This is a genomic window from Paraburkholderia dioscoreae, from assembly GCF_902459535.1.
GTDB classification, from domain to species: Bacteria; Pseudomonadota; Gammaproteobacteria; order Burkholderiales; family Burkholderiaceae; genus Paraburkholderia; species Paraburkholderia dioscoreae.
On record NZ_LR699553.1, the window covers coordinates 1,715,464 to 1,773,134 of the forward strand.

Consider the following 57,671-nt stretch of genomic DNA (forward strand, 5'->3'; position numbering starts at 1 on the left):
GTCCGGCGACTTTTCCGTTTCGACCACCATCGCATCGAGCTCACGGTTCAACTGCTTGATCTGCTCGGCCTGATCGGCGGGCGGCGCGGTGCCGGTTTCGGCTTCGGTGAGATTGTCGCGCACCACGCTCAACGCGCGTTGCAGCGGCTGTAGCGAGATGCCTTCGGCCTGTTGTTGCGCCGTGGTGCGCAGCAGCGGCGCGGCCGCGGTGATCTGCGAAGCGAGGACGTGGCTGCGCACCAGCAGGCCGTTCAGTTCCGGCACGAACTTTTGCGCGGACTTCGGTTCGAGCATCATGCGTTGAAACGCCTGGCCCAGATTGGCGAACGCTACGTGGACGTTCTTGCGGGCGAGCCGGTAGCGGTAATCGCGATCGAGCGCGGTTGCCGCGGCTGCGGCGGCAGCGGAGGCGCCGGAGGCCGGCTTCGCGGTCGGATTGCTGACCGTGGTGGTGCCTGCGCCGACGTCGGCAGGCGGTATTGCTGCATCGGCATCCACGGCCGCTTGAGCGTTTGCGTTGTTGCCTTCAGAGGCGCTTGCGCGGCCGCTTGAGGCAGCACTTACGCCTTGGCTTGCTGCACCGCTTGCGCCACCGCTTGAGGCAGCGCTTACACCCTGACTTACCGCACCGCCTGCTCCGCCGTTCGGACCAACACCTACGCCTCTGCCCGCCGCCGCGCTTACGCCACCGCCTGCCGTCGCGAGCGCCGGTTTGCCGAAGTCGATCGCCGGATCGGCCATCGCCGCCGCGGGCGCGCGCGCGCCGGCCTCGGTCACGGTGGCGACCACCGCCGCGGCCGGCTTGCCGCTCCACCACCAGCTTGCTTCCAGGTATTGACGCGTCGCGCTGATCATGTTGTTGACGAGCTTGCCCATCAAACGGTATTCCCAGTACGGGAACAGGTGGCTTGCCGCAATTGCGATTGCGCAGCCCACCACGGTATCGATCGCGCGCTCGCCGATGATGCGCATGCTGCCCGGCGCGAGCAGATGGAACATGAGCAGCACATACGACGAGGTGAACACCACGCTCGCCGTGTAATTGAACAGCAGCAGACTGTAGCTCATGACCATCGACGCGAACATCACGACCAGCAGGATGTGAGGTTCCTTGACGAATACGATCAGCGCGATGCTTGCCGCGCAGCCGATCAGCGTGCCGACGATCCGCTGCCCGTTGCGCTGCTTGGTGAGCGAATAGCCGGGCTTCAGAATGATGACGGTGGTCATCACGATCCAGTACGCGTTGGTGAGCGGAAGCAGACGGCCGAGCCAGAAGCCCACGGCGACCGCGATCGTCACGCGCAGCGCATGGCGGAAGCTCGGCGAGGCCATTGTCAGGTTCGAGAAGATCTGGCCGAACGGCACGCGGCGGCTCGACACGAAACGCGTGAGCGCCTGGTCGAGGCGCAATTCGGTCTCGGTAGTGCTGGGTTCGTTCGAGAGACTCTTGCGCATCTTGTCGATCAGGCGCGTGGCGCTCCAGATGCGCCGGAAAGTCGACGAGATCGCCGCATAGGCCTCATGGTTTTTTGCCGGCAGGTTCTGTTTGCGCATCAACTCGATTTCGAATTCGATGGCGCGCAATTCCGCCTTGACGTTCACACGTGTACGTGGCGCCTGGTTTTGCAGCACCGCGAGCCCGATCTCCTCGAGATCGGCGGCCGCCTTGCGGATCAGATCGCGATAGAACACCAGCAGATCGGAGCCGCCGAACGTGTTGCGCACCAGCGGGTAATCGGTGTGCGCGCCGACAAACAGCTCGTGCAGATCGACTGTGTTGATGAACAGATTGAACAGCATGGCACGGCGCGGCTCGAGCTTGCCGCTCTTGAGCTTGGGCAGGTTGCGCAGCACGATGTCGCGTGCGGCATCCTGGCGCTCCACCGCGGCGATCTGCTTGTCGACCAGGTTGCGATAACACTCGTCCAGATCGTTATCGAGGTCGTAGAACTGGGCGCGCGCCAGCAGATAATCGGCGCACGCGAACACGCTTTCGGCCAGCGCCTGCTGTTCGATGCGGTGCATCATCCAGCGGCTCACAAAGGTCGACCAGTAGGTGTACCAGAGGCCGCCCACCAGAATCCACGAGGCGTTGACGAGCGCCTGCACCGGCGTGAAATGCTCTTCCAGCGTCATGGTCATCATGAACAGCGTGGCAAAGCTGATCTGCGGCCAGCGGTTGCCATATACGACGATCAGCGACAGCAGGAAGGTGAGCGGCACGACGGTGCACCACAGCGCCACCGCGTTCACGGTGGCGAGGCCGGTGGCGAGCGCGGACAGGAAGCCGATCACCGTGCACGCCAGCATTTCGTTGTGCTTGTACTTGAGCGGACCCGGCATGTCGACCACACACGCGCCGAGCGCGCCGGTGGCGATCGTGAAGCCGAGATCGCGATCGTGAAACACGATCAGGCACAGTACCGCCGGTAACGACACGCCGACTGCGATGCGCAGGCCGCCATAAAAGTACTGGCTATAGAGGAATTTTTTTATTTCGACCGAATAGCGCATCGACTGCCTGGATTCCATTCACTGAGAAAACCGCGGTTGAAGGGGCAGACCCAAACTGCCGTCGAGTCTAACTGATTTCATGGGTGATCTGACCTCGTCCGTTCGGCCAGGTTCTGCGTTGAGCATGCGTTTGTTATGCTGTCGCTTCACTGTCTGTCGCGGCTCCGGCGTTCCGCCAGTGCCGCATGCAAACCCCAGGATCCATGCTCCAGCTCTTCTACTCGAACCGCTACGAAACGCTTGTCGGCGCGCTGCTCGACGACCTGGCGCAAGCGCCGTCCGACCCCTGGACCGCGCAGCCCGTGATCGTCCCGAGCGCTGCCGTGCGGCGCCGTCTCGAGCTCGATATCGCCGCGCGCCAGGGCATCTGCGCGAATGTCAACTTTGGTTATCTCGCGCAATGGCTGTGGGCGCAGATCGGCGGCGTGATCGAGGTGCCGAAGCATTCGCCGTTCGCGCCAGACCGGCTCGTATGGCGCTGCTACCGGCTGCTGGGCCAACTGAACGACGGGGGAGAAACGCTGCCCTGGAATGCGTCGCCGCGTCTGCGCACGTATCTCGACGCGGCGGACGCTTCGATGCGCTACGAACTGGCGCGGCGCGTGGCGACCGTGCTCGACCACTATCTGACGTATCGCCCGGAATGGCTGCTGCAATGGCAGAAGGGCGGCTCGATCTTCGCGAGCGGTGCGGCGGACGACTCCGGCCCGCGTCTTGTCGGCGCGAGCGAAGCGGCGCGCGAAGACGAGCGCTGGCAAGCCGCATTGTGGCGCGCGGTGCTCGCGGAACTGGCGGGAAACGGGCAAACGGCCGCAGCCGCGTTGCCGCCCGCCTACCGTTTTCTGGATGAAATCGGCACGCTCGATCTCGAGGCCATCTCGAACGCACAGTGGCCCGAAGCGGTCAGCGTTTTCGCGCTGCCCACCATGCCGCCGTTGCACGTGGCGCTGCTGCGCGCGCTTTCGCGCTGGGTCGACGTGCGCCTGTACGTGATGAACCCGTGCCGCGAGTTCTGGTTCGACGTGGTCAGCGAAGGGCGTGTTCAGGCGCTCGACGCCGCCGGCCAGCTCGACTATCAGGAAGTCGGCCATCCGCTGCTCGCCGAGTGGGGCCGGCAGACCCAGGCGCAATTGCACATGCTGCACGAGCTGACCGAGAGCGCGGCCTCCGGCGAGACCGGCGATTTCACGGAAAATCCGCAACCGAGCTGGCTTGCCGCCGTGCAGAACGGCATCCTCGATCTGCGCAAGGAGACCGACGCCGACGAACTGCTGATCGAGCAAGGCATTGAGGTCCACGTTTGCCACAGTCTGTCGCGGCAGCTCGAAGTGCTGCACGATCGCCTGCTCGGCTGGTTCGACGAATTCGACGACCTTCAGCCGTCCGACGTGCTGGTCGCCGTATCCGATCTCGCGGCGGCCGGCCCCTTGATCGACGCCGTGTTCGGCACCACGCCGCCTGGCGACACCCGCCGCATTCCGTATCGGATCACCGGCTTGCCGCCGTCGCAGGCCAATCCGGTCGCGCGGTTGCTGCTCGATTGGCTGGCCTTGCCCGAGCGCAGCGTGGGCGCGCCGGACCTGATCGAATGGTTGCGTGTCGACGCCATTGCCGTGCGTTACGGGATCGACGCGAGTTCGCTCGAAGCCGCACAGGAATGGCTGGCCGCGGCCGGCGCGCGTCGTGGGCTTTCACCGGTCGAGCCGACCGGCGAACATGTGCCGATCGCGCGTCATACGTTGGCGGATGCGCTTACGCGTCTGTATCTCGGCTACGCCATGCCGGACGGCGGCGAACCGGTTGACGCGTGGCTGCCGGTCGAAGGCGCCGACGGCGCGGATGCCGAGCTGCTCGGCCGCCTGTCGCGCTTCGTGGACGACATTGACAGCTTCGCGGCGAATTGCGCGGTCGAACGCACGCCTGCCGAATGGACCCAACTGCTGCTCGACACGCTCGCGCAGTGTTTCGACGGCGGCGTTGAATTCGCCCATTCGCTCGCCGCCGTGCGCGACGCGATCGACCAAATGGGTGACGCAATGCAAGCCGGCGCGCAAGAGGTCGCGATGCCCGCCGCAGTGGTGCGCGGCGCGCTCACCGAAGCGCTCGACGACCCGGCGCGCGGCGGCGTGCCCTGGGGCAGCGTGACGTTTTCGTCGTTGACCAGTTTGCGCGGGTTGCCGTATCGCGTGGTGTGCCTGCTCGGCATGGACGACGGTGTGCTGCCGAGTCTCGCGCGCGCCGACGAGTTCGATCTGATGGCCGCGTTCGGCAAAGCCGGCGACCGCCAGCGGCGCGACGACGAACGCAATCTGTTCCTCGATCTGCTGCTCGCCGCGCGCGATCGCCTCTTCATTGCTTATACGGGCCGCAGCATTCGCGACAACTCGCCATTGCCGCCGGCCGCGCTGGTCGACGAATTGCTCGACCATCTTGCGCAGGTGTCGGCGGGCGAGGGCGCGAGTCCGGCTGAAGTCGAGAGCGCGCGGCATGCGTTCATTGTCGAACATCCGTTGCAGGCATTCGCATCGGACTATTTCTCGCCGCAATCCGGTCTCTTCAGCTACGACGCGGATCGCGCCGAGCTGGCCACGTTACTGGCCGCGCCCGCACATCCCGCCGCCGCACCTTTCTTCGATCGACCCTTGCCGCCAGAAGAGCCGGCGCCGATCGCCTTCGACGAATTCGTGCGCTTCTGGCGTCATCCTGCGCGGGCGTTGTTGCGTGACCGGCTGGGCATCGTGTTGTCGGACGCACAGGGCGAATTGCTCGACACCGAGCCGTTCGAACTGGATTACGCCGGGCGCGATGCATTGGCGGATCGTCTTTTGCCAGTCCTGCTCGACGCCGCTACGGAAGACGACGTCATCTTCGAACGCGTGCGCCGCGTGGCGGCGGCCAGCCCGGAATTGCCGGGCGGCGCGACCGGCGCGGTGTGGCGCGCACGTGAGCTCGGCGCGTTGCGCCAGCTTGCCGACAGCGTGCGCCGCGAAGCGGCTTCGGGTGTCGAGCGTTTGCCGTTCGTGCTCGACATCGCACCGCGCTGGCCGGAGAGCGCGGAGATCGCCGGCCCGCTTTTCGGCCCGCATGACGCGCTGCTGCGGCAAGCCGCGCAAACGCCGCTGCAACTGCACGGCAGTCTGAATCTGCTCACCGAAACAGGACAAGTGATTTTCCGCTACGCCAAACCTACCGCACGCGACTATCTGTCGGCGTGGCTCGCGCATCTGGTGTATTGCGCCGCACGGCCGGACGGTCCGCGCCGCACCGTATGGCATGGCAGCGGCGAGAGCTTCGAACTCACACCGGTCGCCGCGCCGCTCGACGAACTGGCGCCGCTTGCCGCGTTGTTCAAGGCAGGGCGCATGCTGCCGCTGCGCTTTTTCCCGAAGAGCGCGTGGGCCCGGGTCAGCGAAAGCGAATCCGCGGCGCTGGGCGTCTGGATCAACGACCGCGTGCGCGGCGAGTCCGACGACCCCGCGTTGCGCATCGCCTTGCGCGGCACGCCGCTCACGCTCGAGGAACCGTTCGGCAGTCTCGCCGCGATCGTGTTCAAGCCGCTCATCCAGCATCTGCGGAGCGCGTCATGAGCGGGGGCAAGCGGAGTTACGCGCTGGTGGCCGAGGAACTCGACGTCTTCGCCTGTTCGCTCGACGGCGTGAATCAGATCGAGGCTTCGGCGGGCACCGGCAAGACCTGGAATATTTGCGCGTTGTATGTGCGGCTGCTGCTCGAAAAGAACCTGAATGCGGATCAGATTCTGGTCGTCACGTTCACTAAGGCGGCGACGGCGGAATTGCACGAGCGCATTCGCGGCCGTCTCGCCGAACTGCACCGGGCGATCGAAATGGACGACGACGGCGGCGATCCGTTCGTCCGCCGTCTCTTTGAAACGACGCTGGCGCCGGAGCGGGGCATCGAGCGCGAGGCCGCCTTGAAAATGGTGCGACGCGCGCTGCGCACCTTCGACCAGGCGGCGATCCACACCATTCACGCATTCTGTCAGCGCGCGTTGCAGGAAGCGCCGTTTGCCGCGGCCATGCCGTTCGCTTTCGAAATGGAAGCCGACGACGCGGCCTTGCGCTTCGAAATGGCGGCTGATTTCTGGCGCGAGCAGGTGGAGCCGGTGGCACATGCGCATCCCGCATTTGCCGCGTGGCTGGTGGCCAAACACGCCGGTCCCGCTTCACTCGACGAGCAGCTCGCGCGGCGTCTGAAAAAGCCGTTGGCGCAGTTGCGCTGGGGTAAGCTCGACACGAGCGGCAATGGCGCGGATCCGCAAGCAGGCTTCGATGCGGCCTGCGAGCTCTGGCATGCAGAGCGCGACACGATCGTCAGTTTGCTGGCCGAGGCGCAGGAGCGCTTGAGCAAGACTTCGCACAAGCCCGATCATGTGAGCGGCGCCATCGCCGCATGGACCGAATACTTCGCGCAGGGCGACTGCCATGCGCCGCCGCCGAAAGCGGCGTTGAAGCTGACGGCTTCAGCCTTGAAGAAGGCCACCAAGGTGAAGTTCGAGCCGCCCGTGCATCCGTTCTTCGAACACGCTGAAGCGCTGGCGGCGGCCGTGGTCGCGGCCGAAGCCGCGCAACGCGCGCGCTGGCTCTCGCTCGTGCAGGCCTGGCTCGACTACGCACCCGCCGAACTGGTGGCGCGCAAGCGCACACGCCGGGTCGTGTCGTTCGACGATCTGCTGTCCAACCTGTATCGCGCGCTCGCCGCGCACCCCTGGCTTGCCGACGCTTTGCGCGCGCGTTATCCGGCTGCGCTGATCGACGAGTTTCAGGACACCGATCCGCTGCAGTTCGCGATCTTCAGCCGCATTTTCGCGCCGGCCGGTCCGCTGTTTCTGGTCGGCGATCCGAAGCAGGCGATCTACAGTTTTCGCGCGGCGGATCTGCATACCTATCTGGCGGCGCGCGAGGCGGCATCCGCGTGCTACACGCTGGCCGTCAATCAGCGCTCGACCGCGCCGATCGTCGAGGCATGCAATCGGCTCTTCGAAGCCAATCCTCAGGCATTCGTGCTGGACGGTCTCGACTATCAGCCGGTGCGTGCGGGCGAACGGCGCAGGCCACCGTTCTCCGACCCGCAGGCGAGCGCCGGCGACTTCCGTATCTGGACCTTGCCGCAGGGCGATGCCGCATTGAACAAGCGCGAGGCTCAGCGCGAAGCGAGCGAGGCGTGCGCCGCCGAGATCGTGCGGCTGCTGCGCGGCGCGCGCGAAGGCATGGTGACGATCGGCGACGCGCCGCTCGCGCCGGGCAACATCGCCGTGCTGGTGCAAACGCACAAGCAGGGCAGTCTGATCAAACGCGTGCTGGCCGCGTGGGGTGTCGGCAGCGTGGAACTGGCGCAGGCGTCGGTGTTCGCGACGCTCGATGCCGAGCAGATCGAACGCGTGCTCGCCGCGGTCGATACGCCGGGCGATCTGCGCCGTTTGCGCGCCGCGCTGGCAACCGACTGGCTGGGCCTCGACGCCGCCGCGTTGTGGCGTCTCGAGCAGGTGGCCGACGCGCCGTCGCCCGCCGACGACCCCGCGCACGCCGCCGACGCGATGGGCTGGGTGGAACGTTTTTCGCGCTACCGCACGCTGTGGCATGAGCGCGGCTTCGCGGTGATGTGGCGCACGCTGATGCGTGAGCTGCGTGTCGCGCAACGGCTGGTTGCCGGACCGGACGGCGAGCGTCGTCTGACGAACGTGAACCACCTGGCCGAACTCGTGCAGGCGCGCGCCGCGACGCAACCAGGTATAGCACCGACCTTGCGCTGGCTCGCCGCGCAACGCACCCAGGGCGGTGGCGAAGAGGCGCAGTTGCGACTCGAATCGGATCGCAACCTCGTGCAGATCGTTACCGTCCACAAATCGAAAGGGCTCGAATACGCGGTGGTGTTCTGTCCGTTCCTGAACGATGGCGCGTTGCGCGAGCCGCCGTCGTCCGGCTTGCCGGATGCCCGCGAGTACCACGACGAAACAGGCACAGCGGTGCTGCACTACGGTTGCGACGACGAAGAAGCCGAACATGCGTCGCGCTACGCGGTGCGCGAGCAGGCGGCGGAGCGGGCGCGGCTCGTCTACGTGGCGTTGACGCGCGCGGTGTACCGCTGCTATCTGGTTGCCGGCACGTATCAGTCGTCGCGCTCAACCAGGGAATCGCGCCGCAGCGTGCTGAACTGGCTGGTGGGCGGCAGCGGCCACAGTTTCGACGACTGGCTCGCCGAGCCGCCCGACGAAGCCGCGTTGTCGGCGCGCTGGCAGGCGCTGGCGGGTGGGTCGATCACGCTGCAGCCCTTGCCGAGGCCCGAGCGCCGCGTGCCGCTGGAAAGCCTGCAGGACCGCAGCGCGCATATGCAGGCGCGGGCCAATCGCAGGCCGCTGCGCGATCAGTGGCGCATGGCGAGTTTCAGCGGCCTGATCGCCGCGGGCAGCAAAGCTGATGAGGCGCACGCGCCGGTGGAAGAAGTGCGCCCCGATCACGACGAAATCGCCGATGCGCTCGTGGTCACGCCGGTGCCTGCACCGCACCCTCAAGCCCACGCGGAAGACGATGTTCTCGCGTTTCCGCGCGGCGCGGCGGCGGGCGACTGTCTGCACCGCATGTTCGAACTCGCCGATTTCACCGCGCCGCCTACGTGGACCGACGCCATTCGCGGCGCGCTGCGCGAGCGTCCGGCGCCGGCTGCGCCTGAGCTCGCCGCGCGCCTGCCTGCGATGATGCACAACCTGCTCCGGGACGTGGTCGCTACCGAACTGCAGCCCGGCATGAGGCTCGCGAATCTGGATCCGCGCCGGCGTCTGAACGAGCTCGAGTTTCTGTTCGCGGCGCCGTCGCTGGATTTCCCTGCGTTGCGGGAACTGCTGATCGAACACGGCTATCCTGACGTCGCACTGGAACCCGGCGTGCTGCGCGGGTTCGTCAAAGGATTTATCGACATGATCGTCGAGCACGACGGACGTTTCTGGATCGTCGACTGGAAGTCGAACCATCTGGGCGACACGGCCGCCGACTACGCCGCCGCGCCGCTCGAAGCGGCTATGGCGAGTCACGCGTATCACCTGCAGGCGCTGCTTTATACGGTCGCATTGCATCGTTACCTGAAAACGCGGGTGCGCGATTATTCGTACGACACGCACATCGGCGGCTATCTGTATCTGTTCGTGCGCGGCGTACGTCCGCATTGGCATGACGCCGACGGGCCGGCGGGCGTGCACAGGCGGCGCCCGGCATTCGAACTGGTCGCGCTGCTCGATGCGGCGATGATCGGAGGTGTCGCATGAGCACGTTCGAACAGAGTGCGTCTGTGCCGCCCGAACTCGACGACATCGGCGTGAATCTGCCCGCGCCGGCCGATTTCAGCACCGCGCTCGCGGAAGGGTTTGCGCGTCGCATCGGCACGCTGGCGCGGCGCGGCGGTGCATCGGCGGAGGCGGTCAAATGGGCGGCGCGGGGCGCGTTCGCCGCGAGCCGCGCGACGGCCGAGGGCCACGTGTGCGTGCCGCTCGCGTTGCTGGCGCGACGCTTCGAGGCATCGAGTGCCGAAGTGCGCGCGGCGCTGTTCGCGAGCGGCATGGCGAGCGATGGCTCGCAAAGCGCGGCAGCGTTGCGGCCGTTGGTGGTGGATGGGCAAGGGCGGTTGTATCTGGCTCGCTATTACGATTACGAGCGGCGGCTTGCGCGCGCGCTGGTCGCGCATGCTGGAGCGGGTGTCAGTTCCCGTGCCGCTCTCGGTGCTGAAGCAGGCGGCAACGCGCAGACCTTGCACGAGCGCCTGCTGCGCTACTTCGGCACGCCGAAAGACAACGAAGTCGACTGGCAACGTGTCGCGGTGGTTATGGCGCTGTCGGGACAACTCACTATCGTCAGCGGCGGACCCGGCACCGGCAAGACCACCACCGTGGTCGGCGTGCTTGCCTGCCTGCTCGATGCGCGCTCTGATCTGAGAATCGCACTGGCGGCGCCCACGGGCAAAGCGGCACAACGCATGCAGGAGGCCTTGCTAGGGCGTGCCGGCGATTTGCCGCCCGAACTCGCGGCCCGTTTGCCGCAGACGTCGTACACATTGCATCGGTTGCTCGGTTCCGGGCCGGGCGGGCGCTTCCGGCATCATCGGGACAATCCGCTGCCTTACGACGTCGTGGTGATCGACGAGGCGTCCATGATCGATGTCGCGATGGCCGCGCATCTGCTCGACGCTCTTGCACCGCAGACGCGTCTCGTGATGTTGGGCGACAAGGACCAACTGGCCGCTGTGGAAGCCGGCGCGGTGTTCGCCGAACTCAGCGCGCGTCCGGCGTTCACGCAAGATGGTTTGCGGCGGATCGCGGAGGCGCTCGGCATCGACGAATCGCGGCTGACGCAGGCGTTGCCGCACGCATCGCGCAGCTTGGGCGAGGAGCGCACCGGTTCTTTCAAGCAGTCCAATGCGCCGGACGCTTTCGAAGCGCGGCCCGACGATCTGTTCGCCTGTGCGGATTCGCAGGACGTCTTTAATGAACCGCTCGCGGGTGAGCTTTTTGACGGTGCCGCGTCATCGCCGGGTCCGGCACCGCACGCGTTAAATCCGCTCGCCGATTGCGTCGTCTGGCTCGAGCGTAACTATCGGTTCGGTCTCGAATCGCCGATCGGCCGCCTGTCGCTTGCGATCCGTAACGGCTCGGCGAGCGCGGCGCTCGACGTCCTACACGCTGATCCCTCGGAACCTTGCGCAGCGGCGCTTTACGAAGACACCCATGCGACGCTTGCCGAGCGCACCGTCGCGCGTCTTGCCGCAGGCTTCGCGCCCTACGCCGATGCGCTGGCTGCAGCGCTTGCAGCCGAAACGCCCGACCCGTTACCGCTTTTCGACGCGTTGAACCGTTTCCGCATTCTGTGCGCGACCCGTTCGGGGCCGCGCGGCGTCGATCAGGTGAATGCGGCGATGGCGGCGCAGGTGCGGCGCTCGGCCGGTGTGACGCTGGCAGTGGGCGCGCAGTGGTTCGCCGGGCGTCCCGTAATGGTGACGCGCAACGACTACGCACTGGGTCTGTTCAACGGCGACATCGGCATAGCGCTGCCGGGCGCAAGCGGCGCGTTGCGGGTGTATTTCCGTACCGGCGACGGCGGCTTGCGAGCGGTGTCGCCGGCGGCGCTTCCGCCGCACGACACCGCATTCGCGCTCACGGTTCACAAGTCGCAAGGCTCGGAGTTCGAGCATGCGGTGCTAATGCTGCCGTCGGTATTCAGCCGGGTGTTGTCGCGCGAGTTGGTGTACACGGCGATCACCCGCGCGCGTGAGCGGGTGGAAGTGGTCGGGGCTCGCGCCGTGCTGGCGCAAGCCATTGAAACGCCGACACAGCGCGATTCGGGCTTGGCCGCGCGGATAGCGGAAGTGTGGCGTGGCGCTGAATAGCATGACGTGGGAGCAGCTGCGTTGCCGGCAACGGCAGGTCGGATAACTAGACAAACTGAACGGCAGACGGCCGCATTGCGCGCCGGAACCGTTCAACCAGCAGCTCCACCCGACTGCACGCGCGCCTCGACCCGCGCGCGCATGGTCTTTCGATACCACAGCGTCCACAGCGTCAGGCCGCCATAAATGCCGTAGCCGGTGAACGGGGAAACCACGAGGAAGCGCTCGATCGGCCAGGTGAGCGCCATCCACGCACGCAGCGCCGTTTCGCCGGTCAGGCCGACGCCCCACACCAGCGTCATCAGGCGCATCGCGGCGACCAGCGCCGGGCGCTCCTGCCACAGCGTTTCGAAGCGCGCGGCGCCGCCTTCCATTTCGCGGGCAACGGTGGCGCGCGCAAGATAGAAGATCAGCGGTCGGCGCATGGGTAGTGAAAGAAGAAACACCACGCCGACCGCGCCAGACACCAGCGACTCGCGCAACAGCAGCATGCGCGGACTGCCGCCGAGTGCCATCGCCGCAACCGAGAGCACGATGCCGGACACCACCATCACGCTCAGCGCGTCGACGCGCCGGAATCGCACGAGTTCGACCAGACTCCAGAGGATCGGCGGCACGGCGGACGCGATCAACGCGCCAGTCTCGCCCAGATGCGGCAGCGCGAGCCGGTAAGCGAGCCATGGCAGCAGGAAGTTGACGGCCAGTTCCAGCACAAAACCCGGACGGAGCTTCATGTGAATTTACGCTGTAAGCGAAAAGCGCAGTATCGATGAAGCGGCGGTGCCGATGCAAATAGTTTTTCGCCTACGCAAGCGCGCCCGATAGTCCGTAATCGGCGTGGGGGCGCACTGTGTACACTCACGTCTTCCAGCCCAATCCCGTGTCATGACATCCCGCTATCCGATCCCATCGAACGAAATCGAACTGACCGCAGTGCGCGCGCAAGGAGCGGGCGGCCAGAACGTCAACAAGGTTTCGAGCGCCATTCACTTGCGCTTCGACGTGCGCGCTTCGTCGTTGCCGGAGGTGTTGAAAATGCGTCTGCTGGCGCTGTCCGATCACCGGCTCACGCGCGACGGCGTCGTGATCATCAAGGCGCAGGAGCATCGGACTCAGGAGATGAACCGCGCGGCGGCGCTGGCGCGACTCGATGAACTGATTGAAAGCGTCAGCGTCACGCGCAAGCCCCGCTTCGCGACCCGGCCGACGCGCGCGTCGAACCTGCGGCGCCTCGACGGCAAGGCCAAACGCAGCGAGATCAAATCCGGCCGCGGCCGGGTGGACGATTAGCGCTTGCCGCCGCGTCCCGCTACCGGGCGCAGGTCCGGCGTGGCGGTGGTCGGCACGAAGTCGACGCAGAGCACATGAGTGCCGTCATGCTCGAACGCGAGAGCGGCGGTATAGCAGTCCTGGCCGTCGGCGAGCGAATAGTGCGGACCCATCATCGCGACACGCCCCGGCGCGGCGAGCGCGTGCTTGAAATAGGCTCGCCGCGACCAGTTGCTGCGCGTGTCGCTATAGAGCGGCGCGAGCCGCAGCGGCGGCGGCGGCACCGAGGCGGCCGTGACCGAAGGCAGGGTCTGCTCGCCCTGTCCGTCGGTGATGAACACACGGCGTGCTTCAGGCAGATGCCACACCTTTTGCGCTGCCTGGCGCAGATCGCCGGTGGCCTGGTAGGTTTCGGCGGCGGCCAGCACCGCTTCAGCGAAACCTTCGAACCCGAGCCGCTGATGGCCGGCATGCCTGCGTTGGTAGTCGGCGAACTTGCTCCACATCGAGTCGATCAGCTCCGGCACTTTCGCGCAGGCCGCCTGCACGGAACTCTTCGGCTGACCGAGCCAGAAACCCTGCACGAAATCGACGTCGGCCTCCATCAGGATCATCAGTTCTTCGTCGGTTTCGACGCCTTCGGCCAGCACCAGCGTGCCTGACTGATGGAGCATCGCGATCAGGTGGCTGATCATCGAGTCGTCGCCTTCGCGCTTGCCGGCGCGCGCGACCAGCGAACGGTCGAGCTTGACGATATCGGGACGGAAGCGCCATACGCGGTCGAAGTTCGAGAAGCCGGTGCCGAAGTCGTCGATCGCGATCAGAAAGTCGCGCGGGTGCGAGGCGGCGAGCATGCTGGCGACGGCGGATTCGTCGTCCGCAGGCTGTTCGAGCACTTCGATCACGATGCGCTCCTGCGGCAGACCGAAGTGCGCCGACAGTTCGTCGATGAACGCGCGTTGCGGCCAGCCGGTTTCGAATACCTGTGGGCGCGTATTCAGAAAGAGCCAGCCGGTGCTGATGCCTTGCTCCATGAAGTTCGCCACGTGCAGGCAGCGCGCGATCCGGTCGAGCTCGCGCGCGTCGGCGGCCGAACGGGTGCCGGAGAAGAGCACTTCCGGCGAAACCGGCAGGCCGACCGGGTCGAACGCGCGCAGCAGCCCCTCATAGCCGACGACGCACTGGTGCGTCACCGACAGCACCGGCTGGAACACGCTGTGCAAAGTCAGCGCGCGCCAGGTCGCGGTCCAGCCGGACTCGTGCCGGGCAAGATGCGGGAGCAGGCCGCTCAGGGTCAATTCGCTGACGGATGGCATAAAGGCGGGCAGGAGAGCGGACATGGCGGCTTCGCGGCAAGCGGATGACGGGGCGCGCTCGACGATTCGGCGCGCAACGGAGGCTCGGCCCTCACGTGTGCGGGGCGGGTCGGATACAGCCCGGGAACGCGCAGAGCAATGCCAGCCATGCTGAACTCCGGCGGATTAATCAAAACCAGTCTAGCAGTTTGCAATTCGCGTGAATGTGCGGGTAATCACAGACGCGGGGTTGTGCCGGCGCTCCTGCCGGATGTCCCGCCGGGCGGTTTCCCAAGGCCGTCCGCCATGCTGCCGCCGGCCTGTCGCGCGAGTTTTGCACCCGCTTGCCGTGCGCAAAACCGATTGCCTTCGTCGCAATCAATCGCCTGTATGAAAACGAGCGTAACAGGGCGCCACGCGGACACCCGCCAAACTCCAGGCAAGGGCGGCTCTGACGTAGGGGCGCAGGAACGGGTTATCGGCTCGGCCCCGACGATGCGTGGCCGGCGAAGCCGCCGGCCGGTACGCGGATCCTGCACGTTTGGCGGGCGCCCGGTATGCTGCTGCTTTCTGTGAAACGGAGGTTAGGCATGTCGGAAATCGCGGTGGTCGCAATCTCGGTGGCGAAGCCGGGCTACGAGGAGCAACTGAGTGAGGTGCTCGAAGGGCTGGTCGGGCCGACGCGCAAGGAACAGGGAGCGCTTCAATACGATTTGCACCGCGACGTGCAGGAGCCGCGCCGGTTCGTATTTGTCGAGCGTTGGGAAAGCCAGGAAGCCCTGGCGGCGCATGCGCAATCCGCGCACATCACGGCTTACAGGAAAGTGGTGGCGGACTGGGTCGAGCACGCGGAAGTTCGCGTCGTGTCGAAGATCGCCTGAACGGGCGGGCGGCGACAGACGGCGCGTCGCGCAACGGCGCGCGGGTTGCCGGCCGAATGAGTTGGCCCGGCAAATCCGCGTGCCGTTTGATTACATCGGGCTGTTAATGCGTGGCTTGCGGAACGTCGAGGATCAGGATGATGGTCCAGTCGGCGTCGCCGTCGTGGTGATACTGCCGTTCCGCGACGATGAACGGCTGCTGCTTGCCGTCCGGCCCGAGAAACAGCACGTCGCCTTCCATCGGCAGGCATTCGACGGGCGGCAGCGCCAGAAACGCCTCCTGACCGCCGCGCGGCATCAGTTTTTCGATTTTGCGAGATGCGGCCTCAGTCCATTCGATATCAAGCTGGATGTTGCTCATGCTGTCCTCCGCACCAGGGTGCGCACGGGTTAGGGATTCCGGCTGGGTGCCGGTCGGTGCGCGACTTTAGCACACCGTCGGCTGCGCGCCGCAGGGCTCGAGCGGCCCGTTCGCGCCTGGTGGGCACGCCGCGCTGATCCGGGGCTTGCAAGTCCTTTGCCAGCTGCTTCGCTAGCGCTCTCGCCAGTCGATTAGACAACAAAAAGCCGAAGCCGGCGGTGCCGGCTTCGGCTTTTCACCTCCGCGGCAGGGCCGCAGGTGAGTGAGTAATTGCGCTTGCGACCCGGGTGCTTACGACCCGGCGTCCGCCTTGGGAGCTTTTTTGTGATGCATGCCTCCCTTATGGTGTTTCATTGTCGCGGCCGGTGCGCTTTCCATTGCTTGCTGGCGGTTTTGCAAATCTTGCGCACGCTGCTCGACGTCGGCGGCCTTGGCCGGATCGGTGCTCATCATGACGCCGTTGTCCTGCGCATAAGCCGCGCCCGTTACGGCACTGAGGGAAACCAGGATCGCCAGGGACACTTTCTTCATTGCTACCTCCGCAGAGTGGTTGTGGACCCGAGTAGTTGCCTGTCCAGACGGAAAGACACTGCATTCTAGTCAGCAATATCCGCTCCAGCGGGAGGTTTTGTAAGCGCGATGACAATTCGTTACATCTTGTTACGCTCACGCCCCGTCGCGACACGGGCTGATTTCACGCCCAAGTCACGGCAAGGGTTGAATGCCTAACCACAACCTTCGCATCTCTAAATAAACTGGTTGGTGATGTTGTCTGGATTCTAGAACCAGCCGATTGCACGATAGACATGAAATTGTGCGATCCCGATCAGTTCATGCAACGCGATCTCCGCACTCACCAGATTGTCATAACGCGGTAGTACACCAAGGTGTGCGCGCCGCGCGTTCGAAATCATCGGTTGCGGTGCGAGGCCGAAACGGTGGAAGTCGAGCATGGCGCGCGGCATCTGGTAGGCGGAGGTAATGAGGATCAACGAATCGTAACGTGAGCCCTCCAGAACGGCGGACACGTTGCGCGCGTTTTCATAGGTAGTGCGGCTGCTGTTTTCCAGCACGATGTCCGCGCGCGGCACCTGCTGGCGCAACAGATAAGGCAGATAGGTATCGGCCTCGGTCGCGCGATGCCGCTGCGGATTGCCGCCGCTCACGATGACATGGCATATGGCCGCGGCACGTTTGCAGGCGGCGTAGTTCTGCGCGCTCGCCATGATGCGCGCGAGCACGTCGCGGGGGGGTACGAGCACGTGGTCGTCGTCATAGACCGTGCCGCCGCCCAGCATGATGATGGCAGTGCGCGGAGCGAATCGGGCGGGCGTATCGGTCTGCCAGCGCGGCTGTGCGAGATGCAGTAAGGGTACGGTAAGCCAGCCGGCGGCGAGCAGCCAGAACAAGGCAGCGGTGCAGACGGCGAGCGGCCGTCTGGCACGCTTCCATAGCACGATTGCTGCAAAAAAAAGCGCCAATAAAGTGAATAGAATCAATTTAAATGGGGTAACGTATGTCTTTCGGGACAAATCTACGAGCTTGCTATCGCGCCGCAGCGGTTGCATCGTCGGTTCGTGGACAGAACGCTAACATGGCGTTCAGACGGGGGTTCCGAAAACGAGACCAGGCAGCACCTGGCGGAATTCGGCTGCACCAGTGGCAGCCAGCTTCCAGCCAAGGGCGGGTGCTATGCGCGTCACTGGTGGCGCGGTGACGTGTTGGCATGGATGTGTCATAGCTGCACTTTAAGAAAGAAGTGAGATGACCACGTATTCCAACGAAGCGGTACTTGAAGCGCTGCGGCGGGCGCAATATCGCCAGGTTCCATGGGCCAGAAGGCCGGGCGTCTTTCAATATCTTCGCGCACTAGGCTTGATGGACACCGTTCGGCAGCGCACTGTCGCACCGGCTCCGGGTTTTCATGCACCGGTTGATATCGCCGTGCTCACCGAGCGGGGCAGAGCGGAGTTTGCGCGGCTCGCACACGACGAGCGCCTGCTCAGCTGGACTGCACAGCGAATGAACGACTACGTCGTGGCCACAGCCGACACGCGGCCTGCCGCCGCGCTCGAAGTCCGGCCATAGGTCCGGCAGACTGGCAGGCATTATTTCCCGGCCGCTCGACGCGGCCGGCGTGATTCCATTGCTCCGATCTTCTGCTGTGTAATCCACGTGTGGCACATCGGTGCCGCACCGGACGCTTTGCGCATCTACACGCGCTGGTTACGCACAATAGCTGCAAGAAAGGCTCAAAAAAAAGCCCGTATCGCGAGGATACGGGCGTACCGGAATTACTACTGCCACGCTGCGCTAATGGCGCTAAATCAGACTGCCATAAGGCGGGGTGGTTCCCCCAATTAATCAATATCCGCAACGCTGTCTTGCGGGCGGGCGGAGAATCGCTGTCCATACGCTGAGCATGGCTAATGCCGACGCGTCGGATCCTGGCGAGGCGCCTCCGGCCGTGTGCGCACGTTGCTGGCGATATCGCCGCGCAAATCCCCGCGCGGCGCGGGCGGCGTGAAATCGCGAGCGTGCGTGTCGCCTTGCTGCCAGGCTTCGACGGTGGCCGCACGATCCGGCCGCCAGTTCCAAGCCTGTTGGCGCTGCTGTGCGAGCGCCGGTGCGGCCATCGATGAAACGACAATGCCGCACAGAAGCAGTGACATTGGTTTCATGCTGAGCTCCCGTCAAGCCGATTGACTCAAGGCCTGTTTGCATACACATAAGGTATGCCCAGTCGCGAAAGCACGCTGTAAGTAATAGTAAATGGATGTTTCACCAGCAACTAACGCGCTGCTTCAGACGTCTGAAGCAGCGCACAGGCAGGCTGGGTGTAACAGGAGGGACGACTATGCTAGGCGCGCCGGAGAGCGGTGCCCATGACTGATGCGTCGAGCGCCGGCTTGCAGCGCACGGCGACCCGGGGAACAGATATATGCCGGGCGCCCGTAAGCGCCCGGCAGTGAGGCAGTGAAGCAGTTCGCGTCAGGCCATTTTGACCGGAGCGCGCCACGATTCCGGGTTGGTCCAGAACGCGCCGCGCAGGCGGTCACGGCTCGGCGGTGCCGGCGGTTTCGCAGCGGTCGCGCCAATACGGCCGCGCAGCGAAATTTCGCGGCCGCTCGTGCCGAGTCGCTTAACTATTTCGGCGAGCGTACCATCGGCTTGCCACTCGTCGAAGCGACGGCGGCAAGTCGGCGGCGACGGATAACGGCCCGGCAGTTTGGACCAGCCTTCGCCTGTCGACAGCACCCACAGCACGGCGTTGACAACCGCGCGCGCTTCTACGCGTGGCCGACCGCGCCGTTCGCTCCGTGCTGGCTCCGCACAGAACAACGCCTCGACCAGCGCCCACTCGTTGTCTCTCAAATCGTCGAACAGCATCATGTTTCACCTCAGCGAAGCTAACTCCGGTGCGCTGCCCCGCGCCGCGCACTCTCCATGCACTCGATAGGCGAGTGCCAAGGAGGGTCGGGCTTGCCACGGTCTGCTATGCAGTCAGAATCATGGCGCCGACCCTTGTGTGCAGGTAAATGCAGGAAGTGTGCCAAGTTGAGTCCAACCGCCTGAAAGCCCCGTGACAGCGGGCCAGCGCGGGCGCTAGCTAGGGGCGTATAAGAATCCAAAAAACCCATCTCGCAAATCGGGACAATCACCAATCTTGTGCAATCAGGCCCGACCAGCGTGCGTTCGCGCCTTATTGCTGCATTGCAACGCAATAGTGAAAAACGAATGTGGTGCTGACTTTCGCCATACAATGCGCATCAAATGATGCAATTGATGAGGTTGGTAAATGAATGTCACGCTGCGCCAGCTAAGGGTTTTCATCGAGGTCGCCCGTCTGCAAAGCTTCAGCCGGGCCGGCGATGAAATCGGCCTGACGCAGTCGGCCGTCAGCCGCTGCGTGCGCGAACTGGAGAGCGAGATCGGCCTCAAGCTGATCGATCGCACCACCCGCGAGGTGCGGCTCACGGATGTGGGCGGCAACCTGGTGTCGAGCGTGTCGCGTCTGCTGACGGATCTGGACGACGCACTGCGAGAGATCCGCGAAATTGGCGAGCAGCGTCGCGGACGGGTGGTGGTGGCCGCGAGCCCGACGGTGGCGTGCCGCCTCATGCCGCGCGTGGTGGCCGCGTGCGGGCAGCAGTTTCCCTACGTCGCCCTGGGTTTGCGCGACGACGTGCAGAGCGACGTGGTGCGCAAGGTCAAGTCGGGCGAGGTCGACTTCGGCGTGATCATCGGCCCGTTCGCCGCTGACGACCTGCTCAGCGAATCGCTGATGACGGATTCGTTCTGTGTCGTTTGCCGCGACGATCACCCGTTGGCGGCACAGGAGCGGATAGCGTGGACGGATCTGGAAGGCCAGCAGCTCGTCATGCTCGACTACGCGTCGGGCAGCCGGCCGATCATCGACGCCGTGATGCAGGAATACGGCGTGAGCGCCACGGTGGTGCAGGAGTTGGGGCATTCCGCGACCGTTTTTGGGCTGGTCGAGGCGGGCGTCGGCGTGAGTGTGCTGCCGTGGCTGGCATTGCCGCTGCCGGCGGGGGCTTCGCTGGTTGCCCGGCCGCTCGTGCCACGTGCCGAGCGAACGGTCGAACTGGTGCGCCGGCGTGATCGCTCGCTTTCGCCGGCGGCGGAGGCGGTGTGGGGGCTGATTCGTCAATTGCCGGGGCGGGCGGAGGACTTGGCCTAGTGGTTTGGGGTGCGGTGAGCGTGATGTTTCCCGGAGCTTGGCGAGCGCTTGTTGGGGAGGTGGTGCGCGTTGAATGGCCCTTCCCGTGGTTGATCGTCCACGGAGATTTCGAGGCGGCGAATGCGCAGTCGGCGGCTTTGAAGTTAGCGAATTCGCGTTCGGCGTCCTTAAGTCCGGCGCTCATAAACCGGGTGCTCTTAAACCAGGCGTTCTTAAATCCGGCGCCTTCGCCGTCTCGAAACGAAGCGCCACGCTAAACTGTCGCCTCCGCTGAATTTCACTCCATGCCCTTCACCCGTCTGGAAGCATCAATGAGCGAATCGGATCTGCCTGTGCCATCCATCCCTAATGCGCGCGACGCCGTGCGCGCGCTGCGTCCTTCGCAGATCCGTGAAGTCGCCAACGCGGGCTTCGGCGTCGACGACGTACTGCCTTTCTGGTTCGGCGAGTCCGACCGCGTCACGCCGGCCTTTATCCGCGACGCCGCGAGCGCAGCGCTGGCCGCGGGCGCGACCTTCTACACGCACAATCTGGGCATCGCGCCGCTGCGCACCGCGCTCGCGGGCTATGTCAGCAACCTGCACGGCGCGACGTCGCCGGAGCATATCGCGGTGACGAGCGCGGGCGTCAATGCATTGATGCTTGCGGCGCAACTCGTGGTGGGCGCGGGCGACCGCGTCGTCGCGGTTACGCCGCTCTGGCCGAATCTGGTCGAGATTCCGAAGATTCTCGGCGCGCATGTCGAAACCGTCGCGCTCGGCTATGGCGAGCACGGCTGGCAGCTCGACCTCGAGCAATTGCAGGCGGCGCTGACGCCCGACACGAAAATGCTGCTGATCAACTCGCCGAACAATCCGACCGGCTGGGTGATGAGCCGCGACGAGCAGCGCGCCGTGCTGACGCATTGCCGCCGCCACGGCATCTGGATCGTCGCGGACGAGGTCTACGAGCGCCTTTACTATGCGGACGCCGATCCCGCCGATCCCGAGGCGCCCCCGCGTACCGCGCCGTCGTTCCTCGATCTGGCCACGCGCGACGAACGCGTGATCTGCGTCAATTCGTTTTCCAAGGCGTGGTTGATGACAGGCTGGCGGCTCGGCTGGATCGTCGCACCCGCCTCGTTGAAGGACGATCTGGGCAAGCTCGTCGAATACAACACCTCGTGCGCGCCGGCGTTCGTTCAGCACGCGGGCATCGCGGCCATCGAGCAGGGCGAATCCTTTACGCGGGAACTGGTGCATGACCTGAAAGCGTCGCGCGACCATCTGGTGCGCGCGCTTAGCGCCGTGCCCGGCGTCGACGTGAAGGCGCCGCCAGGCGCGATGTACCTGTTTTTCTCGATGCCCGGCGCGGCGCACAGTCTGGAGCTGTGCAAGGCGATGGTGCGCGGCGTGGGACTCGGCGTGGCGCCAGGCAGTGCGTTTGGTCCGCAAGGCGAGGGCTTCGTCCGCTGGTGCTATGCCTGCGACACGGCGCGGCTGGACGAGGGTGTCGAGCGTCTGAAACGGTTCCTCGCGCAGCAGACGACGGCCCGCTGACTGCGGGGCGGAAAAGGCGGCTGCGCAAAACAATTTTGAGCAAACTTGAGCAAAGCGGGGCGAACAACAGCCGAAGAACGCGGCTTTCCGTCCAATTAAGCCTGTTTTTTCGCCAAAGCACGTCCGTCAAGGCGGCGCCGGAAAATGCGCGGGGGATTTCATCTTTACGCACTGATTGTTTTTGCGTAATATGGCGCTCAGTCACGCGATTCCTTTCAGGAATATCGCTGCTCCGTCCGGCTGGGTTTGGTTCGATTGTCTGTTTCGCCTCCCCCCGGTGCGTGCTCCCATCAATATGACCGATCAGAATCGGGCGAGCGCGTCTTCAGTTCCACATCGTCTGTTTGATCCGGTTCTTTGACCACAGGGTCTGACCTAGCTGCATGAATACCCAAGAGGCGAAGATCGTCCTCGAGACTGCCTTGATCTGCGCGCAGGAGCCGTTAAAGCTCGGCGAGTTACGCAAGCTCTTTGCCGACGGCGTGTCGGCAGACACCGTTCGGACTTTGCTCGAAGACCTCAAGCAGGATTGGTCTGGGCGCGGTGTGGAGTTGGTCGGGCTGGCGTCGGGCTGGCGGTTTCAAAGCAAGCCCGCAATGCGTTCGTATCTGGATCGCTTGCATCCTGAGAAACCGCCGAAATATTCGCGCGCGGTACTCGAAACGCTCGCGATCATTGCCTACCGGCAACCCGTCACGCGTGGCGATATTGAAGAGATTCGCGGCGTTACGGTGAATACGCAGGTCGTCAAGCAGCTCGAAGATCGTAACTGGATCGAAGTGATCGGTCATCGTGACGTGCCGGGCCGTCCCGCGCTGTACGCGACTACGCGGCAGTTCCTCGACGATCTCGGGCTGACGGCGCTCGACGAATTGCCGCCGCTTGCGGATCCGTCAGCGCAGTTGAACGCGGATCTGCTCGGCCAGCATGCGATCGAGTTCGCAGACGCCGATACCGTGCAGGCCGTGACCTCGGACGAAGATGGCGCGCTTGAAGAACAGGTGGATTCTGGCGTAATTGAAGCGGGCGCTGCCACTGACACGGTTGTCGGCACGGCTGCGACTGGCGAGTTGCAGGATATTTCTCCGGCCGTGGGCGAGCCGCTGCAGTCCGGTTTCGCAGACGCAAGCGCGGATAGCCATGCCGATGATAGCCAGCCCGAGACGGCAGGCGAGACGTCGGGAACGGAAATCGCTGGCGAGCAGGCTGAAGCGCATCAGAAGCAGCACGCTGAGCCGGTGGAATCTGGATACGTGGCCGAAGTGGCCGGTAGCGCAGTGGAAATCGCACCGGCATCCGGGTCGCATCCGGACGCGCCTGGTGCGCCCGCCGCGCAGGAACATGCCCAAACGGCACACGTGGAACACGTTGCACCGCAGACCGGCTCCGCCGGGTCCGCAGAGAACCACGATCCGGTCTCCCAGACCGATCCGGCAATACCCGCGCACGACTCGGGCGTACTCCGCAATACGGAGCACGCCGCCGAGCCGAACCCGACCAAGGCGGCGCACGGCGATCCAGAGGATCGTCGCGATGCGGCGCAGGACGCAGGCATTCTGACCGACGACGAACCCGAGTCGCGCAGCGCCTGACGTAACCGAACTTTTTTTGCCACGCCCGCAACGGGCGTGCGCGACCTGACATTTTGAGGTTGTTTTGACACATACCCACGACACCGATTCGTCCGAATCCGAGCGCGCCGTGCCGTCGGCTCGCGCCGACGAAACGCGCACCACGCAAGCGTCGGCAGGCGAGGGCGAGCGCCCGGCGCAGACCACGGAAGCAGACGGTGAAGACCGTCCGCGCCGCGGCCTGCGTCGCGGGCCGCGCAGCCTGATCGCGCGGCGCCGCGCCGGCGCGAAGACGAAGGGCGCCGAAGGCGCCGCCGCGCAGGAGGCGCCGGTCGTCGGCGAGGCACCACCGGACGGCGAGGTCGTTGCGCAAGTGCGTATGCCGCGCAAGGATGCCGGTGCCAAGGGTCAGGGATCGCGGCGCAATGCAGGCGGCGCGCGCCGCGAAGGCGCACCGCGTGAAGGCGCCGCACGTGAAGGCGCACCGGGCGAAGGCCAGCGCGAGCGTCAGCCGCGCGAAGGCGGCCAGCGTCAGAACCGCCGCGGCGGTGAAGCGCCGGCGGTTGCGACGGAAGCCGGTCAGGACGATCTGTTCTCGTACGTCACGTCGCCCGCGTTCGACGCGGACAACAGCGCCACCGGCGGGGTGCGCGCTCCGATGCTGCGTCGTGGCAAGCCGGCCGCGCCCAAGCGCGTGCTCGCCGCGGACGACGACGCACCGAAGCTGCACAAAGTGCTGGCTGAAGCCGGCATGGGTTCGCGCCGTGACATGGAGGAGTTGATCGTCGCCGGCCGGGTGTCGGTGAATGGCGAGCCGGCTCATATCGGCCAGCGCATCATGCCGACCGACCAGGTTCGCATCAATGGCAAGCCGGTCAAGCGCAAGCTGGCCAACAAGCCGCCGCGTGTGCTGCTGTATCACAAACCGACCGGCGAAATCGTCAGCCATGCCGATCCGGAAGGCCGTCCTTCGGTGTTCGACAAGCTGCCGCCGATGAAAACCGCCAAGTGGCTGGCGGTCGGCCGTCTCGATTTCAACACGGAAGGTCTGCTGATGCTGACCACGTCGGGCGATCTGGCGAACCGTTTCATGCACCCGCGTTATAGCGTCGAGCGTGAATATGCGGTGCGCGTGGTCGGCGAACTGGCCGAAGGCATGCGTCAGAAGCTTCTGCACGGCGTCGAACTGGACGACGGCCCGGCGAACTTCCTGCGGATTCGCGACGGCGGCGGCGAAGGTACCAATCACTGGTACCACGTCGCGCTCGCCGAGGGGCGTAACCGCGAAGTGCGTCGTATGTTCGAAGCGGCCGGCCTGATGGTCAGCCGCCTGATCCGTACTCGTCACGGTCCGATCTCGCTGCCCAAGGGCCTCAAGCGCGGCCGTTGGGAAGAGCTGGAAGACAACCAGGTGCGTGCGCTGATGGCGTCGGTGGGTCTGAAGGCGCCGACCGAAGAGCGAGGCAGCCGCAACGCGGCGCCGGAGCGCAAGCAGCCGGATCCGATGCAAACGTCGATGGGTTTTATTAACCGTGAGCCGGTGTTGATGTCGCATGGCCGTTTCGATCAGCAGCCGCCACGCGGCCAGGGTCGGCGCGGTGGTGCGGCAGGCGGCGGTTTTGCTGGTGGCGCGGGCGCGGGTTTCGGCGGCGGCTATGGCAATCGCGGCGCCGGCCGCAGCGCCGGCGGCTTCAGCGGCCCGATGGGCGGGGGTGGGGGTGCGGGCGGCCCGCGTGGCGGCCGTGAAGTCGACGGCAACCGCGCGCCGTCGGGCAATGGCAATCGTGCGGCAGGCGGCGGCAAGCGTGTCGGCGGTGCGGGTGCCAATCCGGGCAATGGCGGCAACAACCGCGGGCCGGCCGGCAATCGGGGCGGCAATGCCAACCGCGCGGGCGGCGGAAACGCCAGCCCCGGCGGTGCAAATCGCGGTGGCGGCGCACCGCGCGGCCGTTCGCGCGGCCGTTGAGCAGTGGTCGTCGAGCGATAAGCGGGTCATGCATGGCGGTCGGCCACTGATCGTTCTTTAGCGATTGTCTCCAGCCACCGTCATTGTCGATCGACGCGACCTGAGTTTCGTGCCTCTCTCAGTTTTCATGCGGCACATAAAACCGTAGCCCATCGGTGGAAATGGGGGCGGATTTCACTTGCCCCGCCGGTCCCGTGTGAATACGGGGCGGCGCGAGCCGCCTTGCAAAAGGCCGGAAGTGTCGCCATATCGTTGCAGGATTCGCATGAAATCAAGCGGAAATGCGCGTTGGGCGGCGTTCTGCGGTTTGCGTTTGTCCTGAAAAATGGCTACAATCGCGAAGTCGCTGGGCGTGCGGCTTTTTATGTGCGGCTCAGGTGCGACCACCGGTAATAAGATGATGGGCGTTTAGCCCATTTTTTTTTGCCGCTCAGTTCTCAGTGGTTCGGCATCTCGGGTAGCACGAACGTGCGCCGGCTTGGCGCGCGGCCCGCATTGGTTGTTTGCAGAACAGGCGGCAGGCTCGCTGCGCGAACATCTAAGAGGGCATTGTGCAACTGACGGAACTGATTGAAACCACGGTCGTGGGACTCGGCTACGAGCTCGTCGATCTCGAGCGCACCGGGCGCGGCATGTTGTGTATTTATATCGACCAGCCGGCCGGCATTGCGATCGAAGACTGCGAGAAAGTCACGCGTCAGCTCCAGCACGTTCTGACGGTCGAAAATATCGATTACGAGCGGCTTGAAGTATCGTCGCCCGGTCTCGACCGCCCGCTGAAGAAACTGGCGGATTTCGAACGCTTCGCAGGCAGCGAAGTGGTAATCACATTGAAAAAGCCATTGGACGGACGGAAATCGTACCGGGGCATCCTGCATGCTCCGCAAGGCGAGACGATCGGTCTGGAATTTGAAGGGAAGGAAGGCGCCGCGATGCTCGATTTCACGCTCGCGGACATGGACAAAGCACGCCTCGTTCCGAAAGTTGACTTTAGGAGCCGCAAACAATGAGTCGCGAAGTGTTGATGCTGGTGGATGCGCTGGCACGCGAGAAGAATGTCGACAAAGACGTGGTATTTGCCGCGCTCGAAGCGGCTCTCGCTTCGGCCTCCAAGAAACTCTTCGAAGAAGATGCGGATATCCGCGTCCATATCGACCGTGAAAGCGGCGAGCACGAAACGTTTCGCCGCTGGAAAGTGGTGCCGGACGAAGCCGGTTTGCAGGAACCGGATCAGGAAATCCTGCTGTTCGAAGCACGCGAGCAGAAGCCCGAGATCCAGCTCGACGAGTACATCGAAGAGCCGGTGCCGTCGATCGAGTTCGGCCGTATCGGCGCGCAGGCCGCCAAGCAGGTGATCCTGCAGAAGGTGCGCGACGCCGAACGCGAACAGATCCTGAACGACTTCCTCGAGCGCGGCGAGCACATCATGACCGGCTCGGTGAAGCGCCTGGATAAAGGCAACTTCATCGTCGAAACTGGTCGTGTCGAGGCGCTGCTGCGCCGCGACCAGCTGATTCCGAAGGAAAATCTGCGCGTGGGCGACCGCGTGCGCGCCTACATCGCGAAGGTCGATCGCACCGCTCGCGGTCCGCAGATCGAACTGTCGCGTACGGCGCCCGAATTCCTGATGAAGCTGTTCGAGATGGAAGTGCCGGAAATCGAACAGGGCCTGCTGGAAATCAAGGCAGCCGCGCGGGATCCGGGCGTGCGCGCCAAGATCGGCGTGGTCGCATACGACAAGCGCATCGATCCGATCGGCACCTGCGTCGGCATTCGCGGTTCGCGCGTGCAGGCTGTGCGTAACGAGCTCGGTGGCGAAAACGTCGACATCGTGCTATGGTCGGAGGATCCCGCACAGTTTGTGATCGGCGCGCTCGCGCCGGCAGCCGTCCAGTCGATCGTCGTCGATGAAGAAAAGCATTCGATGGACGTCGTCGTAGACGAAAACGAACTGGCGGTCGCGATCGGCCGCAGCGGCCAGAACGTCCGTCTTGCCAGCGAACTCACCGGCTGGCAGATCAACATCATGACGCCGGACGAATCTGCGCAGAAGCAGAATCAGGAGCGCGGCGTACTGCGTGACCTGTTCATGGCGCGTCTCGATGTCGACGAAGAAGTGGCCGACATCCTGATCGACGAAGGCTTTACGAGCCTCGAAGAGATCGCCTATGTGCCGCTCAACGAAATGCTCGAAATCGAGGCATTCGACGAAGACACCGTTCACGAACTGCGTAATCGCTCGCGCGACGCGCTGTTGACGCTGGCGATCGCGAATGAAGAAAAGGTCGAAAATGTAGCGCTCGACCTGAAGAGCCTGGACGGTATGGACGCCGACCTGCTCGCAAAACTGGCCGAACATCAGATCCAGACGCGCGACGAACTCGCCGAGCTGGCTGTGGATGAACTGGTCGAGATGACCGGAATGGAAGAGGATGCCGCTAAGGCGTTGATCATGAAAGCACGTGAACACTGGTTCCAGTGAGAAATGACCATGGCGCACTAAATTGAAGCGGCCGTCAGGCCGCATGACCCGATGCTAACCGCAAGGAATCGGTCCTTGCATTAAGAGGAATGAATGGCGAGTAACAACGTAGCCCAATTTGCCGCGGAACTGAAAATGCCTGCAGGCGTGCTGCTTGAGCAGCTGCAGGCGGCGGGCGTCACAAAAGCGAGCGAAGACGACAGCTTGTCCGAAACGGACAAGGCGCGTCTGCTCGACCACTTGCGCAAGTCTCACGGCTCGACTGATGCTGACAAGCGCAAGATCACGCTGACGAAACGGCATACGTCGGAAATCAAGCAATCCGATGCGACGGGCAAAGCTCGCACCATTCAGGTCGAGGTGCGTAAGAAGCGCACTTTCGTCCGCCGCGACGAAACCTCCGCCGAAAACGGAGATGCATCGAATCATGTGGCCGAGGCCGACGTCGACGATCTCGAACTCCAGCGTCGTGAAGAGGAAGCTCGTCACGAAGCCGAACTGCTCGAAAAGCAGGCTCAGGAGCTGAAGGCTCGCCAGGAACAACTCGAACGCGAAGAAGCGGAACGTCAGGCGCGTGAAGCGGCTGCCGAAGCCGAGCGTCGCCGCGCCGAAGAAGAAGCAGCGAAGAAGCGCGCAGCGGCTGCGGCCGAGGCGGCGGCTCGCGAGCAGCAGACACAGGCTTCGAAGCCCGCGCAAGCCGCGCAACCGGCAGCCGCAAAGGCGGAGCCGGTAGTGGCCAAGGCAGCGGAGCCGGTGGTCGCCAAGCAAAGCGAGCAGGACGACGAGCGCGCTGCCGCAGAACGTGCAGCGCAACGCGAAGCCGCGAAGAAAGCAGAAGACGCAGCGCGTCAGGCTGCCGAGAAAGCGCGTGCCGAGCAGGAAGAAATTGCCAAGCGCCGTGCCGCGGCTGAAGCCGAAGCGCGCGCGATTCGCGAAATGATGAACACGCCGCGCAAGGCGCAGGTCAAGGCGCCGGAACCGGCACCGAAGCCCGCTGAGCCGGCCAAGGCCGCGGAAGCCAAAGGCACGCTGCACAAGCCGGCGCGTCCGGCGGGCGAGGCACCGGCCCGTCCGGCAGCCAAGAAACCGGCTGCTGCGGCTCCCGCTGCCACGACCACGCCTTCCGCCGGCGACAAGAAGAAGCCGGGCGGCGGCAAAGGCGGCTGGCAGGACGACGCAGCCAAGCGCCGCGGCATCAAGACGCGTGGCGACACGAGCGGCGGTGTCGATCGCGGCTGGCGCGGTGGCCCGAAGGGTCGCGGCAAGCATCAGGATCAGAACACCACGTTCCAGGCGCCGACCGAACCGATCGTGCGTGAAGTGCACGTGCCGGAAACCATCACGGTCGCCGATCTGGCGCACAAGATGGCGGTCAAGGCGTCGGAAGTCATCAAGTCGATGATGAAGCTCGGCCAGATGGTCACGATCAACCAGATGCTGGACCAGGAAACGGCGATGATCATCGTCGAGGAACTGGGCCACCACGCGGTTGCGGCCAAGCTGGACGATCCGGAAGCCATGCTGGTCGAAGGCGAAGTGTCGGATGCGGAATCGCTGCCGCGTCCGCCGGTCGTCACGGTCATGGGTCACGTCGACCACGGCAAGACGTCGCTGCTCGACTACATTCGCCGCGCCAAGGTCGCAGCGGGTGAAGCGGGCGGGATTACGCAGCATATCGGCGCCTATCACGTCGAAACGCCGCGCGGCGTCATCACGTTCCTCGACACGCCGGGTCACGAAGCCTTTACGGCCATGCGTGCTCGCGGTGCGAAGGCGACCGACATCGTGATTCTGGTGGTGGCAGCCGACGACGGCGTGATGCCGCAAACGAAGGAAGCCATCGCCCACGCGAAGGCAGGCGGCGTGCCGCTCGTCGTCGCGATCAACAAGATCGACAAGCCGGATGCGAATCCGGAGCGCGTCAAGCAGGAACTCGTCGCTGAAGGCGTCGTGCCGGAAGAATACGGTGGCGATTCGCCGTTCGTGTCGGTGTCGGCCAAGACCGGCGCGGGCATCGACGATCTGCTCGAAAACGTGCTGCTGCAAGCCGAAGTGCTGGAATTGAAGGCACCGGTCGACGCGCCGGCCAAGGGTCTCGTCATCGAAGCGAAGCTCGATAAGGGTAAGGGTCCGGTTGCAACGATCCTGGTGCAGTCGGGTACGCTGAACCGCGGCGACGTGGTGTTGGCAGGTAGCGCTTACGGTCGCGTGCGAGCCATGCTCGACGAAACCGGCAAGCCGACCAAGTCGGCGGGTCCGTCGATCCCGGTCGAAATTCAGGGTCTCTCGGAAGTCCCGCAGGCTGGCGAAGAAGTCATCGTCATGCCGGACGACCGCAAGGCGCGTGAAGTCGCACTGTTCCGTCAAGGCAAGTTCCGCGACGTCAAGCTGGCCAAGCAGCAGGCCGCCAAGCTCGAGAACATGCTGGAACAGATGGGCGAAGGCGAAGTTGCGTACATGCCGCTCATCGTCAAGGCCGACGTGCAAGGTTCGCAGGAAGCGTTGGTGCAGTCGCTGCTCAAGCTTTCTACCGACGAAGTGCGCGTGCAGATCGTGCACGGCGCCGTGGGTGGCATCAGCGAGTCCGACGTCAACCTGGCAACGGCTTCGAAGGCGGTCATCATCGGCTTCAACACCCGTGCGGACGCGCAGGCTCGCAAGCTGGCGGAAAGCAACGGCGTCGATATTCGCTACTACAACATCATCTATGACGCAGTGGATGACGTGAAGGCCGCGATGTCGGGCATGCTGGCACCGGAGAAGCGCGAAATCGTCACGGGTACGGTCGAAGTGCGTCAGGTCTTCAAGGTACCGAAGATCGGCGCGGTGGCCGGCTGTATGGTCACGGACGGCTTCGTCAAGCGCTCGTCGTCGGTGCGCGTGCTGCGCAACAACGTTGTCATCTTCACGGGCGAGCTCGATTCGCTCAAGCGCTTCAAGGACGACGTGAAGGAAGTCCGTCAGGGCTTCGAGTGCGGTATGTCGATCAAGAACTTCAACGACATCGTCGAAGGCGATCAGTTCGAAGTCTTCGAGATCACCGAAGTCGCGCGTACGCTGTAATTCACGCGGCACGGCTCTAGGGGGCGGAGCGGGCTTTAACGCCCGCTCCGCCCGTTGTTTTTGGTGCTACACGTTTGTCGCGCAGAGCGCCCGCCGTCAAGCTTTCGGTCGTTCGGGCCGCCCTTGATGCCGTCTGAATAAAAAGGCCGCACCAAGGCCCGCACCACGCCGGCGCGAATCACTTTTTTGCATCCGTTAGATGCGGATCACATAACACCATGCCTAAGAAACGTTCTTCTCCTAATCGCAACGTGCAGATCGCCGATCAGATCCAGCGCGATTTGTCCGAGCTGCTGCGCGAGGTCAAGGATCCGCGCATCGGTATCGTCACGATTCAAAGTGTCGAGCTGACGCCGGACTATGCACACGCCAAGATCTATTTCACGACGCTCACCGGCGATCCGCAACAGACGCTCGAAGCGCTCACGCATGCGGCCGGCCATCTGCACAATCAGCTGTTCAAGCGCTTGCATATTCATACCGTGCCGACGCTGCATTTCCATTACGACAAGACGATCGAGCGGGCTGTCGAGATGTCGCGTCTGATCGACGAGGCGAACGCCAATCGCGCGAAAGAAGACTGAGCGCGCTGTTAGCCGCGGCGCTCGCTGCCTTGCCCGAGTCGCCCTGCGCTCAGTGCTGTTTTCCGAATTCATCGAAGACTTCGTCCTTCCGTCATGACCGCATCTCAACGCCCCCGCGTGCCGCGTCGCGCGCTCGACGGCGTGCTGCTGCTCGACAAGCCGCTCGGCCTGTCGAGCAACGACGCGCTGATTCGCGCGAAGCGTCTCTATCTGGCAAAAAAAGCGGGCCACACCGGTACGCTCGACCCATTGGCCACCGGTTTGCTGCCGCTTTGCTTCGGCGAAGCCACCAAGTTTTCGCAGGACCTGCTCGAAGCCGACAAGACATATGAAGCCACCATGCGCCTCGGGATTCGCACAACCACCGGCGACGCCGAAGGCGAAGCAATCGACACACGTGAAGTAACGTGCGACGAGGCGGCGATTCACGCGGTGCTGCCGGCATTCCTCGGCGAAATCACCCAGGTTCCGCCGATGTATTCGGCGCTCAAGCGTGACGGCAAGCCGCTGTACGAGTACGCGCGGGCGGGCCAGACATTGGAGCGGGAAGGGCGCCAGGTGACGATCCTGAAGCTTGAGATACTCGCCTGCGCGTTGCCGGATGTGACGTTTCGCGTGACATGCAGCAAGGGCACGTATGTGCGCACGCTGGCCGAAGATATCGGCGAGGCGTTGGGTTGCGGCGCGCATCTGGTGGCGCTGCGACGCACGGGCGTCGGCGCGCTGACGCTCGAAAATTCGGTGACGCTCGACGCGTTGTCCGACGCCACCGAAAGCGAGCGCGACGCCTGGCTGCAGCCGGTAGATGCGTTGCTGTCCACATTCCCGCTCGTGCAGCTAAACGAGGACGCGACGCGCCGCTTTCTACACGGTCAGCGGTTGAAACTGTCCGAGTTGACCATCACGGGCGACGCGGTGAATGCGCCGCGTGTTCGGGTGTACGCCGCGCAAGGGCGTCTGCTTGGCGTCGCGAAGCAGGGCGAGGGCGTGCTGGCGCCCGAGCGGCTGGTCGTCACCACAGCAAGCTAAATACCGCATTGACAGTAGACCGTGTGCGCGACGCGCACGGCCGATCGAAGGTGCAGAAAAAAGGCGGGACCGCTGTCGAGCGGTCCCGCCTTTTTTCATATCGTCTGCTGCGGCGACTGGCGCCGACAATCAGTGTGCCGCGGCGGCCGCCGCACCTGCGTCGCCACCGGCGCGCTCAGGCCTCGTGATCCAGATCAGCGCGATCAGCGCGACAAAGATACCGGCGGACACGAAGAACAGATCGTTCACACCCAGTTGCGCCGCCTGCTGCGTCGCCATTGTGTTGAACAGGCCATACGCCTGCGGTTGACTGAAGCCCGCCGCGCCCATCTGCCGGATCGACTGGTCGAACACCGGGTTGTACGCGTTGGCCTGTTCGGCCAGTTGCGCGTGATGCATGATCGTACGGTGATCCCACGCGGTCTGGAAGATCGACGTGCCGATGCCGCCGCACATGATCCGCACAAAATTCGACAGGCCCGACGCCGCCGGAATCCGGTTGCCCGGCAGTCCCGACAAGGTGATCGACACCAGCGGAATGAAGAACCCGGCCATGCCGATCCCTTGAATCAAGGTAGGCAGCAGCAGCGAATACGTATCGACGCCGGTCGTATAACGCGAGCGCATCCAGAAACACAGCGCGAACACGAGGAACGACAGGGTCGCGATATAGCGCGGATCGGTGCGCGGCAGCACCTTGCCCGTGATCGGCGACAGCAGCACGGCGAACAGGCCGACCGGCGCCATGACCAGACCGGCTTCCGTCGCCGTGTAGCCGATATCGGTTTGCAGCCATAACGGCAGCAGCACCAGATTGCCGAAATAGAGCCCGTAACCGATCGACAGTGCGACAGTCCCGCCGGTGAAATTGCGCCGGCTGAACAGCGACAGGTCGACCACCGGGTGCTCGGCCGTCAATTCCCACACGATGAAAAACGCGAGCGCGATCACCGCGACCAGCGCCAGTACGACGATGGTCGTCGACGAAAACCAGTCGAGATCCTTGCCCTTGTCGAGCATGACCTGCAGCGACCCCACCCAGGCGATCAGCAGGCCGAGACCGACGCCGTCGATCGGCGCCTTTCTGATAACCGAATCGCGGTTGCGGAAGATCATCCACGTCGCCACGGCGGCAATCGCACCGACCGGAATGTTGACGTAGAAAATCCACGGCCACGAGATGTTGTCCGAAATCCAGCCGCCGAGAATCGGGCCCGCCACCGGCGCGATCAGCGTGGTCATCGCCCACATGGATAACGCCATAGGCGCTTTGGCGCGCGGATAGCTCGCGAGCAGCAGCGTTTGCGACAGCGGGATCATCGGGCCGGCCACCGCGCCTTGCAACACGCGCGAAGCGAGCAGGAACGGCAGGGTCGGCGCGAGCCCGCACATCCACGACGAGATCACGAACAGAATGATCGACGCCATGAACAGGCGCACCTGGCCGATACGGTCGGTCAGCCAGCCGGTGAGCGGCACGGAGATCGCGTTGGCGACCGCGAACGAGGTGATGACCCACGTGCCCTGGTCGGACGACACGCCGAGGTCGCCGGAAATCGATGGAATCGATACGTTCGCAATCGACGTATCCAGCACGTTCATGAAAACGGCGAGCGACACCGCGATGGTGCCGATCACCAGTTGCGCGCCCTCGAGCGGCGGATGAGGGACTTGCGCCTGAGCCTGAGCCATTGAAGAAGCCTTGTCTGATTCGTCGCGCGGCTTACATCAGCTTCGCAGCGGCAGGCTTCGCGCCGCCGGTCTGGGCCGACTTCTGCGAGCCGCCGTTCGGGCCTGCGTTTTCCGAAATGATGCGAGCGATTTCCGCGTCGGCCTGGTCACCATACTTCTCGAACACGTTGGTCTGATAGACCGTGTTCGGTGCCTGGCCGAGTTGGCCGCCGTTGTCGTCCTTGATGGTCACGTCGGCTTGCATCGACAGGCCGATACGCAGCGGGTGCTGTTCGAGTTCCTTGGGATCGAGCGCGATCCGCACCGGCAGACGCTGCACCACCTTGATCCAGTTGCCGGTGGCGTTCTGCGCGGGCAGCAGCGAGAACGCCGACCCCGTGCCCGCCGAGAAGCCGACCACCTTGCCGTGAAACACCACCGACGAGCCGTACACGTCGGCCGTCAGTTCGACCGGCTGGCCGATGCGCATGTGCTTGAGCTGCACTTCCTTGAAGTTCGCGTCGACCCACACGCCGCCGAGCGGCACGATCGCCATCAGCGGGGTGCCCGGCGAGACGCGCTGGCCGACCTGCACCGAGCGCTTCGCCACGTAGCCCGTGACCGGCGCCGGCAGGTTGTTACGCGCGTTGCTCAGGTACGCGTCGCGGACCTTGGCGGCGGCGGCCTGCACGTTCGGGTGATTCGCGATCGTGGTGTTGGCGGTCAGCGCGCGGTTCGACGCCAGTTGCTGCTGGGCGGCGTCGACGGCGGCTTGCGCGCTCTTCACGGCATCGCGGGCATGCGAGATTTCTTCCTGCGACACGGCGCCGGTTTGCGCGACCGTCAGACGGCGCTTCAGGTCGTCCTGAGCGCGCGACAGATCGGACTGGCGCTGGGCCACTTGCGCCTGGTATTGATTGTCGTCGGCGAACAGGCCGCGCACCTGGCGCACCGTCTGCGCGAGATTCGCTTCAGCCTGTTCCAGCGCAACGCGGGCGTCGGCCGGATCGAGCACGACGAGCGGATCGCCGGCCTTCACCGTCTGGGTGTCGTCAGCGTTCACGGCGACGACCGTGCCGGTGACTTGCGGCGTGATCTGGACGACGTTGCCGTTCACGTAGGCGTCGTCGGTGTCTTCGTGGAAGCGCGCGACGAGGAAGTAGTACAGGCCGTAAGCGATCGCGGCGATCAGGATCACGATCACAAGCAGCGTCATCATGCGCTTGCGTTTGCCGTTGTTCGCCGGTTGTGCCGGCTGATTCGGCTGTTGGTTAGCCGCGGGCTGCTGGGGGGTGCTCATTGATGTGCTCCGGGTTCTCTCAGACGTCGTCGTTTATTCGGATGTTCGTGCGTGTGTTCGATCTGGCCGTGGTTCACGCGCTCAATTGGCCGCCGCGGTCGCGGTGGCCGCCGATGCCGGGGCGTCGGTCGGCACCACGAGACCGGTCTGCGTCGCGTCGAAACCGCCGCCGAGCGCTTTGATGAGGCCGATCTGCATATCGCGGCGGCGCATCTTCAGGTTGGTCACTGTCTGTTCGGCGGCGAGGCGGTTCTGGTCGGCGGTCAACACCTGCAGCTGCGGCGACAGGCCGGCCTTGTAGCGGATCACAGCCAGTTGATACGCCTTGGTCGAAGCGTCGAGTGCGCGCTGCGCGTCGCCTTGCTGCTGGTCGATCGATCTGATGGACGACACTTGCGTCGCGACGTCCGACAGCGCGCTGATCAGCGTCTGGTTGTAGTTCGCCACATCCAGCTCGAAGTCGGCGTAGCGGCCTCGCAGTTGCGAGCGCAGCGCGCCGGCGTCGAAGATCGGCAGGTGAATGGCGGGGCCGAACTGGATCTGCCGGCTGGCCGAGGTGAGGAAGCGGCCCCAGCCGAACGCGTCGAAGCCGAAACCGGCGGCGAGGTTGACGTCCGGGAAGAACTCGGCCTTCGCTTCCTTCACGTCGTGCATCGCGGCTTCGACCTGCCAGCGCGCGGCGACAATGTCCGCGCGGCGCGCCACGAGGTCGGCGGGCAGATTGTCCGGCAGCGCCACGGCGTCGCCCCTGGTCAGAGCCGGCTGGGCGATCTGCAGGCCGCGATCCGGGCCCTTGCCGAGCAGTGCGCCCAACTGGTAGCGCACGACCGTGATCTGGCCGTCGAGGTCGGTCAAATTGGCCTGGCTAGTTGCGATATTGCCGTTCGCGGTTTGCCGCTCGACATTGGTGTCGAGGCCGGCGGTGACGCGGCCGTTGGTGATGCGGCCGATATCCTCGCGATTGGCGATTTCACGCGCGGCGATATCGCGCAATGCATACAACTGCGCGAGCTGGTTGTAGGTGCTGGCCACCGACGCCGCGAGCGTCACGCGTGCCTGCTGCATGTCGGCCTCCGCGGCCTTTTCCTGCGACACGGCCTGGCCCAGACGCTGGCGATTCTTGCCCCACAGGTCGAGATCCCACGAAGCGCTCGCGAGCACATTGTTCTCGCTATACCAGGTGCCGCCGTACGGGGGCGGGTAGAGCGCGTTCGCGGAGAAGAGTTCGCGATTCCAGGAATAGCTGCCGTTGACCTTCGGATACAGCGCCGAGCGCGAGCTTTCGATATAGGACGAGGCCTTGGCGATACGCGCCTGCGCCTGCGCGATCGACGGGCTGCCTTCCAGCGCTTCCGCGATCAGCCTGGGCAGTTGCGGGTCGCCGAACTGATTGGCCCAGTCGAGCGACGGCCATTGGCCGCCCTGGGCGGGCAGGCTCTGCGCGGACTCGTACTGGGCCGGCGACGACATCTGCTTGTCGCTTTTCATACCGAAGTAGTTCGCGCACCCCGTAAGGGCAAGCGCCGTCACCGCGGCGGCGACAGCGGCCCGGCTCGAAAACGCGGGCGCGGGCAGGGAAAGGGATTTCATCGCTCGACTCTTGGAGTGGAATGTAATGATGGACACTGCAAGCAATTTCTTACGATTTACTGTCAAAATTGCTTGCTGCATCACGGGTTAGTCCCGTTTGTTCGCCGGAATTAACGAGCACGCGACGCAGCATGCTCTTCAGAAAACCTACTTCTTCCGGGGTGAAACCGCCGAGCAGACTGTCCAGCACGCCGTTGAAAATAGCCGGCATTCTGGCGGCGATCGCGAGACCTTCCGGTGTCAGTGCGAGGCGCACGACCCGTCGATCTTCATTGCTGCGCACCCGTGTCAGCAGGCCGCGTTTTTCCAGCCGGTCGATCAGGCGCGTGATGGCGCTTGCGTCGATGCCGTATTCACGAGCCAGTTCGGCCGCCAGCAGGCACTTGCCGCTCGCCACCATGAACAGGATGCTGCCCTGCTGGCTGGTAATGCCCAACTCGGCCATGCTGCGCTGGTTGATCAGGTTCGACATGGTCGATTTCACTCGCGAGAGCAGATAACCGACGCTTTCGCCAAACTGATACTCGCTGATGACGTCCGGCGTAGGTGGGGTGGACGGCTCTGTCATGATTCTCGTGCGAATGCAATGGTTGACTAGGCAGTAGTATAGTGGTCGGTTCGTTGACGCGGCAAGTGTTATTACAGCTTAGACAAGGGTCTTTTCCTGCTCAAGCGACAATCCGCGCGATTTCGCGTAGGTTTCGCTCGCCTGCTTAGGCTCGATTTCCGATGCGCCGCGCAATGGAAGCCGGTCGGCCCGTCAGGGAATGCCAGAAAGCTTCATTTACGCGTGCTATAATGTTGGGTTCCCAAAAGTGCGCTTTGGGCTTTGTTGGCTTCGTACACAATGCTGCTTTGCTGGCGCACTCAACTGTCTCCAGGTTCCTATGACTCGCGCCCTACGCAACATCGCCATCATTGCCCACGTCGACCACGGTAAGACCACGCTCGTCGACCAGCTGCTCCGCCAGACCGCCACCTTCCGCGACAACCAGCAGATCGCTGAACGTGTGATGGACTCGAACGACATCGAAAAAGAACGTGGCATCACGATTCTTTCCAAGAACTGCGCGGTCGAATACGAAGGCACGCACATCAACATTGTCGACACCCCGGGCCACGCCGACTTCGGCGGCGAAGTGGAGCGCGTGCTGTCGATGGTCGATTCCGTGCTGTTGCTGGTCGACGCCGTCGAAGGCCCGATGCCGCAAACGCGCTTTGTGACCAAGAAGGCACTGGCGCTCGGCCTGAAGCCGATCGTCGTGATCAATAAGGTGGACCGGCCGGGCGCGCGGATCGACTGGGTGATCAACCAGACGTTCGACCTGTTCGACAAGCTGGGTGCAACCGACGAACAACTCGACTTCCCGATCGTCTACGCGTCGGGTCTGAACGGCTACGCAGGCTTGACGCCGGACGTGCGCGAAGGCGATATGCGCCCGCTGTTCGAGGCGGTGTTGCAACACGTACCGGTTCGCCCGGCTGATCCGTCGGCTCCGCTGCAATTGCAGATCACGTCGCTGGATTACTCGTCGTACGTTGGCCGTATCGGCGTGGGCCGTATCACGCGCGGCACGATCAAGCCGGGCATGTCGGTGGCCGTGCGTTCGGGCCCCGACGGCGCGATCCTGAACCGCAAGATCAACCAGGTGCTGTCGTTCAAGGGCCTCGAGCGCGTGCAGGTCGACTCGGCTGAAGCCGGCGACATCGTGCTGATCAATGGCATTGAAGAAATCGGCATTGGCGTGACCATCTGCGCACCGGAACAACCGGAAGCGCTGCCCATGATCACCGTGGACGAACCCACGCTGACCATGAACTTCCTCGTCAATTCGTCGCCGCTGGCCGGCCGCGAAGGCAAGTTCGTCACGAGCCGTCAGATCCGTGACCGCCTGATGAAGGAACTGAACCACAACGTCGCGCTGCGCGTGAAAGAAACCGGCGACGAAACCACGTTCGAAGTGGCGGGCCGCGGTGAGCTGCACCTGACCATTCTGGTGGAAAACATGCGCCGCGAAGGCTACGAGCTGGCCGTGTCGCGCCCGCGCGTGGTGATGACGGAAGTGGACGGCGTGAAGCACGAGCCGTACGAAAACCTGACGGTCGACATGGAAGACGGCCACCAGGGCGGCGTGATGGAAGAACTCGGTCGCCGCAAGGGCGAAATGCTCGACATGGCGTCGGATGGCCGTGGCCGTACGCGTCTGGAGTATCGTATTTCTGCGCGTGGCCTGATCGGCTTCCAGTCGGAGTTCCTCACGCTCACGCGCGGCACGGGTCTGATGAGCCACACGTTCGACTCGTATCAGCCGGTCAAGGAAGGCGCGGTCGGCGAGCGTCGCAACGGCGTGCTGATTTCGCAGGACGACGGCGCGGCAGTCGCGTACGCATTGTGGAAGCTGCAGGATCGCGGCCGTATGTTCGTGTCCCCTGGTGAGCCGCTGTACGAAGGCATGATCATCGGCATTCACAGCCGTGACAACGACCTGGTCGTGAACCCGATCAAGGGCAAGCAGTTGACCAACGTGCGTTCGTCGGGTACGGACGAAGCGGTGCGCCTCGTGCCGCCGATCCAGATGTCGCTGGAATACGCGGTCGAATTCATCGACGACGACGAACTGGTCGAAGTCACGCCGCAATCCATCCGTCTGCGCAAGCGTTACCTGAAGGAACACGAGCGCCGCAGCGCAAGCCGTAAGGGCGCGGTGGACTGAGCGAGTTACGGGCGGATTGAAGGAACGCTGTTCCCGATACCTGCGTTGGGCACATGAAAAAAGCCGTTCCGGGCATGCCCGGAACGGCTTTTTTCGTTTATGGGCTAGCTCTGATTCGTGAGGTTGCCCGGTTGTAACCTTGGTGCTGTAGGAATCAGGGCTTAAAGCTCGGAGTTGGGAAGGCCGAAGTGATTCAGCAATCCACCGGGCTCAGGCAAGCCGTTGCCGAGGCCGGGAAACTTAGTGACTACCTGCGCTGATCCAAAGTCCCGCGCGTTGTGCGGAGTGTAAAAGCGAATGCTGTCTGGTGCGACTGCCTGACCACCTTCGTTGTATGCTGTTTGCATGTATCCCTTCAGGGCGTTTATCATTTTTTCTTTGTTATCGTAAGTGAAGACGCCGTTGTTTGGATCGAAAATGGCGTAATGGTTGTTTGGAAGATGTTGGGCAAGCAGGACGTGACCGTACCTCTCGGGGCCGTTCATTGCGTCACCAGCTTGAATGCCCATACGTATGTATGCGAGGCCGCCCTCAGGCATGTTGTTGTCCGCGCTCATGCTTCCGATCAGACTGTTGATGCGGTCATTACGCGTCGCGTCGTGGGTGGGGTTGATGTCGACAGACGACGACAGGCGATAGTTCGCGAGGGGAAGCGGAGTTTGCCCCGTCTGGAATTGATCGATGCGGTCGTAGATTTCGCCGGGATTTCCAGCGGTGTTGCTGGCCATGGCATTGTTCATATTGTGAACCGCGGACGGCAATGTATCCGGTTCTGCTGCGCCATCCGTGGCATGATCGATGCGGCGCATCGCTTCGCGAACAATGCCATCGCAGGTACCTTTTCCGTCCTTTCCGCCTTTTGTTCGATCGTGATCGAATTGATCGAACTTCTCGTGCCGTGATGAATGCTCCTCAAGCGCGTCGCCTCCCTTGCACTCCCGGAATTTGGATTTCGCGCATGCACCCAGTACTTGACCGCGCTTTTGTCGATCCAGCGGCGCATCGGCTTGCGCTGAATTCTTTGTGGTACGTCCATCGCCGAGCGCAATGTGGGCGGGATACATCCTGGACTGAGGGGCCGCATGGAGCAACTTCGAGTCCATGGGGCTGTTAGCCTGGAAGGTCTGGCTTTGTGTCACTTCGCTTATGCTGCTAACGGTGAGTTTCATCTGGCTTGCCTTTTCGATCGTGAAACATCATGGAAGTAATTGCGCGCTGTCCCGCGTGCGCCTTGATGACTTGGGACATGAATGCGTTCGAGACGCAACGGTATAGCGCCGGATCATTCTGTGAGACATCTTCCGGCGCAGGGTGCTGACCGGATACTGCGCGACGTGGCGCGGTTTGTGCGGAAGCGGGTCGCCGGCCGGATCACGCCTGCTCGCCGGCGAAACGATAAGGTTGCACTGCGCAAGGTGTGCGTGTTCTTCCTGTGTTTCCCGCGCCCGTTTGCCGAGCCGGGACATTCTTGCGGACACTGTCATGCACTGTTGCGAACTCTGGAAAACACCCGCAAAACCCCGTCACGAGGGGCTTGAGCTCCCGTCCGTCTGCTATCTGCACCATCTGTTCTGTGATATGCTCCCCGGGTGCAAAGTTTTAGGTCCTTCCAAGCAAGACTTGATTCGCGCAATCCGCTAAACGGTCAGGCCGTGTCGCGGAAGGTTCTGTAACCCGCTATTTCTCGAGAAACTCGAAGAAAGGTGAGCGTAAAAATGATGAAGCAATTCCAGTCGAACTCTTACCTGTTCGGCGGCAATGCTCCGTACGTAGAAGAAATGTACGAAGCGTATCTCGATAATCCGGCGTCAGTGCCCGAGAACTGGCGTAGCTATTTCGACGCGTTGCAGAACGTCCCTGCATCGGATGGCAGCAATGCCAACGACGTGGCCCACGGCCCGATCGTCGAATCGTTTGCTCAACGGGCCAAGGCTAATGCCTTCATCCCGCGCGGAGCAGGTGGCGGCGAAGATCTCGCTACCGCTCGCAAGCAGGTTTATGTGCAGTCCCTCATCGGCGCATATCGCTTCCTCGGCTCGCAATGGGCCAACCTCGATCCCCTGAAGCGCCGCGAACGTCCCGCTATTCCCGAACTCGAACCGGCGTTCTACGACTTCACCGAAGCCGACATGGACCAGGAGTTCAGCGCCACGAATCTGTATTTCGGATTCGAGCGTGCTTCGCTGCGCGAGATCGTCAAGGCATTGCGCGACACGTACTGCGGCACGATCGGCGCCGAGTACATGTATATCAGCGATCCGGAACAGAAGCGCTGGTGGAAAGAGAAGCTCGAATCGATCCGTTCCACGCCGAACTTCTCGAACGAAAAGAAAAAGCATATCCTGAATCGCCTGACGGCCGCTGAAGGCCTCGAGCGCTTCCTGCACACCAAGTACGTCGGCCAGAAACGCTTCTCGCTCGAAGGCGGCGAAAGCTTCATCGCGTCGATGGACGAAGTCGTGCGTCACGGCGGCGCCAACGGCGTTCAGGAAATCGTCATCGGCATGGCTCACCGTGGCCGTCTGAACGTGCTGGTCAATACGCTCGGCAAGATGCCGGCCGACCTGTTCGCCGAATTCGAAGGCAAGCACGTCGACGATCTGCCGGCTGGCGACGTGAAGTACCACAAGGGTTTCTCGTCGGACGTTTCGACCGAAGGCGGCCCGGTTCACCTGTCGCTCGCGTTCAACCCGTCACACCTCGAAATCGTCAACCCGGTGGTCGAAGGCTCGGCCAAGGCCCGTATGGACCGTCGCGGCGACGACAGCGGCCTGCAAGTGCTGCCGGTGCAGATCCACGGCGACGCGGCCTTCGCGGGCCAGGGCGTGGTGATGGAAACGCTGAACCTCGCGCAAACGCGCGGTTACGGCACGCACGGCACGCTGCATATCGTCATCAACAACCAGATCGGCTTCACGACGTCGGATCCGCGCGACTCGCGCTCCACGTTGTACTGCTCGGACGTCGTCAAGATGATCGAAGCGCCGGTGCTGCACGTGAACGGTGACGATCCTGAAGCGGTGGTTCTGGCTACGCAACTGGCTATCGACTTCCGGATGCAGTTCCACAAGGACGTCGTCGTCGACATCGTCTGCTTCCGCAAGCTGGGTCACAACGAGCAGGACACGCCGGCCGTCACGCAGCCGCTGATGTACAAGACCATTGCCAAGCACCCGGGCACGCGCGCGCTGTACGCTGAAAAACTGGTGCAGCAAGGCGTGATCACGGCTGCCGACGCGGACGAATACGTCAAGGCTTACCGCAAGGCCATGGACGAAGGTCATCACACGGTCGACCCGGTGCTCTCGAACTACAAGAGCAAGTACGCGGTGGATTGGGTGCCGTTCCTGAACCGCAAGTGGACCGACGCCGCCGATACCGCAGTGCCGCTCGCGGAACTGAAGCGCCTTGCTGAGCGCATCACCACGATTCCGGAAAACTTCAAGGTTCACCCGCTGGTCGAGCGCGTCATCAATGACCGTCGCGCGATGGGCCGTGGCGAAGCGAAGCTCGACTGGGGCATGGGCGAACACCTGGCATTCGCGTCGCTGGTCGCGTCGGGCTATGCAGTTCGCCTGACCGGTCAGGACTCGGGCCGCGGCACGTTCACGCACCGTCACGCGGTGCTGCACGATCAGAACCGCGAGCGCTGGAACGACGGCACGTACGTACCGCTGCAGAACATCGCCGAAGGTCAGGCCAAGTTCACGGTGATCGACTCGGTGCTGTCGGAAGAAGCAGTGCTGGGCTTCGAATACGGTTACTCGACCGCTGAGCCGAATACGTTCGTCGCGTGGGAAGCGCAGTTCGGCGACTTCGTGAACGGAGCGCAAGTCGTGATCGACCAGTTCATCTCGTCGGGCGAAGTGAAGTGGGGCCGCGTGTCGGGTCTCACCATGCTGCTGCCGCACGGCTACGAAGGTCAGGGTCCGGAGCACTCGTCGGCACGTATCGAGCGTTTCCTGCAACTGTGCGCAGACCACAACATGCAGGTCGTTCAACCGACCACGCCGGCGCAGATTTTCCACCTGCTGCGCCGTCAGATGATCCGCCTGTTCCGCAAGCCGCTGATCGTCGCCACGCCGAAGTCGCTGCTGCGCCACAAGGAAGCCGTGTCGGATCTGTCCGAACTGGCGAAGGGCGCGTTCCAGCCGATCATCGGCGAAATCGACGAAGCCATCGACGCGAAGAAGGTCAAACGCGTGGTCGCGTGCTCGGGCCGCGTGTACTACGACCTGCTCGCACATCGCCGCGAATCCAAGTCGAACGACGTCGCGATCATCCGTATCGAACAGCTCTATCCGTTCGCGCACAAGCAGTTCGAAGCGGAAATGAAGAAGTACGACAACGCGACCGAAGTGGTGTGGGTGCAGGACGAGCCGCAGAATCAAGGCCCGTGGTTCTACATCGAGCACCACCTGAAGGACGGCATGAAGGAAGGGCAGAAGCTGGCATACAGCGGACGTCCGGCTTCGGCCTCGCCGGCAGTCGGTTATTACGCGAAGCACTACGAGCAGCAGAAGGCGCTGATCGAAGGCGCTTTCGGCCGGCTCAAGAGCGCGTCGATCGCTAAATAAACACCAGACCGAACCGGGAAAGCGCAGTGCGCTTTCCCGTGCCGCATCCGAAAAGATCAATTGCGGCATTCGAGGTTCGCAGGCGGTCGTAGGATCCCAGATCGCGCGCCGTCACCCGATACGTATTCAGGATATTCATAATGGCTATTGTTGAAGTCAAGGTTCCCCAGCTCTCCGAGTCGGTTTCGGAAGCCACGATGCTGCAGTGGAAGAAGAAGCCCGGCGAGGCTGTTGCTCAAGACGAAATTCTCATCGAAATCGAGACCGACAAAGTCGTGCTCGAAGTGCCGGCACCCTCGGCCGGCGTGCTCGCGCAAGTCATCGCGAACGACGGCGACACCGTCACGGCTGATCAGGTGATCGCCAAGATCGACACCGAAGGCACGGCAAGCGCCGCTGCTGTCGAAGCCGAAGTGAAGCCCGCTCCGCAAGCCGCTCCGGCGCCCGCCGCTGCACCGGCTCCGGCGGCTCAAGCCGCATCCGCAACGGGTGCGAACACCGCTGCTTCGCCGGCCGCCGGCAAGCTGATGGCCGAGAAGGGTCTGGGCGCGGGCGACGTCGCCGGCACGGGCCGCGACGGCCGCATCACCAAGGGCGACGTGCTGAGCGCGGGCGCACCGGCTGCGAAGGCTGCTGCCCCGGCTCCGGCCGCCGCACCGAAGGCTGCGAAGCCGTCGCTGCCGGACGTGAAGGCGCCGGCTTCGGCTGAGCAATGGCTGAAGGACCGGCCGGAACAACGCGTGCCGATGTCGCGTCTGCGTGCGCGTATCGCCGAGCGTCTGCTCGAGTCGCAGCAAACCAACGCCATTCTCACCACGTTCAACGAAGTGAACATGGCGCCGGTCATGGATCTGCGCAACAAGTACAAAGACAAGTTCGAAAAGGAACATGGCGTGAAGCTCGGCTTCATGTCGTTCTTCGTGAAGGCGGCGGTTCATGCGCTGAAGAAGTTCCCGCTGGTGAACGCGTCGATCGACGGTAACGACATTGTCTATCACGGCTACTTCGACATCGGTATCGCTGTCGGTTCGCCGCGCGGTCTGGTGGTGCCGATCCTGCGCAACGCGGATCAGCTGAGCCTCGCCGAAATCGAAAAGAAGATTGCCGAATTCGGCCAGAAGGCGAAAGACGGCAAGCTGTCGATCGAAGAAATGACCGGGGGTACGTTCTCGATCTCGAACGGTGGTGTGTTCGGTTCGATGCTGTCGACCCCGATCATCAACCCGCCGCAATCCGCAATTCTGGGCGTGCACGCCACGAAGGAACGCGCTGTGGTCGAAAACGGCCAGATCGTGATCCGCCCGATGAACTACCTGGCGCTGTCGTACGACCACCGGATCATCGACGGTCGCGAAGCGGTGCTGTCGCTGGTCGCCATGAAGGATGCGCTGGAAGACCCGGCTCGCCTGCTGCTCGACCTGTAAGCGCCGGCCCGGGCGGTGCCGGCTTGTCATCGTGCAAGCCGGCACCATATAAGCATCAGGCAGGCAGCACGTCTTTCGCATTCCGCAGTACAGGAAAGGCGCGCGCCACGAAGTGTGGCGGCGCGCTGTTCCGCCATCCAAAGGATTGTCATGTCCAAAGAATTTGACGTCGTCGTGATCGGCGCAGGCCCCGGCGGCTACATTGCCGCAATTCGCGCAGCGCAGCTCGGCAAGACCGTCGCATGTATCGAAAAATGGAAGAACCCGGCCGGCGCGCTGAAGCTCGGCGGCACGTGTCTGAACGTGGGTTGCATTCCGTCGAAGGCGCTGCTCGCGTCGTCGGAAGAGTTTGAAAACGCATCGCATCACCTCGCCGACCACGGCATTTCCGTGGAAAACGTGAAGGTCGATATCTCGAAGATGATGGCCCGTAAAGAAGGCATCGTCGAGAAGATGACGAAGGGCATCGAATTCCTGTTCCGCAAGAACAAGATCACGTGGCTCAAGGGTCACGGCAAGTTCACCGGCAAGACGGACGCCGGCGTGCAGATCGAAGTGAGCGGCGAAGGCGAAACCGAAGTGGTCACGGCAAAGAACGTGATCATCGCCACGGGTTCGAAGGCTCGCCATCTGCCGAACATTCCGGTCGACAACAAGATCGTCGCCGACAACGAAGGCGCGCTGAGCTTCGAATCCACGCCGAAAAAGCTGGCTGTGATCGGCGCTGGCGTGATCGGTCTGGAACTGGGTTCGGTGTGGCGCCGTCTGGGCGCGGAAGTGACCGTGCTCGAAGCGCTGCCGGAATTCCTCGGCGCGGCCGACCAGGCGCTCGCGAAAGAAGCGGCCAAGCAGTTCAAGAAGCAGGGTCTGGACATCCACGTCGGCGTGAAGGTCGGCGAAGTGAAGACGACCGCCAACGGCGTGACGATCGCCTACACGGACAAGGACGGCAACGCGCAGACGCTCGAAGCCGATCGCCTGATCGTGTCGATCGGCCGCGTGCCGAACACCGACAACCTCGGCCTCGAAGCGATCGGCCTGAAGGCGAACGAACGCGGCTTTATCGACGTCGACGAGCATTGCGCGACGGCGGTGCCGAACGTGTACGCGATCGGCGACGTGGTGCGTGGCCCGATGCTCGCGCACAAGGCTGAAGACGAAGGCGTGCTGGTCGCTGAAATCATCGACGGTCAGAAGCCGCATATCGACTACAACTGCATTCCGTGGGTGATCTACACCGAACCGGAAATCGCGTGGGTCGGCAAGACGGAACAGCAACTGAAGGCTGAAGGCCGCGAGATCAAGACGGGCCAGTTCCCGTTCATGGCGAACGGCCGCGCACTCGGCATCAACAAGGCGGAAGGTTTCGTCAAGATGATCGCCGACGCGAAGACCGACGAACTGCTCGGCGTGCACATCATCTCGGCGAACGCATCGGACCTGATCGCGGAAGCCGTGGTGGCGATGGAATTCAAGGCGGCGTCGGAAGACATCGGCCGCATTTGCCATCCGCACCCGTCGCTGTCGGAAGTCATGCGCGAGGCGGCACTCGCTGTCGACAAGCGCGCGCTGAACATGTAATCACGCGCACGCCTGACTGACAGTATTCCGGCATTACCACAAAGGCGGGCGGGTTCACTCCCTCCCGCCTTTCTATTTGCAGCACAACATGAACGTCACCGAATACTACGAAAAAGAACTGCAGACGCGGGGTTACCAATCGGACCCGGCGCAACGCGCGGCGGTCGACCGTCTGCAGCGGTGCTATGAAGAGTGGACCGAGTACAAGTCGCGCCGCTCGAACGCGTTCAAGAAGCTGATCATCCACCCGGACCTGCCGCGTGGCGTGTATATGTGGGGCGGCGTAGGGCGCGGCAAGAGCTTCCTGATGGACAGCTTCTACATGATCGTGCCGGTGCAGCGCAAAACGCGTTTGCATTTCCACGAGTTCATGCGTGAAGTGCATCGAGAGCTGGAAGAACTGAAAGGCACGGCCGATCCGCTCGACGAACTCGCGCGCCGGATTGCCAGGCGCTACCGGTTGATCTGTTTCGACGAATTCCACGTGTCGGATATCGCCGACGCGATGATCCTGTACCGCCTGCTCGACAAGCTGTTCGAAAACGGCGTGCAGTTCGTGATGACGTCCAACTACGATCCGGACACGCTGTATCCGGACGGACTGCATCGCGACCGGATGTTGCCGGCGATCGAACTCATCAAGGAAAAGCTCGACGTGATCAACGTGGACGCGGGCATCGACTACCGGCAACGCACGCTGGCTCAGGTGGAGGTGTATCACACGCCGCTTGGCGCCGCCGCCGACAAGGCGTTGCGCGACGCGTTCGGGCGCCTCGCCGCGGTCCCCGACGAGAGCCCGATCCTGCATATCGAAAAACGCGAGTTGAAGGCGCTGCGCCGTGCCGACGGCGTGGTGTGGTTCGACTTCGCCACCTTGTGCGGCGGACCGCGCTCGCAGAACGACTACCTGGAACTGGCGAGCCGCTTTCACGCCGTAGTCCTCTCCGGCGTGCCGCAGATGTCGGCGCGTATGGCCTCGGAAGCGCGCCGCTTCACCTGGCTGATCGACGTGTTTTATGACCACAAGGTGAAGCTGCTGATGTCCGCCGCGGTGCCGCCCGAGCAACTGTATGTCGACGGTCCGATGGCCAACGAATTCACGCGCACGGTGTCGCGCATCGTCGAAATGCAGTCGAAGGAATACCTCGACGCGCCACGGCGGATCGTCGATACGTCGCTAACCTGAGGCGCGGCCAGGCACGGCCGACGGTGCTTTTGCGATAGATCATCGCGCTGCGTTGGCCGACGAGGCGCCTTTACGCGGCGTATTTTCAAGATTCGGATTGGTCTTATTTTCCGGCTGCGGACGACTGGATATCTTTTGTCAACGTTCTGACAAAGGAGAAACCATGAATCCCCACCGTGATATCAACGACGAAGAATGGCAACGTATCGCACCGCTGCTGCCGGAACTGCGTCCGCGTTCGGAGCTGCGCGGCCGGCCGCTCGCCAATACGCGCTCGGTGCTCAACGGCGTGCTGTGGGTCATGTACAGCGGCGCCACCTGGTCCGCCATGCCGCGTCGATACCCGTCGTATCAAACCTGCCATCGGCGCTTCAAGGCGTGGTATGAATCCGGTGTGCTCAAACGCGTGATGGAGCAACTGTTCGGCGCGGCGAGCGAAGAGCTTTGTGCGCTGATGGAAGCGCGCATGCGTTCGCATGTGAATGCGGAACAGAAGAGCGTTGAGGCGGAAAAGGCGCCGGTCGTCGCGCCCGCGGTGTACAGCCCGGCATCACCCCAGCCGCTGCCGTCCTCGCCGTTCGCGTTCAATTCGCCGTTCAAACACGCTGCATGAACGATTCAAGCGGGTGTCTTCAGGCAAAAGAACCGGTCGAGCGATTGTGATCGTCGGCCGGTTCAGGTGATTCTGCCAGGGCTCTGCCAGGAGCCCCAACGCGCCGGTCGCTATGAGCCCGGCTGGAGCCGCGGCGCATCAGCGCGTCAAACCTGAACTACCCGCGCATCATTGCTGGCGCACCCACGTCTGCGAGCGGCCGAGCAGCGAGACGCCAATATAGCCACGCACGACCAGTTTGTTGCCACCGTCTTCCAGGTGCATCTTGCACTTGTAGAGCTTGCCGTTTTCCGGGTCGAGAATCTGTCCGTGGTCCCAGGCGTCGCCGTCCTTTTTCATATCGCTGATGATCGTCATGCCGAGGATCGGCTGATCCTTGCGCGCGTCGGTGCATGCCGTGCAGCGGCGATCCGGCTGGTCGTTGGCGCCGAGCCCCTTGATCACCTTGCCGCTGAGCGAACCGCTGCCGTCCTGCGCGATCTGCACGAGCGCTTTCGGCTGTCCGGTGTGATCGTCGATGGTTTGCCACGTGCCTACGGGGCTGTCGGCCTGCGCCATAGCCGTCATGGCGCTGGCGAGCAATACGCCGGCGAGCGCGGCGTGTTTGACCGTGCGAAGCGCCATTGCGCGAGCGCGTTGTGTGAATTGCGTCATTGTCTTCCTCCTTGATTAAAGACGGCGCGATCATGGTCGCGCGGCGTTATCGGCATCTCGGGCGTTCTTCTGACCTGGGCCGCCGTGATGCCTGGTCCCTCAGGTTCTACTTCTATTTCCCTGATGCGCCACCCGTGGAATGCGGCTTGCGCGCCGCTGGTCGCAACATCGTCAGCGCAGAATACGTGAAAGTGCGCGCCCCGTTTGATAGTGGACCCTCTAATCAGGACGCGGCACTTTTGCGGATCAGTTCAGCTGGTACGAGAATGTCGCGTTGATGCGCGGGCTGCGTGACGCACTTTCCACCGGTGCGTCGCCAATCGCTTTGGCCACCGACAAATCCAGGCTGTAGTACTTCGCATCCGAGATCCGGAAGCCGAAAGCGATCGACGAAAGCTTCGACGGCGAGGGCGTGCCCGCATGTAGAAAGACGCGCGCCATGTCGAACGAGACATAGGGTGTGAGGGTGCGCAGATAGGTGAAGCCCGGCGTGAACGCACGGTTGACTTCCAGCATCATGCCCCAGCCCGAATCGCCCGATGCTTCACCCGGCTGATAGCCCTGCGCAAAACGCTGCGCGCCGAACGAGATCTGCTCCGAAGTCGGCAGCGACACGCCGCTGTACTGACCGGTCAGCGAGACCGCCGTGCCGATCTTCAACGGCCACTCGTTGGTTTGCGAAAAGCTGGCGCCGGTGCGCACGAAGTTGATCGACGCCGGATTGGTAACGGGCGAGCCCGGCACATTCGAGTCGCCGGATTTTGATGCGCCCAGAATGTCAAACGCCTTCGCCACGTTGACACTCGCGCGGCGCACCTGGCCGGTCTGCACGCTGGTGTAGTCGGCCTGCAACTGCATGACCCGTATTTGCGAGCGGAAGCCGAGCTGCGCACCGGTGTCGTGGTTATGGTAGCGATCCTCGTCGTGCGACGCATAGACCGAGGCCGTGCCGATCACGCTTTGTGTGTTGCTCAAGAGGATCGGATACGCCAGCGAGCCGCCCACCTTGTCGTTGATCACCGTGCGTTCGATGGAAGAGGGGAGTCCGGGATTGTCGGTCGGATTGCCGCGATAGTGCGAGGCGTCGATCTTCGCGATCAGCCCGTTGCTGCCGATCGGCACCGCGCCGTGGGCAGCGAGATAGGTGACGTTGTCACGCCCCTTCGGCAGCAAGGCCGACACGCTCAACTGTTCGCCGAACGAGGTCAGTCCGTTTTCGGTGGCGGTCAGCAAGCCTTGCACGCCGGGGTGATTGAAATCGATCCCAGTGCTGACGTCGAATGGCTTGCGCTCCACGTTCAGTTCGAGCGTGGTGGCGCCGTCGGTGTTCTGCGGCGGCGGCACATTGGCCGCGACTTTCACGCCCGGCAGCAGGCCGAGCACGTTCACGTAACGCTCGAAGGTGGCGCGCCGCAACGGCCGGTCGGCGGTGATGTGATCGGCGATCGCGCGGATCTTGTCTTCCACGGCGCCGGCCTTGCCCGTCACCTTGACCGCGGACACGTAGCCTTCCACCACCGTCACGCGCACCACGCCGCCTTCGAATGTTTGCGCCGGAATGAACGCGAACGAGAGCGCGAAGCCACGGTCCTGATAGAGCTTCGTGACGCCATTGGCGACCTGGATCAGATCGCCGATGGTCGTGTCCTTACCGACGAGCGGCGCGAAACGTTGGGCGACGTCGTCGAACGGAAGGGACTTCACGCCCTCCACCTGAACACGCGACGGCGTGATGTGGCGGGCGAGCAATGCCTCGAGTTGGGGCGCTTGCGGCGCGACTTGCACGGTCACGTTCGGCCCCTTGTCGGGTGCCTTGATCTGCGGCAGCGAATCCATCGGATTGCCGCCGACCGCCGAACCGCCTGGGCGGGACTGCGCGTGTGCCTGCATCTGCAGGGCGCTCGCCGCAATCGCCGCGAGTACGACGGTCCATGTGCTGCCATACCCGAGTTTCATCGGATTTTCCTCGTATGCCGTTCTTGTGTCGCGCACGCTCCGCCTGGCCGGGCGGGTCGCGAACGCTTATAGGTGGCTCGACGCGTACTGCGATGCTTGCATGTATTACGTCACGTGCTCCGTGAGGCTTGAGCCTTGCCTGAAAAAACGCGGAGCACCTGATGAGTCGGACTGTTTATGCGCATTGCCTACTCGCATGTTTCATGCGCCATCCGATGACTGCTTTCAAGCCGGTCTCATCGAATGGCTGACGTGCGCGACAGCCATGAAACACTTAGGCTTACTACTTATGGCTGGCCGGCAACACGCCGCCGAGCAGGGTCGTCAAGCCGCTCGCCGGCGAGCCTGACGCGCTCGTCGAACCGGCCGCGGAACTGAGCGTGCCGGTCAACTGGCCGACCAGCGCCGTCACCGGCGCGAGCGCCTGACCACCGCCGCCCGAGGCGCCGCTCGTGACGCCGGAAAGCGCGCCGGTCAGCGTCGACAGCGGATTCGATGCGCTACCCGAGCCGCCCAGCGCAGAAGTCAGCGAGCTCAAGGGTGAGCCGTTCAGGCCGGAAGTCAGCGAACCCAGCGGCGTGCCGTTTAGCGCCGAGGTCAGACCGGCCAGCGGAGTGCCGCCGAGCAGCGTCGACAGTGAGCCGAGCGGATTGCTGCCGAGCCCGAGACTCGCCAGCGAACTTTGCAGCGGGCCGAGCGGGTTGCTGCTGGCGGGCGGCCCATTGGCGACGTTCACGCTGGTGCTGCCGACGAGGCTCGTGATCAGCCCGGGAATCGGCATCGCGCCATTCGGCCCGTTCGGATTGACGAGACCGCCAGCGTTCGTCACCGTGTTGCCCAGCGAGCCGACCAGCGTGCCGAGATCGGCGCCGAGCGGATTCTTCGTGGCGCCGCCCACTTGCGAGCCGGCGGAGCTCAACGCGCCGCCCACTTGCGCGAGCACGCCGCCGAGCGGTGCGCCAAGACCGGTCTGCGTGCCGACCGCTTGCGTGACGAGTCCGGCCGTCGTCACGATCGGCGTGATGGCGGTGCTGATCGGCTGGGTGATCTGCTGCACGGGCACCGAGCCGAGCGAATTGCCGAGCGTCGCGCCTCCGGCGTTCAGCGCGCTCGCGGCGGTGGAGAGCGTGCTGGCCAAGGGTGTCGTGAGCGGCGACAGCGGCGCGAGATTGCCGCTGCCGAGTCCGCCGACCGCGGTGCTCAACCCTTGCACGACACCGCTCGTCGAACTGACTACCGAGCCGAGTCCGGCGACCGTGGTGCCGACCGGATTGGCCGTCGTGCCGGTCTGGCCGACGCCGCTGCTCACGGCATTGGCGAGCGCGTTCAGCGTGCCGCTCGTGCTCGATACGGCGTTGCCGAGACCTTGCGTGACTTGCGGACTCAGACCCGGAATGGTCTGCGAGGCGATCGCCGTGCCGAGGTCGTTCGTGGTCTGCGCGGCCGCGGTGGCGAGGCCGGTGGTGCCGGTCTTGGTGGTGCCGCCGCCGGTGCTGGTCGAACCGGAGCCGCTGCCGCTACCGGTGCTCGACGTGGTCGGCGGCGCGCTGACGGTGCTGCCGCCGCACGCCGCGAGCAGGGCGGCGACCGCCACGGCGATCAATGGCGTGCGCAACGACGACACAGTCGCGCACGTCGCGTGGAGAGAAAAAAAACCGTTGGGTGGACATGTGTGCTCCTCCGTGTCTTCTGGATGTCGTGTGCGGTGCTTCCAGTGCGCCGGTGCAACAGGTGTCTGAGCGGCGCGGCCCAGTTCGGCCAGGCATCGGCGCAGTGCCGGGGCGCGGCTGGCGGGCCGCGCCCCGGCTTGGGCTTCGGTCTGGGATCCCACTACGTTTTATTGCCGTTCCCGAGCGTCCTGCTTACTTCTTGCCCAACCCGCCGAGCAGACCGCCGACGAGCGAAGTCACCGGCGCGAGCGGGTTGCCCGTCGTGCCTTTGCCCGTGCTGGTCGACAGCGACAGACCGGCGCCCGAGGTGGTGGAGGCGGCGGTTGTCGTCGTGGTCGGCGTGGTGGCGACGCTGCCGAGCGCGCCTGTCACGCTCGACAGCAAGCCGATAACCGGGGCGAGCGGGCCGCTGCTGCCGCCGGCCGCGCCGGAGAGACCGCCCGTCACGCTCGATAGCAGGCCGGTGACGGGCGCGAGCGGGTTGCCGCTGCCCGATGCGCCGCCGACGGCGCCGGTCACGCTGCCGAGTGCGCCGGTGAGCGGAGCGAGCGGACCGCCAGCGGTGCCGCCGGTCAGGCCGCCGAGCGCGCTGGTGAGCGGAGCGAGCGGACCACCCGCGGTGCCGCCGGTCAGGCCGCCGAGTGCCGCGGTGAGCGGCGCCAGCGGATTACCGCCGCTGCCGCCCGTGAGCAGGCCGCCTACCGAAGCGACCGTCGCGCCGGTGTCGGTCACCGTATGGCCGAGCGCGGCCGTGACCGGGTTGCCGCCGGTCGCGCTCAACAGGGTGCCGGCCTTGCCGAGGCCGCCGCCGAGCGTCGAGAGCAGGCCGTTCAGCGGTGCGCCGAGACCCGTGGTGTTGCCGACCGTCTGGGTGGTCGCCGCGACCATCGACGTAATCGGCGTGATGGCCGTGCTGAGGGTTTGCGTGACTTGCTGGACCGGACCTGTCGAGAGGGCGGTGGTGAGCGTGCTGCCGCCGTTGGTGACCGCGCCGCCGAGCGTGTTGACGACGCCGCCGAGCGGCGAGGTGATCGCCGAGAGCGGAGCGAGCGGGCCGCTGCCGAGGCTCGTCACGAGGTTGCCCGCGTCCGTCACTGCGCCGCCGACATGACCCACCGCACCGCCGAGACTCGAGACCGTCGTGCCAACCGCATTGCCGCCCGTGCCAAGCTGGCCGAGCCCTTGCGAGACGCCGCCGCCGAGCGTGGACACGGCCGCGCCGACCTGCTGCACGATGCCGCCGGCGGCCTGCGTGGTTTGCGAACTGACGCCGGGCACGGTCTGCGAGCCGATCACGGCGCCGATGCCGCTGACCGTCGAGCCGACGTCGCTGACCACGCCGCCCCCGTTGCCTGCCACCGTGCCGAGCGCGTTGGCGACCGCGGTGGTGCCGGAGCCCGTGCCGGTTCCGCTGCCCGTTCCCGTGCCGGACGTTCCCGAGCCGTTGCTGCCGGTGGTGGTGCCCGAGCCCGAGCCGCCCGAACCCATCGAACCGCTGCCGCCACCCGAGGTGGAAAGTGTGCCTCCCGCAGAGCCGCTGCCGTTGCTGCCGGTGCCGGAACTCAGGCTGCCTGAGCCTCCGCACGCACCGAGAGAAAGCATCGCAGCTACGCTGGCTGCAATCAGGGTTGCCCGTATCGTGGTGTGAGTTGTTTGAATGTTCATGTCGCCCTCGCATCGCATGTGTTGTTGGATATTGCTGCGTGCCTGTCTCTGCACGAGCCGTGCCATTTCGACTGGGCAAGGTGGAAGATTTTTTCGGCGCTTCGGCTCGCGCCTTGTCCCATAAGGCTTTGGGGGAAGTTGATGGAACGCGCGCCGAATCAGAATGCGCTCGCGAAACGCGCTGCGCGGGGCGGTTACACGAGCGGCGTAACGTAACGAGCCCGGCACGCCGTTACGATGTACGGCGTAACGCAGTTGCGCGAAACGGGTCCGCGCGCTTGAAACGTTCTGTTCAAACAAATAATTAGTGGAGCGAATCTAACTCATGGTTATACCTATGTGCTGCAACGCACGGACTGCCGTTAATCTGAGCGAGCGGTTAAAACGCATACGCCACGAGCGTCAGGGCAGCGAACAATTGCTTAAATATGATTGTTCGGCTATAAAACCCGGAAGCATCGGAGATCGACGAGGGAGGTGGGTTATCGAACAGACAGCTCATGCGCATCCGTTTTATTGACGACGGCTGCAATGTGAAGCTACTGCGGTGCAACAAACAGGGCCGGGAATGAGAGACCAACGGTTCGTGCACTTAACGTACTCCACTGACCGATGCAGCACGTATACGAATGAAATAATGAAGTCCGAGGGTTCAAATGAAAAAATTCACACAACGCTTCCTGAAAGAAAACAAAGGCGTGACAGCCATTGAATATGGGCTGATCGCGGGGCTCGTCGTACTCGTCATTGCCGGGGCGGTGACGTCGGTCGGCGCGAACATCTCGACTGTGATGACGAAAGTCGCGAACCTGATCGTCGCGCCGTCCTGATCGTAAAAGGCAAACCGTAAACGTTGCGCGAAGCGGTTGGCGTTCCGGCGTCCATCCGTTTCGCCGGCGTATTAACGCATCGCTGAATGGTTAATGTGAATTGCATTGCAATTCGCATGGCGTAGCTTCGCCTGTCGAGTGCGAAATGAATGTTTTCGTCGGTATTTTGTTATTTGTCGCCTGGGCCGCGGTAGTCGCGATCAGCGATTGTCGTTGGCGGCGTATATCCAATTCAATTGTCGTGGCGGGTTTAGCGGCGGCATTCGGCTGCGCGTTATTTCAATGCGGGCCTTTCGGGATTTCGCCGGCTCGCGCGGGTATTGGCGCATTGATTGGTCTGGCCGCGTTGTTGCCGTTTTTTGCGCTCGGTGTGATGGGCGCCGCCGACGTCAAAATCTTCGCCGTCTTGGGCGCATGGTGCGGCATGCACGCTTTGCCCGGCCTGTGGATGGCCGCGAGTCTCGCGGCCGGCGTGCACGCGCTGTGGCTGCTGATCACGACCCGCACGCGGCTCGCGGGTCTCGTCCGCCAATCCGGCTCGACCTTCGAACTGGCTGGCAAGGCATCCACGCCGTATGCCGCGTGTCTGACCGCGGCTGCGAGCGGCTGGCTCGTGTTGCATGGCATGGCCGGAGGGCTGCGATGACACCCGCCGCGACACAGCGCGCGTGCCCGCAACGCCAACGTATCCACGCGCGCCGTGCGGGCGCGCAGCGGGGTGCCACGGCCGTCGAATTCGCCCTGGTATTCCCGCTCTTTTTCATGATCCTGTACGCGATCATCACCTTCAGCCTGATCCTCGTGGCGCAGCAGAATTTGACGATGGCCGCGGAAGAAGGCGCACGCGCCGCCTTGAACTGGCAGAGCAACACGTCGCTGCAAACCGCGTTGACCAATCGCGGCAATGCGGCCTGCGCGGCGGCGAAACTGGTGACCGCGAAACTGGTGCAGTACGCGCAATGCACGCCTTCCTCCACGACGTGCGGACCGGGCGGCACCATGCAATGCGTGAACGTGCTGCTCATTTATAACTATCAGGCCAATCCGATCGTGCCGATCTTGCCGCTGCTGGGAATCGTGGTGCCGAAGTCGCTGTCGAGTACCGCCACCGTACAACTCAACCCGGAGAACATCCAGTGATGCGCGCGCCGGCTCCAGGCCTCGTCGTCCGTGAACGCGTGATTGCGCGCGTGCACGGCCTTGCATCGTTTAACAGAGGCAGCCATTCGCCATGCCGAATCTGACCAGGATTTTCGCCGGCGTGTTGATCGCAGTGGCGCTCGTGCTCGGCCTGTTTGCGTGGACGCTGTCGCGCCGCCCGGCGCCGGTGGCCGTCACGCCCGCCACGCACGCGAGCTTTCCGGTGGTGGTGGCGACCCGCGCGCTGGCGCCGGGCAAACCCATTACCGTCGACGATTTGCGCATCCAGTCGCTGCCGATCAATCCGAACGGCGCCTTCACGGAGCCGGCGCAACTGGCCGGCCGCGTGCCGAATGCGGAGATCGGCGCGGATTCGCCGGTGCTGGAAAGCCAGTTGTCGTCGGGGCTCGCGGAGCGCGTCGAAGCTGGCGAGCGCGCGCTCGCCGTGCGGGTGG

At 63.9% G+C, this 57,671-nt stretch carries 40 protein-coding genes and 2 pseudogenes (2 of these 42 only partly in view); 25 read left to right on the top strand and 17 right to left on the bottom strand.

All coding sequences use genetic code 11. The annotated features are described in order from the left end of the window. Nucleotides 1–2,517, bottom strand: the 5' portion of a protein-coding gene (locus tag PDMSB3_RS07620) for an FUSC family protein (protein WP_007182314.1). 117 nt of this gene lie to the left of the window's left edge; only the first 2,517 of its 2,634 coding nucleotides appear in the window; the start codon lies at nucleotides 2,515–2,517; its stop codon lies off the left edge, out of view. Nucleotides 2,518–2,720: 203 nt separating this feature from the next. Between PDMSB3_RS07620 and recC the strand changes: the two genes are divergently transcribed. Genes recC through PDMSB3_RS07635 form a run of 3 tightly spaced genes read left to right on the top strand, consistent with a single transcriptional unit; the run spans nucleotide 2,721 to nucleotide 11,904 of the window. Then, the gene (gene recC / locus PDMSB3_RS07625) at nucleotides 2,721–6,104 is read left to right on the top strand and encodes an exodeoxyribonuclease V subunit gamma (protein ID WP_165185633.1); all 3,384 of its coding nucleotides are present in this window, start codon (nucleotides 2,721–2,723) and stop codon (nucleotides 6,102–6,104) included. Next, the gene (recB, locus tag PDMSB3_RS07630; RefSeq protein ID WP_165185636.1) at nucleotides 6,101–9,793 is read left to right on the top strand and encodes an exodeoxyribonuclease V subunit beta; all 3,693 of its coding nucleotides are present in this window, start codon (nucleotides 6,101–6,103) and stop codon (nucleotides 9,791–9,793) included. Before recC ends, recB begins: the two co-directional genes overlap by 4 nt. After that, the gene (locus tag PDMSB3_RS07635; protein ID WP_007182311.1) at nucleotides 9,790–11,904 is read left to right on the top strand and encodes an AAA family ATPase; all 2,115 of its coding nucleotides are present in this window, start codon (nucleotides 9,790–9,792) and stop codon (nucleotides 11,902–11,904) included. The genes recB and PDMSB3_RS07635 overlap by 4 nt, the downstream gene beginning before the upstream one ends. 92 nt (nucleotides 11,905–11,996) lie before the next feature. Here the strand turns inward: PDMSB3_RS07635 and PDMSB3_RS07640 are convergent, their stop codons facing one another. After that, a complete protein-coding gene (locus PDMSB3_RS07640; RefSeq protein ID WP_165185638.1) occupies nucleotides 11,997–12,638 on the bottom strand; it encodes a VC0807 family protein in 642 nt (213 codons plus the stop codon). A gap of 151 nt (nucleotides 12,639–12,789) precedes the next feature. Between PDMSB3_RS07640 and arfB the strand changes: the two genes are divergently transcribed. Continuing rightward, the gene (arfB, locus tag PDMSB3_RS07645) at nucleotides 12,790–13,194 is read left to right on the top strand and encodes an alternative ribosome rescue aminoacyl-tRNA hydrolase ArfB (RefSeq protein WP_007182309.1); all 405 of its coding nucleotides are present in this window, start codon (nucleotides 12,790–12,792) and stop codon (nucleotides 13,192–13,194) included. On the opposite strand, the gene PDMSB3_RS07650 is transcribed toward arfB, so the two are convergent. Beyond that, a complete protein-coding gene (locus PDMSB3_RS07650; RefSeq protein ID WP_007182308.1) occupies nucleotides 13,191–14,513 on the bottom strand; it encodes a sensor domain-containing phosphodiesterase in 1,323 nt (440 codons plus the stop codon). The genes arfB and PDMSB3_RS07650 overlap by 4 nt on opposite strands. A 545-nt stretch (nucleotides 14,514–15,058) precedes the next feature. Here PDMSB3_RS07650 and PDMSB3_RS07655 point away from each other — a divergent pair. Next, entirely contained in the window at nucleotides 15,059–15,349 is a 291-nt protein-coding gene (locus PDMSB3_RS07655) for a putative quinol monooxygenase (RefSeq protein WP_007182307.1), read from the top strand. Between the two features lie 103 nt (nucleotides 15,350–15,452). Here the strand turns inward: PDMSB3_RS07655 and PDMSB3_RS07660 are convergent, their stop codons facing one another. From PDMSB3_RS07660 to PDMSB3_RS07670, 3 genes are all read right to left on the bottom strand, one after another. Then, a complete protein-coding gene (locus PDMSB3_RS07660) occupies nucleotides 15,453–15,710 on the bottom strand; it encodes a hypothetical protein (protein ID WP_007182306.1) in 258 nt (85 codons plus the stop codon). 291 nt (nucleotides 15,711–16,001) lie between these two features. Next, nucleotides 16,002–16,241: a hypothetical protein gene (locus tag PDMSB3_RS07665; RefSeq protein ID WP_007182305.1), complete on the bottom strand. Its 240-nt coding sequence runs from the start codon at nucleotides 16,239–16,241 to the stop codon at nucleotides 16,002–16,004. Between the two features lie 248 nt (nucleotides 16,242–16,489). Beyond that, nucleotides 16,490–17,209 carry a YdcF family protein gene (locus tag PDMSB3_RS07670; protein ID WP_232064138.1) on the bottom strand — a complete coding sequence of 240 codons (720 nt, stop codon included), beginning with the start codon at nucleotides 17,207–17,209 and terminating at the stop codon, nucleotides 16,490–16,492. Between the two features lie 265 nt (nucleotides 17,210–17,474). On the opposite strand from PDMSB3_RS07670, the gene PDMSB3_RS07675 reads away from it, so the two are divergent. Then, nucleotides 17,475–17,798, top strand: a complete 324-nt coding sequence (locus PDMSB3_RS07675) for a hypothetical protein (protein WP_007182303.1) — start codon at nucleotides 17,475–17,477, stop codon at nucleotides 17,796–17,798. Between the two features lie 338 nt (nucleotides 17,799–18,136). On the opposite strand, the gene PDMSB3_RS07680 is transcribed toward PDMSB3_RS07675, so the two are convergent. Both PDMSB3_RS07680 and PDMSB3_RS07685 read right to left on the bottom strand, forming a co-directional pair. Next, entirely contained in the window at nucleotides 18,137–18,391 is a 255-nt protein-coding gene (locus PDMSB3_RS07680) for a hypothetical protein (protein WP_007182302.1), read from the bottom strand. 313 nt (nucleotides 18,392–18,704) lie between these two features. Continuing rightward, nucleotides 18,705–19,100, bottom strand: a pseudogene (locus PDMSB3_RS07685) (transposase); the annotation flags it as partial. A 409-nt stretch (nucleotides 19,101–19,509) separates the two neighbouring features. Between PDMSB3_RS07685 and PDMSB3_RS07690 the strand changes: the two are divergent. The 9 genes from PDMSB3_RS07690 to truB all read left to right on the top strand — a co-directional run bounded on the left by PDMSB3_RS07690 (nucleotide 19,510) and on the right by truB (nucleotide 32,645). Then, the gene (locus PDMSB3_RS07690) at nucleotides 19,510–20,412 is read left to right on the top strand and encodes a LysR family transcriptional regulator (protein ID WP_165185641.1); all 903 of its coding nucleotides are present in this window, start codon (nucleotides 19,510–19,512) and stop codon (nucleotides 20,410–20,412) included. A 311-nt stretch (nucleotides 20,413–20,723) separates the two neighbouring features. Continuing rightward, nucleotides 20,724–21,950 (top strand): pyridoxal phosphate-dependent aminotransferase, encoded by a 1,227-nt coding sequence (locus tag PDMSB3_RS07695; RefSeq protein WP_165185643.1) that lies wholly within the window; start codon nucleotides 20,724–20,726, stop codon nucleotides 21,948–21,950. 383 nt (nucleotides 21,951–22,333) lie between these two features. After that, nucleotides 22,334–23,542: an SMC-Scp complex subunit ScpB gene (scpB, locus tag PDMSB3_RS07700; protein ID WP_007182299.1), complete on the top strand. Its 1,209-nt coding sequence runs from the start codon at nucleotides 22,334–22,336 to the stop codon at nucleotides 23,540–23,542. A gap of 64 nt (nucleotides 23,543–23,606) precedes the next feature. Continuing rightward, nucleotides 23,607–25,487, top strand: a complete 1,881-nt coding sequence (rluB, locus tag PDMSB3_RS07705) for a 23S rRNA pseudouridine(2605) synthase RluB (RefSeq protein ID WP_007182298.1) — start codon at nucleotides 23,607–23,609, stop codon at nucleotides 25,485–25,487. A 551-nt stretch (nucleotides 25,488–26,038) separates the two neighbouring features. Beyond that, on the top strand, nucleotides 26,039–26,497 hold the full coding sequence (rimP, locus tag PDMSB3_RS07710; protein WP_007182297.1) for a ribosome maturation factor RimP: 459 nt from the start codon (nucleotides 26,039–26,041) through the stop codon (nucleotides 26,495–26,497). Beyond that, on the top strand, nucleotides 26,494–27,969 hold the full coding sequence (nusA, locus tag PDMSB3_RS07715; protein ID WP_007182296.1) for a transcription termination factor NusA: 1,476 nt from the start codon (nucleotides 26,494–26,496) through the stop codon (nucleotides 27,967–27,969). Before rimP ends, nusA begins: the two co-directional genes overlap by 4 nt. A 93-nt stretch (nucleotides 27,970–28,062) precedes the next feature. Beyond that, nucleotides 28,063–31,032: a translation initiation factor IF-2 gene (gene infB, locus PDMSB3_RS07720; RefSeq protein WP_007182295.1), complete on the top strand. Its 2,970-nt coding sequence runs from the start codon at nucleotides 28,063–28,065 to the stop codon at nucleotides 31,030–31,032. A gap of 218 nt (nucleotides 31,033–31,250) precedes the next feature. Beyond that, a complete protein-coding gene (gene rbfA, locus PDMSB3_RS07725) occupies nucleotides 31,251–31,616 on the top strand; it encodes a 30S ribosome-binding factor RbfA (protein WP_007182294.1) in 366 nt (121 codons plus the stop codon). A 93-nt stretch (nucleotides 31,617–31,709) separates the two neighbouring features. After that, nucleotides 31,710–32,645 (top strand): tRNA pseudouridine(55) synthase TruB, encoded by a 936-nt coding sequence (truB, locus tag PDMSB3_RS07730; protein WP_007182293.1) that lies wholly within the window; start codon nucleotides 31,710–31,712, stop codon nucleotides 32,643–32,645. Between the two features lie 129 nt (nucleotides 32,646–32,774). Here the strand turns inward: truB and PDMSB3_RS07735 are convergent. The 4 genes and pseudogenes from PDMSB3_RS07735 to PDMSB3_RS07750 form a co-directional block, all read right to left on the bottom strand. After that, a pseudogene (locus tag PDMSB3_RS07735) lies at nucleotides 32,775–34,367 on the bottom strand (DHA2 family efflux MFS transporter permease subunit); the annotation flags it as partial. A 1-nt stretch (nucleotide 34,368) separates the two neighbouring features. Continuing rightward, the gene (locus PDMSB3_RS07740) at nucleotides 34,369–35,616 is read right to left on the bottom strand and encodes an EmrA/EmrK family multidrug efflux transporter periplasmic adaptor subunit (RefSeq protein WP_007182291.1); all 1,248 of its coding nucleotides are present in this window, start codon (nucleotides 35,614–35,616) and stop codon (nucleotides 34,369–34,371) included. 81 nt (nucleotides 35,617–35,697) lie between these two features. Then, entirely contained in the window at nucleotides 35,698–37,206 is a 1,509-nt protein-coding gene (locus PDMSB3_RS07745; RefSeq protein ID WP_007182290.1) for an efflux transporter outer membrane subunit, read from the bottom strand. Nucleotides 37,207–37,255: 49 nt separating this feature from the next. Further along, a complete protein-coding gene (locus tag PDMSB3_RS07750; RefSeq protein WP_007182289.1) occupies nucleotides 37,256–37,774 on the bottom strand; it encodes a MarR family winged helix-turn-helix transcriptional regulator in 519 nt (172 codons plus the stop codon). Nucleotides 37,775–38,093: 319 nt separating this feature from the next. On the opposite strand from PDMSB3_RS07750, the gene typA reads away from it, so the two are divergent. Then, nucleotides 38,094–39,920, top strand: coding sequence for a translational GTPase TypA (gene typA / locus PDMSB3_RS07755; RefSeq protein WP_007182288.1), 1,827 nt, complete (start codon nucleotides 38,094–38,096; stop codon nucleotides 39,918–39,920). Between the two features lie 161 nt (nucleotides 39,921–40,081). Here typA and PDMSB3_RS07760 read toward each other — a convergent pair whose 3' ends face one another. Further along, the gene (locus PDMSB3_RS07760; protein ID WP_007182287.1) at nucleotides 40,082–41,089 is read right to left on the bottom strand and encodes a hypothetical protein; all 1,008 of its coding nucleotides are present in this window, start codon (nucleotides 41,087–41,089) and stop codon (nucleotides 40,082–40,084) included. A 546-nt stretch (nucleotides 41,090–41,635) separates the two neighbouring features. Between PDMSB3_RS07760 and PDMSB3_RS07765 the strand changes: the two genes are divergently transcribed. The 5 genes from PDMSB3_RS07765 (at nucleotide 41,636) to PDMSB3_RS07785 (ending at nucleotide 49,301) form a co-directional block, all read left to right on the top strand. Next, on the top strand, nucleotides 41,636–44,497 hold the full coding sequence (locus PDMSB3_RS07765; RefSeq protein WP_007182286.1) for a 2-oxoglutarate dehydrogenase E1 component: 2,862 nt from the start codon (nucleotides 41,636–41,638) through the stop codon (nucleotides 44,495–44,497). A 140-nt stretch (nucleotides 44,498–44,637) separates the two neighbouring features. Continuing rightward, entirely contained in the window at nucleotides 44,638–45,921 is a 1,284-nt protein-coding gene (odhB, locus tag PDMSB3_RS07770) for a 2-oxoglutarate dehydrogenase complex dihydrolipoyllysine-residue succinyltransferase (RefSeq protein ID WP_007182285.1), read from the top strand. A gap of 150 nt (nucleotides 45,922–46,071) precedes the next feature. After that, nucleotides 46,072–47,502, top strand: a complete 1,431-nt coding sequence (gene lpdA / locus PDMSB3_RS07775) for a dihydrolipoyl dehydrogenase (protein WP_007182284.1) — start codon at nucleotides 46,072–46,074, stop codon at nucleotides 47,500–47,502. Between the two features lie 88 nt (nucleotides 47,503–47,590). Next, the gene (gene zapE, locus PDMSB3_RS07780; protein ID WP_007182283.1) at nucleotides 47,591–48,688 is read left to right on the top strand and encodes a cell division protein ZapE; all 1,098 of its coding nucleotides are present in this window, start codon (nucleotides 47,591–47,593) and stop codon (nucleotides 48,686–48,688) included. Nucleotides 48,689–48,851: 163 nt separating this feature from the next. After that, nucleotides 48,852–49,301, top strand: a complete 450-nt coding sequence (locus PDMSB3_RS07785; RefSeq protein WP_007182282.1) for a transposase — start codon at nucleotides 48,852–48,854, stop codon at nucleotides 49,299–49,301. Between the two features lie 168 nt (nucleotides 49,302–49,469). On the opposite strand, the gene PDMSB3_RS07790 is transcribed toward PDMSB3_RS07785, so the two are convergent. The 4 genes from PDMSB3_RS07790 to PDMSB3_RS07805 form a co-directional block, all read right to left on the bottom strand. Beyond that, nucleotides 49,470–49,955 (bottom strand): DUF2147 domain-containing protein, encoded by a 486-nt coding sequence (locus PDMSB3_RS07790; protein WP_007182281.1) that lies wholly within the window; start codon nucleotides 49,953–49,955, stop codon nucleotides 49,470–49,472. A 246-nt stretch (nucleotides 49,956–50,201) separates the two neighbouring features. Beyond that, a complete protein-coding gene (locus PDMSB3_RS07795) occupies nucleotides 50,202–51,911 on the bottom strand; it encodes a ShlB/FhaC/HecB family hemolysin secretion/activation protein (protein WP_007182280.1) in 1,710 nt (569 codons plus the stop codon). A gap of 283 nt (nucleotides 51,912–52,194) precedes the next feature. Beyond that, nucleotides 52,195–53,535, bottom strand: a complete 1,341-nt coding sequence (locus tag PDMSB3_RS07800; protein WP_165185646.1) for a collagen-like triple helix repeat-containing protein — start codon at nucleotides 53,533–53,535, stop codon at nucleotides 52,195–52,197. 238 nt (nucleotides 53,536–53,773) lie between these two features. Beyond that, entirely contained in the window at nucleotides 53,774–55,246 is a 1,473-nt protein-coding gene (locus PDMSB3_RS07805; RefSeq protein ID WP_007182278.1) for a collagen-like triple helix repeat-containing protein, read from the bottom strand. 656 nt (nucleotides 55,247–55,902) lie between these two features. Here PDMSB3_RS07805 and PDMSB3_RS07810 point away from each other — a divergent pair. The 4 genes from PDMSB3_RS07810 to cpaB all read left to right on the top strand — a co-directional run. Next, nucleotides 55,903–56,076: a Flp family type IVb pilin gene (locus PDMSB3_RS07810; protein WP_165185649.1), complete on the top strand. Its 174-nt coding sequence runs from the start codon at nucleotides 55,903–55,905 to the stop codon at nucleotides 56,074–56,076. A gap of 145 nt (nucleotides 56,077–56,221) precedes the next feature. Further along, complete coding sequence (locus tag PDMSB3_RS07815) at nucleotides 56,222–56,722, top strand: A24 family peptidase (RefSeq protein WP_007182276.1); 501 nt, start codon at nucleotides 56,222–56,224, stop codon at nucleotides 56,720–56,722. Continuing rightward, the gene (locus PDMSB3_RS07820; protein ID WP_165185652.1) at nucleotides 56,719–57,216 is read left to right on the top strand and encodes a TadE/TadG family type IV pilus assembly protein; all 498 of its coding nucleotides are present in this window, start codon (nucleotides 56,719–56,721) and stop codon (nucleotides 57,214–57,216) included. Before PDMSB3_RS07815 ends, PDMSB3_RS07820 begins: the two co-directional genes overlap by 4 nt. 91 nt (nucleotides 57,217–57,307) lie before the next feature. Next, nucleotides 57,308–57,671 carry the beginning of a Flp pilus assembly protein CpaB gene (cpaB, locus tag PDMSB3_RS07825; RefSeq protein ID WP_007182274.1) on the top strand. The gene runs 587 nt beyond the window's last position, so 364 of the gene's 951 nt are visible here — the first part of the coding sequence; it begins with the start codon at nucleotides 57,308–57,310; the stop codon falls past the right edge of the window.

Coding starts and splice junctions, on each gene's coding strand:
- recC (WP_165185633.1), top strand. CDS start 2,721: ATGCTCCAGCTCTTCTACTCGAACCGCTACGAAACGCTTGTCGGCGCG.
- recB (WP_165185636.1), top strand. CDS start 6,101: ATGAGCGGGGGCAAGCGGAGTTACGCGCTGGTGGCCGAGGAACTCGAC.
- PDMSB3_RS07635 (WP_007182311.1), top strand. CDS start 9,790: ATGAGCACGTTCGAACAGAGTGCGTCTGTGCCGCCCGAACTCGACGAC.
- PDMSB3_RS07640 (WP_165185638.1), bottom strand. CDS start 12,638: ATGAAGCTCCGTCCGGGTTTTGTGCTGGAACTGGCCGTCAACTTCCTG.
- arfB (WP_007182309.1), top strand. CDS start 12,790: ATGACATCCCGCTATCCGATCCCATCGAACGAAATCGAACTGACCGCA.
- PDMSB3_RS07650 (WP_007182308.1), bottom strand. CDS start 14,513: ATGTCCGCTCTCCTGCCCGCCTTTATGCCATCCGTCAGCGAATTGACC.
- PDMSB3_RS07655 (WP_007182307.1), top strand. CDS start 15,059: ATGTCGGAAATCGCGGTGGTCGCAATCTCGGTGGCGAAGCCGGGCTAC.
- PDMSB3_RS07660 (WP_007182306.1), bottom strand. CDS start 15,710: ATGAGCAACATCCAGCTTGATATCGAATGGACTGAGGCCGCATCTCGC.
- PDMSB3_RS07665 (WP_007182305.1), bottom strand. CDS start 16,241: ATGAAGAAAGTGTCCCTGGCGATCCTGGTTTCCCTCAGTGCCGTAACG.
- PDMSB3_RS07675 (WP_007182303.1), top strand. CDS start 17,475: ATGACCACGTATTCCAACGAAGCGGTACTTGAAGCGCTGCGGCGGGCG.
- PDMSB3_RS07680 (WP_007182302.1), bottom strand. CDS start 18,391: ATGAAACCAATGTCACTGCTTCTGTGCGGCATTGTCGTTTCATCGATG.
- PDMSB3_RS07690 (WP_165185641.1), top strand. CDS start 19,510: ATGAATGTCACGCTGCGCCAGCTAAGGGTTTTCATCGAGGTCGCCCGT.
- PDMSB3_RS07695 (WP_165185643.1), top strand. CDS start 20,724: ATGAGCGAATCGGATCTGCCTGTGCCATCCATCCCTAATGCGCGCGAC.
- scpB (WP_007182299.1), top strand. CDS start 22,334: ATGAATACCCAAGAGGCGAAGATCGTCCTCGAGACTGCCTTGATCTGC.
- nusA (WP_007182296.1), top strand. CDS start 26,494: ATGAGTCGCGAAGTGTTGATGCTGGTGGATGCGCTGGCACGCGAGAAG.
- infB (WP_007182295.1), top strand. CDS start 28,063: ATGGCGAGTAACAACGTAGCCCAATTTGCCGCGGAACTGAAAATGCCT.
- rbfA (WP_007182294.1), top strand. CDS start 31,251: ATGCCTAAGAAACGTTCTTCTCCTAATCGCAACGTGCAGATCGCCGAT.
- truB (WP_007182293.1), top strand. CDS start 31,710: ATGACCGCATCTCAACGCCCCCGCGTGCCGCGTCGCGCGCTCGACGGC.
- PDMSB3_RS07740 (WP_007182291.1), bottom strand. CDS start 35,616: ATGAGCACCCCCCAGCAGCCCGCGGCTAACCAACAGCCGAATCAGCCG.
- PDMSB3_RS07745 (WP_007182290.1), bottom strand. CDS start 37,206: ATGAAATCCCTTTCCCTGCCCGCGCCCGCGTTTTCGAGCCGGGCCGCT.
- PDMSB3_RS07750 (WP_007182289.1), bottom strand. CDS start 37,774: ATGACAGAGCCGTCCACCCCACCTACGCCGGACGTCATCAGCGAGTAT.
- typA (WP_007182288.1), top strand. CDS start 38,094: ATGACTCGCGCCCTACGCAACATCGCCATCATTGCCCACGTCGACCAC.
- PDMSB3_RS07760 (WP_007182287.1), bottom strand. CDS start 41,089: ATGAAACTCACCGTTAGCAGCATAAGCGAAGTGACACAAAGCCAGACC.
- PDMSB3_RS07765 (WP_007182286.1), top strand. CDS start 41,636: ATGATGAAGCAATTCCAGTCGAACTCTTACCTGTTCGGCGGCAATGCT.
- odhB (WP_007182285.1), top strand. CDS start 44,638: ATGGCTATTGTTGAAGTCAAGGTTCCCCAGCTCTCCGAGTCGGTTTCG.
- lpdA (WP_007182284.1), top strand. CDS start 46,072: ATGTCCAAAGAATTTGACGTCGTCGTGATCGGCGCAGGCCCCGGCGGC.
- zapE (WP_007182283.1), top strand. CDS start 47,591: ATGAACGTCACCGAATACTACGAAAAAGAACTGCAGACGCGGGGTTAC.
- PDMSB3_RS07785 (WP_007182282.1), top strand. CDS start 48,852: ATGAATCCCCACCGTGATATCAACGACGAAGAATGGCAACGTATCGCA.
- PDMSB3_RS07790 (WP_007182281.1), bottom strand. CDS start 49,955: ATGACGCAATTCACACAACGCGCTCGCGCAATGGCGCTTCGCACGGTC.
- PDMSB3_RS07795 (WP_007182280.1), bottom strand. CDS start 51,911: ATGAAACTCGGGTATGGCAGCACATGGACCGTCGTACTCGCGGCGATT.
- PDMSB3_RS07805 (WP_007182278.1), bottom strand. CDS start 55,246: ATGAACATTCAAACAACTCACACCACGATACGGGCAACCCTGATTGCA.
- PDMSB3_RS07810 (WP_165185649.1), top strand. CDS start 55,903: ATGAAAAAATTCACACAACGCTTCCTGAAAGAAAACAAAGGCGTGACA.
- PDMSB3_RS07815 (WP_007182276.1), top strand. CDS start 56,222: ATGAATGTTTTCGTCGGTATTTTGTTATTTGTCGCCTGGGCCGCGGTA.
- PDMSB3_RS07820 (WP_165185652.1), top strand. CDS start 56,719: ATGACACCCGCCGCGACACAGCGCGCGTGCCCGCAACGCCAACGTATC.